The organism is Roseicyclus salinarum, from assembly GCF_029624655.1.
Lineage (GTDB): Bacteria > Pseudomonadota > Alphaproteobacteria > Rhodobacterales > Rhodobacteraceae > Roseibacterium > Roseibacterium salinarum.
Window position 1 is genome coordinate 1 of sequence record NZ_JARRSA010000030.1, and the last position, 43717, is coordinate 43717.

Annotated in this window: 40 protein-coding genes and 1 pseudogene; 18 read left to right on the plus strand and 23 right to left on the minus strand. The window is 70.4% G+C overall.

Translation table 11 applies throughout. The features are described 5' to 3' along the window. Positions 1–37 precede the first annotated feature (37 nt). Positions 38–466 carry an FKBP-type peptidyl-prolyl cis-trans isomerase gene (locus P6F26_RS16100; protein WP_278029723.1) on the minus strand — a complete coding sequence of 143 codons (429 nt, stop codon included), beginning with the start codon at positions 464–466 and terminating at the stop codon, positions 38–40. A 185-nt stretch (positions 467–651) separates the two neighbouring features. Between P6F26_RS16100 and P6F26_RS16105 the strand changes: the two genes are divergently transcribed. Genes P6F26_RS16105 through P6F26_RS16115 form a run of 3 tightly spaced genes read left to right on the plus strand, consistent with a single transcriptional unit; the run spans position 652 to position 3142 of the window. Beyond that, the gene (locus tag P6F26_RS16105) at positions 652–1341 is read left to right on the plus strand and encodes a haloacid dehalogenase type II (RefSeq protein ID WP_278029724.1); all 690 of its coding nucleotides are present in this window, start codon (positions 652–654) and stop codon (positions 1339–1341) included. Then, positions 1341–2174: an alpha/beta fold hydrolase gene (locus tag P6F26_RS16110; RefSeq protein ID WP_278029725.1), complete on the plus strand. Its 834-nt coding sequence runs from the start codon at positions 1341–1343 to the stop codon at positions 2172–2174. The genes P6F26_RS16105 and P6F26_RS16110 overlap by 1 nt, the downstream gene beginning before the upstream one ends. Continuing rightward, positions 2171–3142, plus strand: a complete 972-nt coding sequence (locus tag P6F26_RS16115) for a threonine ammonia-lyase (protein WP_278029726.1) — start codon at positions 2171–2173, stop codon at positions 3140–3142. The genes P6F26_RS16110 and P6F26_RS16115 overlap by 4 nt, the downstream gene beginning before the upstream one ends. A 6-nt stretch (positions 3143–3148) precedes the next feature. Here P6F26_RS16115 and P6F26_RS16120 read toward each other — a convergent pair whose 3' ends face one another. The 3 genes from P6F26_RS16120 to pcaD form a co-directional block, all read right to left on the minus strand. Then, positions 3149–4366 carry a TCR/Tet family MFS transporter gene (locus P6F26_RS16120; protein WP_278029727.1) on the minus strand — a complete coding sequence of 406 codons (1218 nt, stop codon included), beginning with the start codon at positions 4364–4366 and terminating at the stop codon, positions 3149–3151. Between the two features lie 67 nt (positions 4367–4433). Continuing rightward, positions 4434–5780, minus strand: coding sequence for a lyase family protein (locus P6F26_RS16125; RefSeq protein WP_278029728.1), 1347 nt, complete (start codon positions 5778–5780; stop codon positions 4434–4436). After that, positions 5777–6580: a 3-oxoadipate enol-lactonase gene (gene pcaD, locus P6F26_RS16130; RefSeq protein WP_278029729.1), complete on the minus strand. Its 804-nt coding sequence runs from the start codon at positions 6578–6580 to the stop codon at positions 5777–5779. The genes P6F26_RS16125 and pcaD overlap by 4 nt, the downstream gene beginning before the upstream one ends. A 250-nt stretch (positions 6581–6830) precedes the next feature. On the opposite strand from pcaD, the gene P6F26_RS16135 reads away from it, so the two are divergent. Both P6F26_RS16135 and P6F26_RS16140 read left to right on the plus strand, forming a co-directional pair. After that, positions 6831–7916: a Zn-dependent alcohol dehydrogenase gene (locus tag P6F26_RS16135; protein WP_278029730.1), complete on the plus strand. Its 1086-nt coding sequence runs from the start codon at positions 6831–6833 to the stop codon at positions 7914–7916. Between the two features lie 18 nt (positions 7917–7934). Beyond that, positions 7935–9155 carry a mandelate racemase/muconate lactonizing enzyme family protein gene (locus P6F26_RS16140; RefSeq protein WP_278029731.1) on the plus strand — a complete coding sequence of 407 codons (1221 nt, stop codon included), beginning with the start codon at positions 7935–7937 and terminating at the stop codon, positions 9153–9155. A 208-nt stretch (positions 9156–9363) separates the two neighbouring features. Here P6F26_RS16140 and P6F26_RS16145 read toward each other — a convergent pair whose 3' ends face one another. The 3 genes from P6F26_RS16145 to P6F26_RS16155 form a co-directional block, all read right to left on the minus strand. After that, positions 9364–10131, minus strand: coding sequence for an FCD domain-containing protein (locus tag P6F26_RS16145; protein WP_278029732.1), 768 nt, complete (start codon positions 10129–10131; stop codon positions 9364–9366). Positions 10132–10214: 83 nt separating this feature from the next. Next, positions 10215–10871 (minus strand): YiaD family glycine zipper/OmpA-like lipoprotein, encoded by a 657-nt coding sequence (locus tag P6F26_RS16150; RefSeq protein WP_278029733.1) that lies wholly within the window; start codon positions 10869–10871, stop codon positions 10215–10217. 186 nt (positions 10872–11057) lie between these two features. Continuing rightward, positions 11058–11969 carry a bifunctional helix-turn-helix domain-containing protein/methylated-DNA--[protein]-cysteine S-methyltransferase gene (locus P6F26_RS16155; RefSeq protein WP_278029734.1) on the minus strand — a complete coding sequence of 304 codons (912 nt, stop codon included), beginning with the start codon at positions 11967–11969 and terminating at the stop codon, positions 11058–11060. Positions 11970–12235: 266 nt separating this feature from the next. Here P6F26_RS16155 and nth point away from each other — a divergent pair, with 266 nt between their 5' ends. The 3 genes from nth to P6F26_RS16170 all read left to right on the plus strand — a co-directional run bounded on the left by nth (position 12236) and on the right by P6F26_RS16170 (position 14802). Continuing rightward, entirely contained in the window at positions 12236–12916 is a 681-nt protein-coding gene (nth, locus tag P6F26_RS16160; protein ID WP_278029735.1) for an endonuclease III, read from the plus strand. Then, the gene (locus tag P6F26_RS16165; protein ID WP_278029736.1) at positions 12913–13905 is read left to right on the plus strand and encodes an adenosine kinase; all 993 of its coding nucleotides are present in this window, start codon (positions 12913–12915) and stop codon (positions 13903–13905) included. The genes nth and P6F26_RS16165 overlap by 4 nt, the downstream gene beginning before the upstream one ends. Before the next feature lie 186 nt (positions 13906–14091). After that, on the plus strand, positions 14092–14802 hold the full coding sequence (locus P6F26_RS16170; protein ID WP_278029737.1) for a hypothetical protein: 711 nt from the start codon (positions 14092–14094) through the stop codon (positions 14800–14802). On the opposite strand, the gene P6F26_RS16175 is transcribed toward P6F26_RS16170, so the two are convergent. After that, positions 14795–15514 (minus strand): Crp/Fnr family transcriptional regulator, encoded by a 720-nt coding sequence (locus P6F26_RS16175; protein WP_278029738.1) that lies wholly within the window; start codon positions 15512–15514, stop codon positions 14795–14797. The genes P6F26_RS16170 and P6F26_RS16175 overlap by 8 nt on opposite strands. A gap of 131 nt (positions 15515–15645) precedes the next feature. Between P6F26_RS16175 and P6F26_RS16180 the strand changes: the two genes are divergently transcribed. Then, a complete protein-coding gene (locus P6F26_RS16180) occupies positions 15646–17904 on the plus strand; it encodes a CHASE2 domain-containing protein (RefSeq protein ID WP_278029739.1) in 2259 nt (752 codons plus the stop codon). A gap of 7 nt (positions 17905–17911) precedes the next feature. Here the strand turns inward: P6F26_RS16180 and P6F26_RS16185 are convergent, their stop codons facing one another. The 3 genes from P6F26_RS16185 to P6F26_RS16195 all read right to left on the minus strand — a co-directional run bounded on the left by P6F26_RS16185 (position 17912) and on the right by P6F26_RS16195 (position 20917). After that, positions 17912–18754 (minus strand): FecR family protein, encoded by an 843-nt coding sequence (locus P6F26_RS16185; protein WP_278029740.1) that lies wholly within the window; start codon positions 18752–18754, stop codon positions 17912–17914. Between the two features lies 1 nt (position 18755). Beyond that, positions 18756–19979, minus strand: coding sequence for a tetratricopeptide repeat protein (locus tag P6F26_RS16190; protein WP_278029741.1), 1224 nt, complete (start codon positions 19977–19979; stop codon positions 18756–18758). Positions 19980–20098: 119 nt separating this feature from the next. Continuing rightward, positions 20099–20917, minus strand: a complete 819-nt coding sequence (locus tag P6F26_RS16195; protein ID WP_278029742.1) for a sulfotransferase family protein — start codon at positions 20915–20917, stop codon at positions 20099–20101. 144 nt (positions 20918–21061) lie between these two features. On the opposite strand from P6F26_RS16195, the gene P6F26_RS16200 reads away from it, so the two are divergent. The 5 genes from P6F26_RS16200 to P6F26_RS16220 all read left to right on the plus strand — a co-directional run bounded on the left by P6F26_RS16200 (position 21062) and on the right by P6F26_RS16220 (position 26909). Next, positions 21062–22639: a DUF5928 domain-containing protein gene (locus tag P6F26_RS16200; protein WP_278029743.1), complete on the plus strand. Its 1578-nt coding sequence runs from the start codon at positions 21062–21064 to the stop codon at positions 22637–22639. A 15-nt stretch (positions 22640–22654) separates the two neighbouring features. Next, positions 22655–23038: an HIT domain-containing protein gene (locus P6F26_RS16205; protein ID WP_278029744.1), complete on the plus strand. Its 384-nt coding sequence runs from the start codon at positions 22655–22657 to the stop codon at positions 23036–23038. 178 nt (positions 23039–23216) lie between these two features. After that, positions 23217–23420: a zinc-finger domain-containing protein gene (locus P6F26_RS16210; protein ID WP_278029745.1), complete on the plus strand. Its 204-nt coding sequence runs from the start codon at positions 23217–23219 to the stop codon at positions 23418–23420. 76 nt (positions 23421–23496) lie between these two features. Next, the gene (polA, locus tag P6F26_RS16215) at positions 23497–26322 is read left to right on the plus strand and encodes a DNA polymerase I (RefSeq protein WP_278029746.1); all 2826 of its coding nucleotides are present in this window, start codon (positions 23497–23499) and stop codon (positions 26320–26322) included. Then, positions 26319–26909 (plus strand): pseudouridine synthase, encoded by a 591-nt coding sequence (locus P6F26_RS16220; protein ID WP_278029747.1) that lies wholly within the window; start codon positions 26319–26321, stop codon positions 26907–26909. Before polA ends, P6F26_RS16220 begins: the two co-directional genes overlap by 4 nt. Before the next feature lie 534 nt (positions 26910–27443). On the opposite strand, the gene P6F26_RS16225 is transcribed toward P6F26_RS16220, so the two are convergent. The 5 genes from P6F26_RS16225 to P6F26_RS16245 form a co-directional block, all read right to left on the minus strand. Further along, entirely contained in the window at positions 27444–28769 is a 1326-nt protein-coding gene (locus P6F26_RS16225) for a pyruvate dehydrogenase complex dihydrolipoamide acetyltransferase (RefSeq protein WP_278029748.1), read from the minus strand. 30 nt (positions 28770–28799) lie between these two features. Next, positions 28800–29063 carry a hypothetical protein gene (locus tag P6F26_RS16230; protein ID WP_278029749.1) on the minus strand — a complete coding sequence of 88 codons (264 nt, stop codon included), beginning with the start codon at positions 29061–29063 and terminating at the stop codon, positions 28800–28802. Positions 29064–29067: 4 nt separating this feature from the next. Beyond that, positions 29068–30459: a pyruvate dehydrogenase complex E1 component subunit beta gene (locus P6F26_RS16235; RefSeq protein ID WP_278029750.1), complete on the minus strand. Its 1392-nt coding sequence runs from the start codon at positions 30457–30459 to the stop codon at positions 29068–29070. 16 nt (positions 30460–30475) lie between these two features. Further along, positions 30476–31498, minus strand: a complete 1023-nt coding sequence (gene pdhA / locus P6F26_RS16240; RefSeq protein ID WP_278029751.1) for a pyruvate dehydrogenase (acetyl-transferring) E1 component subunit alpha — start codon at positions 31496–31498, stop codon at positions 30476–30478. 141 nt (positions 31499–31639) lie between these two features. Beyond that, positions 31640–31933 (minus strand): FtsB family cell division protein, encoded by a 294-nt coding sequence (locus tag P6F26_RS16245; RefSeq protein WP_278029752.1) that lies wholly within the window; start codon positions 31931–31933, stop codon positions 31640–31642. 132 nt (positions 31934–32065) lie between these two features. On the opposite strand from P6F26_RS16245, the gene P6F26_RS16250 reads away from it, so the two are divergent. Then, the gene (locus P6F26_RS16250) at positions 32066–33667 is read left to right on the plus strand and encodes an acyl-CoA dehydrogenase family protein (protein ID WP_278029753.1); all 1602 of its coding nucleotides are present in this window, start codon (positions 32066–32068) and stop codon (positions 33665–33667) included. Here P6F26_RS16250 and P6F26_RS16255 read toward each other — a convergent pair. The 6 genes from P6F26_RS16255 to gap (P6F26_RS16280) form a co-directional block, all read right to left on the minus strand. Beyond that, on the minus strand, positions 33660–34544 hold the full coding sequence (locus tag P6F26_RS16255) for a fructose bisphosphate aldolase (RefSeq protein WP_278029754.1): 885 nt from the start codon (positions 34542–34544) through the stop codon (positions 33660–33662). The two genes, P6F26_RS16250 and P6F26_RS16255, sit on opposite strands and share 8 nt — an antisense overlap. A gap of 222 nt (positions 34545–34766) precedes the next feature. Beyond that, complete coding sequence (locus P6F26_RS16260; RefSeq protein ID WP_278029755.1) at positions 34767–35951, minus strand: phosphoglycerate kinase; 1185 nt, start codon at positions 35949–35951, stop codon at positions 34767–34769. Positions 35952–36119: 168 nt separating this feature from the next. Beyond that, complete coding sequence (gene gap / locus P6F26_RS16265; RefSeq protein ID WP_278029756.1) at positions 36120–37124, minus strand: type I glyceraldehyde-3-phosphate dehydrogenase; 1005 nt, start codon at positions 37122–37124, stop codon at positions 36120–36122. Positions 37125–37287: 163 nt separating this feature from the next. After that, on the minus strand, positions 37288–37431 hold the full coding sequence (locus P6F26_RS16270) for a glyceraldehyde-3-phosphate dehydrogenase (protein WP_278029757.1): 144 nt from the start codon (positions 37429–37431) through the stop codon (positions 37288–37290). Positions 37432–37498: 67 nt separating this feature from the next. Continuing rightward, positions 37499–37984, minus strand: coding sequence for a cupin domain-containing protein (locus P6F26_RS16275; protein WP_278029758.1), 486 nt, complete (start codon positions 37982–37984; stop codon positions 37499–37501). 60 nt (positions 37985–38044) lie between these two features. After that, a complete protein-coding gene (gene gap, locus P6F26_RS16280) occupies positions 38045–39049 on the minus strand; it encodes a type I glyceraldehyde-3-phosphate dehydrogenase (RefSeq protein ID WP_278029759.1) in 1005 nt (334 codons plus the stop codon). A 199-nt stretch (positions 39050–39248) separates the two neighbouring features. Here gap (P6F26_RS16280) and P6F26_RS16285 point away from each other — a divergent pair, with 199 nt between their 5' ends. The 3 genes and pseudogenes from P6F26_RS16285 to P6F26_RS16295 form a co-directional block, all read left to right on the plus strand. Beyond that, entirely contained in the window at positions 39249–39641 is a 393-nt protein-coding gene (locus tag P6F26_RS16285) for a DoxX family protein (RefSeq protein WP_278029760.1), read from the plus strand. Positions 39642–39649: 8 nt separating this feature from the next. Then, positions 39650–40615, plus strand: coding sequence for a DUF808 domain-containing protein (locus tag P6F26_RS16290; RefSeq protein ID WP_278029761.1), 966 nt, complete (start codon positions 39650–39652; stop codon positions 40613–40615). A gap of 312 nt (positions 40616–40927) precedes the next feature. After that, positions 40928–41122, plus strand: a pseudogene (locus tag P6F26_RS16295) (DUF2267 domain-containing protein); the annotation flags it as partial. 179 nt (positions 41123–41301) lie between these two features. On the opposite strand, the gene tkt reads toward P6F26_RS16295, so the two are convergent. Further along, the gene (gene tkt / locus P6F26_RS16300; protein WP_278029763.1) at positions 41302–43317 is read right to left on the minus strand and encodes a transketolase; all 2016 of its coding nucleotides are present in this window, start codon (positions 43315–43317) and stop codon (positions 41302–41304) included. Positions 43318–43717 lie beyond the last annotated feature (400 nt).

Below are 43717 nucleotides of genomic sequence, written 5' to 3' on the forward strand. Positions count from 1 at the left end.
CGCGCGCCTCGCGTGCCGGCGAGGCGCGCGCCAGGCGTCATTCGACCGAGACGACCTCGACGTCGAAGATCAGGTCCTTGCCCGCAAGCGGATGGTTCGCGTCGAGCGTGACCTGCGCGTCGGTCACTTCCGTCACCGTCACCGGCAGGGCGCGGCCATCGGGCGTCTGCACCTGCAGCTGGGTGCCGAGGTCGAGCGGGATGTGATCGGGAACCGACTCGCGCGGGACTTGCTGGATCGCCTCTTCGCGGTGCGGGCCGTAGGCCTGTTCGGAGGGGATCGTGATGGTCTTCTTCTCGCCCACCGACATGCCCGAAAGCGCGCTTTCGAGGCCGGGAATGATCTCGCCCTCGCCCAGCTTGAAGGTCAGCGGGTCGCGTCCCTCGGAGCTGTCGAACGTGGTGCCGTCGGAAAGCGTTCCGGTGTAGTGAATGGACACGGTCGTGCCCGGCTGTGCCTGGGTCATCATGATACTCCGGGTTCTGTTGGGGTGGGTGAATTTCGCGGGGCCGCGCAGGGCGCGCAGGACTGCCGCATTCGATTACCCTTTCAAGACTAGGCCCTCCGTTCCCGGATTTGAACCCTTCCATTGCGAATTGTCGCCGGGGTCTGGCTGTGCGAAGCTTGGGTTTCAAGTGAGGGAGGGCGACCATGACCGGCATCGAGGCCTGCGTTTTCGACGCCTACGGCACGCTTTTCGACGTGTCGGCGGCGGCGCGGGACGTGGCCGCGCAGCCTGGCCGCGAGGCCTTCGCGGGCGTCTGGCGGCAGGTCGCGGCGGACTGGCGGCTGAAGCAGCTCCAGTATTCGTGGCTCAGGGCGGTCACGGGCGATCACTGCGATTTCTGGCAGGTCACGCAGGACGGCCTCGACTGGGCGCTGGAGCGCGCGGGCCTGCAGGACCCCGACCTGCGCGAGACGCTTCTGGGCCTCTACTGGAAGCTTGCGGCCTATCCGGAGGTGCCCGCGATGCTGGCGCGGCTGAAGGAGGCCGGGCTGTCCACCGCGATCCTGTCCAACGGCAGCCCCGACATGCTGTCGGGCGCCGTCGGCAGCGCCGGGATCGGCGCGCTTCTCGACGACGTGCTTTCCGTCGAGGCGGTCGGCGTCTTCAAGCCCGCGCGCGCCGTCTACGACCTCGTTGAGCGGCGCTTCGAGGTGATGCCGGACGCGGTCCTCTTCGTCTCGTCGAACGGCTGGGACGCGGCCTGCGCGGCGTCCTACGGGTTCCGCACGCTCTGGGTGAACCGCGCGGACGAGCCCGTCGACCGGCTGCCGGGGCGGCCGGACCACGTCGCGCCGGACCTCACCGGGGTGCCGGCCCTTCTGGGGATCGAGTGATGCACTACGCGACTGCCGGGGACGGCGTGAAGCTGGCCTACCGAGAGGCGGGGGAGGGCACGCCGCTTCTGTGCCTGCCCGGCCTGACCCGCAACATGGACGACTTCGAACCGGTGGTGGAGGCCTTCGCGGACCGCGCGCGCGTCATCCGCATGGATTTCCGCGGCCGGGGCGCGTCGGGTTCGGCCGACCCCGCGACCTACCAGGTCGGACAGGAGGCGCTCGACGTCCTCAGCCTTCTCGACCACCTCGGCATCGCGCGGGCCGCGATCCTGGGAACGTCGCGCGGCGGGCTGGTGGCGATGATGCTGGGCGTCATGGCCCCCGGCCGTCTGTCGGGCGTGATCCTGAACGACATCGGCCCCGAGATCATGCCCGAGGGCCTGTCCGCGATCATGGACTACATCGGCCACCCGCCCGCCTTCCGCAGCCATGCCGAGGCGGCGGAGGCCTTCCCCTCGCTCTATGGCGACAGCTTCGCGAATGTGCCCCCCGCGACATGGGCCGACCTTTCGCGGCGGCTCTACCGGGAGGAGGACGGGCGGCTGCATCTGCGCTACGACCCCCGCCTGCGAGAGGCCGTCGCCCCCGCCTTCGAGCCGGGCGCGGTCCAGCCCGACCTCTGGCCGCTCTTCGACGCGCTTCAGGGACTGCCCCTCGGCCTGATCCGGGGCGCGAGGTCGAACATCCTGTCGGCCGCGACCGCCGCCGAGATGCGCAGGCGGCGCCCCGACATGGCCTTCGCGGACCTGCCCGACCGGGGGCATGTGCCGTTTCTCGACGAACCTCAGGCGCGCGAGGTGATCGCCGCCGTTCTGGACAAGGTGGAATGATCGACATCTCCATGATCGAGGCCGCCGCGCTGCGCGCCAGGGGCGTCGTGCGGCGCACGCCGATGTTGTCCTCGCCGTTTCTCGACGAGATCGCGGGGCGGCAGGTGCTGGTGAAGTGCGAGGCGCTTCAGCACACCGGCAGCTTCAAGTTCCGCGGTGGCTGGTCCGCCGTCTCGGCATTGCCCGAGGATGTGCGCGCACGGGGCGTTCTGGCGTTCTCGTCGGGCAACCATGCGCAGGGGGTGGCCTTCGCCGCCCGGCTTCACGGCGTGCCCGCGACGATCATCATGCCCGCCGACGCGCCGCGCCTGAAGATCGCGAACACCCGCGCCTTCGGGGCGGAGGTCGTGCTCTACGACCGCGCGGGCGGCGAGGACCGCAACGAGATCGGCGCGCGCCTGCGCGACGAGCGGGGCCTGACGCTGATCAAGCCCTTCGACGATCCGCAGGTGATCGCGGGGCAGGGGACCTGCGGCCTCGAGATCGCGGAACAGGCGGCCGAGGCCGGGATCGATGCGGCGACGGTGCTCGTGTGCTGCGGCGGCGGGGGCCTGACCTCGGGCATCGCGCTTGCGCTCGAGGCGCGGGCGCCCGCGCTGCGGGTCCGCCCGGTGGAGCCCCAGGGGTTCGACGACACCGCGCGCTCGCTGGCCGCGGGCGAAATCCTGCGCAACCACGGCCCCGAGGCGGGGTTCTGCGACGCGATCCTGACGCCCGCGCCCGGCACGATCACCTTTCCCGTCATGCAGCGGCTCTGCGGCCCCGGCCTTGTCGTGACCGAGCCCGAGACGCGCGAGGCGATGCGCCTCGCCTTCGAGCGGCTCAAGGTCGTGGCCGAGCCGGGCGGCGCGGTGGCGCTGGCCGCGGCCCTCTTCCACGAGCGTGACCTGCCCGAGGGGCCGGTCATCGCCACGATCTCCGGCGGGAACGTGGACCGCACCGTCTTCGCCGAGGTTCTCGGGGGCTAGCCCGCCTCACGCTGCCGGCATGGGTCGCGCCCCGCGCCGGTTGGCGGCGGCGAAGACGAAGAGGGCAGTGGCCATGAGGCAGGCGGACACGAGGAACGGCGCGCCCGGCAGCCAGACGGGCCCGCCCTCGCGGGTGGCCCAGAAGAAGGCCTGCGTCATCACGAGGGGCGACAGGATCATCGACAGCGCCGAGATCGAGGACAGGACGCCCTGCAACTCGCCCTGCTGGTCGGGCCCAGCCGCGCGCGACATCACGCCCTGCATCGCCGGCGCGACGATCGCGCCCACCGCCGAGATCGGGATCATCACCCAGATCATCCAGCCCTCCGAGATCAGTCCGTAGATCACGAGGCAGACCGTGTTCAGGATCAGCCCCCAGAAGACCGCGCGCACCTCGCCGAGCGCGGGCAGGACGGCGCGGATCAGGCCGCCCTGCACGACCGCCATCGCCACTCCGTATGCGGCCAGCGACGTGCCGACGAGGCGCGCGTCCCAGCCGAAGGCCGCCTGCGTCCAGTAGGCCCATATCGCGGGGTAGACGAAGTTCGAGATCTGGTAGGCGAGCATCACCAGCAGCAGCGTGCGTACGCCAGGAAGCCTGCCGATCTGCATCATTCCGCCCGCCGGGTTCGCGCGGCGCCAGTCGAAGGCCCGCCGCCGCGCCGCCGGTAGGGATTCGGGCAGGACGAACCAGCCGAACGCGAAGTTGCACCCGGCGAGGATCGCCGCCGCCACGAAGGGCGCGCGCGGGTCGAGCCCTCCCAGAAGCCCGCCAAGGAGCGGCCCGAGGATGAAGCCCATCCCGAAACCCGCCGAGATCAGCCCGAAGTTCTGCGCGCGGCGTCCCGGCTCGGTGACGTCCGCCATGAAGGCGAGCGCGGTGGCGTGGGTGGCCGCGGCCATCCCCGCCACCACGCGCCCCGCCAGCAGAAGCCAGATGGAGCCCGCCAGCGACATCACGACGTAGTCCGCCGCCATCACCGCCATCGACAGCAGAAGGACCGGCCTCCGCCCGAAGCGGTCGGACAGCGAGCCGATGGTGGGGGCGAAGCCGAACTGCATCACCGCGTAGGCGGCCGAAAGGATACCGCCCCAGAGGGCCGCGTCGGCGATGGTGACGCCGCGCACCTCGGCGATCAGGTCGGGCATGACCGGCAGGATCAGCCCGATGCCCATCGCGTCGAGCGTGACCGTGATCATGATGAAGACGACGGGAAGGCGCATGAAGCCCCGTGATATGTCCAGCAGGTGTCAATCTAGATTGACACCGCCGGATTGACAATCTCGGAATTCAGTCCCGTGCGACGGCCGAGGCGCGCGTCCGCGCCGCCGCGGCGAAGGCCAGTGCCTCGGCCGGTGCGGTGCCGAGCGAGGCGGGCGGCGACAGGTCGGGCAGGCGGGCGTCGGGACGGGCGCGGGCGACGAGGTCCGGCAGTGCGGCGCCCGTCTCGCGCGCCTCGAGCGCCAGCGACTTCACCAGCGCCTGCGCCTCGGGGCGCTTCATTACGGAGGCGAGCGCGAAGGACAGCGCCTCGGCATGGACGAGGCCGAGGGGGTCCGCCGCGCGGGCCTCCATCGCGTCGGTCCGCACCTCGAGGCCCGCGGCGAGATCGCCGAGGATGGCGACCGCGCGCGCCGCCGCCGCGACGAGCGGGGGCAGGGCCAGCCATTCGGCGAACCATGCCGCACCGTCGCGCGCCTCGGCATGGACGGCCGCGCCCTGCAGGACCGAGGCTTGCGCGGGCGCGAAGCGGGCCAGCGCGACCATGACCGCGGGCGCGACCGGGTTCCGCTTCTGCGGCATGGTCGAGGACGCGCCCGCCCCCGGCAACGCGATCTCGGCGATTTCCGAGCGCGCGAGAAGGGTCATGTCGCCGCCGGCCTTGCCGCAGGCGGAAGCGAGGTCCGCGAGCCAGCCCCCGATCTCTCCGATCCGGTCGCGGCTGGCGTGCCAGCTGCCGCCCGGATCGCCAAGCCCGAGGTCCGCGGCCAGCGCCGCGCGGAGCGCCGCCGGATCCGGGCCCAGCATCGACGCGGTTCCCGCCGCGCCCGACAGGGATACGCACAGGCAGCGCGGGCGCATCTCCTCCAGCCTGTCCAGCATCCGCAGAAGCGGCGCGCCCCAGCTTGCGGCCAGCGCCCCGAAGCTGGAAGGAGTGGCGAGCTGCCCGTAGGTGCGCGCGGCCTGCGGCGTCGTGGCGTGGGCTTCGGCACGATCGGCGAGCGCCGCGAGCGCCGCGGCCATCCGCGCCTCGATCAGGGCCAGCGCCCGCGACAGGCGCAGCATCAGCGCGCTGTCCTGAATGTCCTGGCTGGTCGCGCCCCAATGCAGGTAGTGCGCGTGCTCGGGCGCATCGAGCGTCTTGCGAAGCGCCGCCACGAGGCCCGGCACCGTGACCCCGTTGCCCCCGGTGGCCTGCGCGAGGCCTGCGGGATCGACCTGCGCCTCCATCATGGCGCGGTGCAGGAAGCGCCCGCTCGTCTCGGGGATCGCGCCTTGCGCGCCCTGCGCCTTCGCGAGCGCGCCGAGGACCAGCATCATCGCGCGTACCTCGGCCCCGTCCGAGAACAGCCGCGCGATCCCCGCGTCCCCGAAGAGGTCGCGGTAGAGCGCGCTGTCGAAGGGCGAGACGCTCACGCCACGTCCTCGGGAAGATGGCCGATGTCGCGCAGGAAGCGCATCAGGATCACGGCGAAGTCGTCGGGCTTCTCGACGCAGGGCAGGTGGCCCGCGCCCCGGATCAGGTCGTAGCGCGCGCCGGGGATCAGCTCGGCCAGTTCCTTGACCAGATCGGGCGGGGTGGAGCCGTCGGCGTCGCCCGCGATGACCTGCGCGGGCAGGCGCAGCGCGGCGGTCGTGGTGTAGAAATCCGTGCCACTGATGGCATGGGAACAGCCTGCGTAGCCCGCAGCCGGCGTCGTCTCGACCATGCGCCGCCACGGGCTGACGGCGGGACTTTCGCGGAAGGCGCGGGTGAACCAGCGTTCCATGATCGCGTCCGACATCGTTTCGAGACCGCCGCCCGCGACCTGCGCGATCCGCTCCTCCCACAGGGCGCGGGTGCCGATCTTGGGGGCGGTGTTCGACAGGACGACGGCCCGCACGAGGTCGAGCCGCTTGGCCGCGAGCCCCTGCGCGATCATGCCGCCGATCGACAGGCCGACGAAGACGACGTCCCTCAGCTCCAGCGCCTCGATCAGCCGCTCGGCGTCGTGGATCAGCTTGCCCATCGCGTAGGGCGCGGGCGGGCAGGTGGTGAGGCCGTGGCCCCGCGTGTCGTAGCGCACGACGTGCAGCCCCTCGGGCAGCCGCGCCACCACGTCGTCCCAAAGCCGCAGGTCCGTGCCGAGCGAGTTCGAGAAGACAACGGGCGGGCCGCCCGGCGTCCCGTCCTGCCTCACGTGCAACGTCACGTCGTCAAGCTCGATGCATTCCATGGTCGTCCTCCTCGTGGCATCCGGAGTTGTGGGTCAGAACGCGGCGTCCTGCAACCGTATCGCCCCGTGGTGTCCCCCGCATCGCCCTGCGTGCAGCACCCCGTGCCGCCCCCCGCATCGTCCCCGGTATCGTCCCCCGTAGCGTCTCCTGTGCCGCACCCGGCCCGCCGCGCGGCGAAAACCTGCTTGCGGGCCGGCCGCACGGGCCGCAGGGTGGCGGCAGTCGAGCGCGGAACGGGGGGAACGTCAGGTGCCAAGCGAGATCCGGGCAGCGGTCTGCCACGAATTCGACTCCCCCCTCAGGATCGAGACGGTCCGCCTGCGCGATCCCGGTCCGGGCGAGGTGGAGGTCACGCTCGAAGCCGTCGCGATCTGCCATTCCGACATCTCCTACATCGAGGGCGGCTGGGGCGGACCGCTTCCGTCCGTCTACGGCCACGAGGCGGCGGGACGGGTGACGGTGCTGGGTCCGGGCGTGGCCGGGGTCGCGGCGGGCGACCGGGTGATCGCGACGCTGATCCGCTCCTGCGGCAGCTGCCCGTCCTGCGCTTCGGCCAAGCCGGTCTTCTGTTCCGGCAACGCGCCGCTGCCGCCCGAGCTGACGTTCCCCGACGGCCGGGCCCTCAACAAGGGCCTGAAATGCGGCGCCTTCGCCGAGAAGGTCGTGGTCCACGCAAGCCAGATCGCCCGCGTCGGCGACGCCATCCCTGCGACCAGCGCCTGCCTTTTGGCCTGCGGCGTGCCCACCGGCCTCGGCGCTGTGGTCAACACCGCCCGCGTCCGCCCCGGTGAAAGCGTCGTGGTGATCGGCTGCGGCGGCGTCGGCCTGAACGCGGTGCAGGGCGCGCGCCTGTCGGGCGCCGCGCGGATCATCGCGATGGATCTCGAGCCCTCCAAGCTCGAGGACGCGCGCGCCTTCGGGGCGACGCACGGGGTGCCTGCCACCGAGGAGAAGCCCTGGCAGGCGGTCCGGGCGCTGACCGGCGGGCGCGGCGCGGACCACGTCTTCGTTTCGGTCGGCGCGATCCCCGCCTACGACATGGCGCCCCGGCTGCTCGCGCCGGGGGGCACGGTCTACGCCGTGGGGATGCCGCACACGGGCGCGATGTCGAGCTACGAGCCCGTGATCATCGCCGCCACCGGACAGGGGATGCGCGGCAGCCTGATGGGCGAGATCGTGCTGTCGCGCGACGTGCCGTGGATGGTCGACCTCTATGAACAGGGGCGGCTCGAGCTGGACGCGCTGGTGTCGCGGACATGGCCGCTCGACCGCATCAACGAGGCCATCGCGGACACGCGGGCGGCGAAGGCGCGGCGCAACGTCATCGTCTTCTGACAGAGGGGAGGGGCGGGAATGCGCCTGAAGGATCTCGAGATCTTCGCCGTCGCGCCGCCGCCGCCCGGCTGGGGCGGGCGGCACTGGCAGATCGTGCGGGTGACGACACAGGACGGGATCACCGGCCTCGGCGAGGTCTATGCCAGCGCGCTCGGCGTGACGGCGATGCGCGCGGCGATCGAGGACGTCTTCGCGCGCCACATGGAAGGCGAAAGCGCCGAGAACGTGGAGCTGATGTTCCGCCGCGCCTATTCGTCGGGCTTCACGCAGCGGCCCGATCCCACGGTCATGGGTGCCTTCTCGGGCCTCGAGATGGCGTGCTGGGACATCATGGGCAAGGCGCGGGGGCGGCCGGTCTGGGCGCTTCTGGGCGGGCGCATGAACGAGCGGGTGCGCGCCTACACCTACCTCTACCCCGAGCCGCAGCACGACCCCGACCGTTTCTGGGTGGACGCCGACATGGCCGGCGAGGCCGCCGCGGCGCGCGTGGCCGAGGGCTGGACGGCGGTGAAGTTCGACCCCGCCGGCCCCTACACGATCCGCGGCGGCCACATGCCCGCGCGCTCCGACATCGCGCTTTCGGCGGCATTCTGCGCGGCGATCCGGGGCGCGGTGGGGAACCGTGCGGATCTTCTGTTCGGCACGCACGGCCAGTTCGTCCCCGGCGGGGCAATCAGGCTGGCCAAGGCGATCGAGCCGCACGATCCGCTGTGGTTCGAGGAGCCGGTCCCGCCCGACGATCTTCCCGCGCTCGCCGCAGTCGCGCGGGCCACGTCGATCCCGGTGGCGACGGGCGAGCGGCTGACCACGAAGGCCGAGTTCGCCGCCGCGCTCGCCCATGGCGCGCGGATCGTGCAGCCCGCGCTCGGCCGCGCGGGCGGGCTGTGGGAGGGCAGGAAGATCGCAGTCCTCGCCGAGGCGGCAGGCGCGCAGATCGCGCCGCATCTCTATGCGGGGCCGGTGGAATGGGCGGCGAACGTCCATCTCGCCGTGAGCTGTCCAAACCTCCTGATGGTCGAGGCGATCGAGTCGCGCTTTCACGACGCGCTGGTGCGCGGTCGGCCCCGCGTCGAGAACGGCTTCGTCGAGGCGCCGACCGCGCCAGGCCTCGGGATCGAGCTGGACGAGGCTGTGGCGGCGGCGCATCCGGTGACGCGCGACCGGCTGCACCTGGAGATGCAGGAGGCGCCCTGCGACTGGCAGAACGGCAACGCCTTCGCCGGCGGCTCGGCGGACTGAGCGGGGGATCGAACGGGTCGGCGCCCGAGGGGCAGCATTCGGTTTGCCCTCAGCGCGCTCCGCCCGCGGCTTTTCGCGATATGGGGGCTCCGCCTGCGGCCTTTCGCGATATGGGGGCTCCGCCCGCGGTTTTTCGCGATATGGGGGCTCCGCCCCCCGGCCTTGCGGCCGTCCCCCGGCGTATTTCGCGGAAAGATGAAGCCCAGGCTCAGCGGTCCTGTTCGTGCTCGTACCGCAGCCGGGCCACGGCCTCGTTGGCTTCGGCTTTCTTCTGGTCCTCGAGCGCGCCCTCGATGAAGCTGAGATGCTCCACCACGGCGGCGCGGGCGGCGTCGGCGTCGCGGGCCTGAAGCGCGTCGTTGATCGCGCGGTGATGTTCGAGCAGGAGATCGCGCGTCGTGCGGTTCTTGAACATGATCTGACGGTTGAAGAAGACCCCCTCGCGCAGGAGGTCGAACATCGAACGCATCATGTGCAGGAGGATGACGTTGTGGCTGGCCTCGATGATGGCGAGGTGGAACTCGGCGTCGAGTTCGGCCTCGTCCGAGGGGTTCCGCTTGGAATGGGCCGCTTCCATCTTGGCGAAGACGGTGTCGATGACCTTGAGGTCGGTATCCGAACCGAGCGTTGCGGCGCGGGCGGCGGCGATGCTCTCGAGGTCGCGGCGGAAGGCGATATAGTCGAAGACAGCTTCCTCGTGGGCGGCGAAGAGGCGGATGAGGGCGGGCGAGAAGGCCGAGCCGAGGACGTCGGCCACGTAGATGCCGGCGCCCGCACGCGCGGCGAGGAGGCCGCGGGACTGCAGTTCGGAGACCGCCTCGCGCAGGGAGGGGCGCGACACGCCGAGCCGTTCGCTGAGTTCGCGCTCGGAGGGAAGGCGTTCGCCCGGGCGCAGGATGCCGCGAAGGATCAGTTGCTCGACCTGCCTGACGACCGAGTGCGACAGCTTCTCGGCTTCGATGCGCTGGAACGGCATCGCCCTCTCCCTCCCCTGAATTGGTAAGGGAGTATGACCACTCGGGCGCGCAAGTCCAGTGGTCCCGGCGCGCCCGGCCCGGTTCAGCTCATCGGGCGGATGACGACCTCGACGCGGCGGTTCTGGGCGCGGCCCTCGGGGGTGAGGTTGGTGGCGACCGGCTGGCTTTCGCCGCGGCCGAAGCTGCGGACCCGGAACGGCGCCACGCCTTCCTCGAGCAGGACCCCCGCGACCGCCGAGGCGCGGCGGGCGGAGAGGTCCATGTTGTATTCGGCCGAGCCTTCGCTGTCGGTGTGGCCGATGACGTCGACGGTGGTCTCGGGGTACTGCCGCAGGTTGCGGGCGAGCGCGCGCAGGTCGGACTGCAGGCTGGCGCGGATGGCGGCGCTGTCGAAGTCGAAGAGAATGCCCTCGGGCATCGTCACGATCAGCTCTTCGCCGGTGTTCTGGATCACGATCCGATCGTTGGAGAGGTTGGCGCGCAGGTCCTGCGCCTGCCGGTCGAGCGCGGCCCCGATGGCGCCGCCCGCGATCGCGCCCGCGGCCGCGCCGAAGACGGCGTTGCGGCCGCGGTTGTCGTCGTCGGAGGCCGCGCCGAGGAAGGCGCCGAGCATTCCGCCGACGATCGCGCCGTCGCGGGTGCGGTTGGCGTTTGGATCGGCGGCGGTGGTCTGCACGCATCCGGTCAGCGCGAGCGCGCCTGCGGCGGCGATCATGGTGAACTTGGCGGAAATGGTCATGGCTAAGGCCCTCTTGTTTCTTCGTCGCGGGCCTCCCGCCCGCGTCGGAGGCAGGGCGGGGCGCGCGCATCGAGTGGTCTATAGCACCCCGCCGGACGGGACGCAGGCGGAAATCGCGCTCGGGCGGAAACCCGCGCATGGTCTCGCGCAGACGTGATGGCGGGACCGGGCAAGGTTTCCGGCCGGTCAGGCGGTCTGGCTGGCCTCGGCCTCGGCCCAGTCCCCGGCCCAGTCCACGGCCGTGTCCCCGGCCGCGTCGCGCCGCGCCGCCTCGCGCGCGAGGAGCGCACGCTTGATTGGAAGGCCCCAATGGTAGCCGCCAAGCGCGCCCGACTTGCGCAAGGCGCGGTGGCAGGGGATCAGGCAGGAGACGGGATTGCGTCCCACGGCCGTGCCCACGGCGCGCACGGCGGCGGGCCGGCCGATGGCGCGCGCGATCTCCGAATAGGTCGTGACCTCGCCCGAGGGGATCGCCAGGAGCGCCTCCCAGACCTTGATCTGGAACGGGGCCCCGATAAGGGCGAGCGGCACGGGCCCATCGGGGCGCCTGCCCGAGGCCAGGCCGAAGGCGGCCTCCGCCATCGGGCGCAGGGCCGCCGCGTCCTCGACGAAGGCGGCGTTGGGCCAGCGTCCGGCGAGATCGGCCATGGTCGCCGCCTCGCCCAGCTCCTCGGAGAAGCCTAGCCCGCAGATGCCCCGGCCGGTGCCCATTACGAGGGCCCGGCCGAAGGGGCTGTCGAACCAGCCCCACCGGATCTCGAGGCCCGCGCCGCCAGAGGCGTAGGTGCCGGGGCTCATCGCCTCCCAGGTCAGGAACAGGTCGTGCAGGCGTCCGCCCCCCGACAGGCCCACCGCGCCGGCGGTGGCGAGCGTCGTGAATCGCTCGCGCAGGAGCGTGCGGGCGTGGTCGAGCGCGAGATACTGCTGGTAGCGCTTGGGGCTGACGCCGACCCAGGCGGTGAAGACGCGCTGGAAATGGGCCGGGCTCATGTTCATGCGGGCGGCGAGCGCCTCGAGCGTCGGCGGGGCCTCGGCGCGGTCGATCTCGTCGATGGCGCGGCGGATGACGTGGTAATGGTATGTCTGGTCTTCGGTCATGGGGGCAGTCTACGCTCCGAAGCGGCCGGACGGCGACCCGGAACTTGCGCAAGCGCGCATCGGCCCGCGTCGAGGGGGCGCTGCCCCCGCCGGCTTGCGCCGGCTCCCCCGGAGTTTTTCGCAAGGATGAAGACGACGTCCCGCGTCCCCTCTTCATCCTTGCATGAAAACTCCCGCCGGAGGCACGAGCCGCGGTGAGGGGCCTTCAGGTCCCGAGCTGCGGCTGCCCCTTGCCGCCCCGCGGCCGACGGGCCAAAAGGGAGCCCATGGCCAGACAACTTCCATACGCCACCATGCTCGAGGTCTTCCGACGCTTCAGGGATGCGGAACCCGAGCCGCGGGGCGAGCTCGAGCATGTGAACGCCTACACGCTGCTCGTCGCGGTGGCGCTGTCCGCCCAGGCGACGGACGTGGGCGTCAACAGGGCGACGCGCGCTCTCTTCGAGGTGGCGGACACTCCGCAGGGCATGCTCGATCTCGGCGAGGAGCGGCTGGTCGAGCATATCAGGACCATCGGGCTCTTCCGCAACAAGGCGCGCAATGTCATGAAGCTGTCGCGCATCCTCGTGGAGGACTACGACGGCGAGGTGCCCTCGTCGCGCGCGGCGCTGCAATCCCTGCCGGGGGTCGGGCGCAAGACGGCGAACGTGGTCCTGAACATGTGGTGGGGTTATCCCGCGCAGGCCGTCGACACGCACATCTTCCGTCTCGGCAATCGTTCCGGCATCGCGCCCGGACGCGACGTGGAGGCGGTGGAACGCGCCATCGAGGACAACGTGCCCGTGGAATTCCAGCGCCACGCCCATCACTGGCTGATCCTGCATGGCCGCTACATCTGCGTCGCCCGCAAGCCCAAGTGCCCCGCCTGCCCGATCCGCGATCTCTGCGCCTACGAGGACAAGACCATGGAAGCCGAGGCCGGACCCAGAAGAAGGACCACAGCATGAGCCACCGCTACGACGTCGTCGGCATCGGCAACGCCATCGTCGACGTGATCTCCCATGGTGACGACAGTTTCCTGGAGAACATGGGCATCACCAAGGGCATCATGCAGCTGGTCGAGCGCGAGCGCGCCGAACTGCTCTACGCCGCGATGACCGACCGGGTGCAGGCCGCGGGCGGATCGGTCGCGAACACCATCGCGGGCGTGGGTTCGCTCGGGTTGTCGACGGCGTTTCTCGGCAAGGTGAAGGACGACGCGCTCGGCCGCTTCTATGCGGACGGCATGGCCGAGCAGGGCACGGATTTCCCGAACCCGCCGGTCGCGGGCGCACTGCCGCCCACCTCGCGCTCGATGATCTTCGTGTCGCCCGACGGCGAGCGGTCGATGAACACCTATCTCGGCGCGGGCGCGGATTTCGACGAGGATGACGTCGATGCCTCCGTCGCCTCGGGCGCGGCATGGCTGTTCCTCGAGGGCTACCTCTACGACAAGCCCGAGGGCAAGGCCGCCTTCGCCGCCGCCGCGCGGCATTGCCGCGAGGGGGGCGGCAGGGTCGGCATCACGCTCAGCGATCCGTTCTGCGTCGACCGCCACCGCGGCGACTTCAGGCGGCTGATCGAGGCCGAGATGGACTACACGATCGGCAACCACGAGGAATGGCTCGCGCTCTACGAGACCGACGACCTCGATGAAGCGCTGAGCCGGGCGGCCGCCGTCTGCGAGGTCGTGGTCTGCACCCATTCGGGCGATCCGGTCAGGCTGATCCGGGGGGGCGAGCGCGCGGAGGTCGCGGTGGAGCGGATCACGCCGGTGGACGCGACGGGCGCGGGCGACCAGTTCGCGGCGGGGTTCCTTTATGGCATGGCGACCGGGCGCAGCCTCGAGATGGCCGGGCGCATGGGCGTCGCCGCCGCCTCGGAGGTCATCCGCCATGTCGGGCCGCGCCCGAAGCGGCCCCTGACCGAAGTCTTCAGGGAGCAGGGCCTGCTTTAGGCAGCAGCCCCGGCGGGGTGGGGGGCGGCTCCGCATCGCGGCCCGGATCCCGGATTGTCATGAAACCTTCACACAAGGCCCCGCGAGAATCGCGATAAGGACCCGTCCGTGCTTCGGGCACGACACGCAGACCCTGCGGGACGTCGCGCCGGCGGCCCGGCCGCCGCCTCGAGGACCACAGCCTTCATGGACGACCCCGTATCGATCACCGCGCTCCTGGTCCTCGGGCTGGGGTTCAAGATGATCGGCTTCGCGGTGCGGGACGAGTTGTTGCTGCGCATCCTCGTGATGACGGGCCTTGCCTGCGATGCGCTGTTCTACGGCCTGCGGGCCGATCCGGTCATCCCCTCCGTCCTGACCAACACGCTTCTGATCTGCGTGAATACCGCGCTCGTGCTTCTGATCGCGACGGAGCGCACGACGTGGCGGATGTCGAGGGACGACCGCGCGCTCTATGCGCATTTCCCGACGCTGACGCCGGGCCAGTTCCGCCGTCTCCGCCCGCTCATGCGCCACGAGACGGCGGCCGCGGGCGCGGCCCTCGCGCTCGAGGGTGAACCGGTGGCGGACCTGATGCTCGTGTTCTCGGACCGGATCGAGATCACCAAGCAGGACGAGACCTTCCCGATCGCGGGGCCGACCTTCGTGGGCGAGGTCGCGCTTCTGACGGGCAATCCCTCGAGCGCGGGCGTGGTGCTGCCCGCGGGCGGAGCCGTCGTCCGTCTTCCGATCGCCGCGCTCCGGGCACGGATGGCGCGCGCGCCGGCGCTGTCGAACGCGATGGTGGCGCTGTTCGGGCAGGAACTGGCGCGCAAGGTCGCCGACAGCGTGCCGATGGGCCGCGCCGCCCTGCCGCGGGGGGCGGCCGGGGCGCGTCTTCCGGCCAGCGTCAGATGACGCGCTCGACCGGGCGGGTCGCCGCGGCGGGCGCATCGGCGCCGGCGTTCATGGCCTGAAGCTTGCGACGGATCTCGGCCTGCAGGGCGTTGCCCACGGCAAGCATGATGTCGGGCGTGTCGTTCATCCGTTTCAGAAGCTGGCCGCGCGGCAGATGCAGCACGCGCGCTGCCTCGGTCACGGTCACGTCGGCCGTCGCGGCGCCGCCATGGATCAGCGTCATCTCCCCGACCAGCGCGCCGGGCGCGAGCGTGGCGACCTCGCGCCCGTCCGCCCTGACGCTCGCCGCGCCCGCCGCGAGATAGAGCAGTCCGCCGACCTCCTCCCCTTGGCTGGCCAACGCCTCTCCGGGGGCGTGGTCGCGCCAGCTGCCCCGGCGCAGGACGGCGTGGGCCTCTACCAGCGGCAGCGCCGGCATGTGCCGGGCGAGGAATTCGCGGTCCTCCTCGCTGAAGCTTATCGCCGAGCGTTGCCAGATGCGCCGGCCGATCCCGATGACGGAGATCACGATCCACGAGCTCTGGATCAGCGCCGAGGACAGGTTCCACGTCTCCAGAAGGCTGAGCAGCACGAGGCTCGCGGCCGTCAGGTTCAGCAGCGTGTAGCTCAGCGAGGCGCCGCGGAGCAGGCCGAATTGCAGCGCGGCGTAGGCTCCGAGATACAGCAAGACGCCGATCAGGCCGAACAGGCCCGTCAAGGATATGGCGGTCATCGCGTTCTCCCGTGCCGGTCCCGTGGCGGCCCTCCACGCCTAACCCGGCCGCAGGCCTCGGGTCAATTCCCCGGCATTTGCCAAATCTCCGGAATTCGCCCATGGTCTCGAAGGGTTGGCAAGACGGAGGCATGTGTGCCCAGACGGTCGAACGACAGGGTCCGGCGCGCGCGGACCGCGGGGCCGCGCGCCTGATGCGCCGCCTGATCCTTGCCCTCGGGCTCGCCGTCACCGTCGTCATGCTCGCGCTGACCGTCCTTGCGCCGCCGATCCTGCAGCAGGCGCGCGACGCGGTCTTCGACGCCTACCAGCGCGCCAGCCCGCGCGACTACGACCCGCAGGCGCCGGTGCACCTGATCGACATCGACGAGGCGGCGCTGGATGCCTACGGGCAATGGCCCTGGCCGCGCAGCTACCTCGCGACGCTGACCGACAGGCTGTTCGCGCATGGCGCGGCGGCGGTGGGGTTCGACATCCTCTTCCCCGAGCCCGACCGCACATCGCCCGAGCGCATCACCGAAAGCTGGACGCGCTTTCGTCCGGGCATCCCGCCGGTTCTGCCCGACCTCGGACTGCCGCCGCACGACCAGCTTTTCGCCCGCGCCATCGAGGGGCGGCCCGTCGTCCTGTCGGTGGCGGGCGCGCAGGAGGGCGAGGTCCCCGTGCCGCGCGCGGGGGTCGCGGTCACGGGCGCGGTGCCGACGTCGCTGGTGCGCTACCCCGCGGCGATCGTGAACCTGCCCGAACTGACGGCGCAGGCGGCGGGCATCGGGATGATCAGCCTCGGGCGGACCGCCGACGGCGTGACGCGCAGCGTGCCGATGGTCACGGGGGTGGAGGAGACGCTGGTGCCCTCGCTCGCGGCCGAGTTGCTGCGCGTGGCGCAGGGGGCGGGCGGGCACATCCTGCGGACCTCGGAGGCTTCGGGCGAGGTGTCGGGCGGGACCGCCTCGGCGGTGGCCATGCGGACCGGCGCGCTGAGCTATCCGGTCGAGGCGGACGGTCGCTTCCGCGTGCATTTCTCAGGGTTCCACCCCGAGCGCATCACGCCTGCGGGCCGCCTTCTCGAGGCCGAGGGCGTCGATCCGGACCTGCAGGCGCGCCTTGCCGGGCGGATCATCCTCGTGGGGTCCTCGGCGCAGGGGCTGTTCGACATCCGCACGACGCCGCTCGACGCCGGGATCGCGGGCGTCACGCTCCATGCCGAGATCATCGAGCAGATCGTGTCGGGCGAGTTCCTGAACCGGCCCGACTGGATGCCGGGGCTCGAAATGCTGCTGGTCGCCGTCGCGGGCCTGTCCATCACCGCCCTCCTCTTGCGCGAGCGGCCGCTTCTGGGGCTGGTCGCGGGTCTTGTCGTGGGGCTGGGGCCGATCGCCGGGGGCATCCTCGCCTTCGATCTGGCGGGGCTTCTGTTCGATCCGGTGATGCCGGTCCTGACCGCGCTGGCCGTGTTCGTTCCCGGCACGACGCTAGGCTTCCTCGCGAAGGAGCGCGCGCGGCGCGCGATCCGCTCGCGCTTCGCCTATTTCCTGCCGCCCGAACTGATCGGCAGGATCGAGGCGAATCCCGACGCCGCGCTGACGCCCGAGGGCGCGGAGCGCGAGTTGACGGTGATGTTCGTGGACATGCGCGGCTTCTCGACCGTGACCGAGGCGATGCCGCCCGACAGGGTCGTCTCGCTGGTGAACACCTATCTCTCGGCGGTGGCCGAAGCGCTCGTGGACGGGGGCGCGACCATCGACAAGTTCATCGGCGACGCCGTCATGGCGTTCTGGAACGCGCCGATCTCGCGCGGGGACCATACCGAGGCGGGGCTCTGGGCGATCGATGCGGTGGAGCGCGCGGCCGCGCGCGCCTCGGCCGACCTGGTCGCCGAGGGCCTGCCGCCGATCCGGGTGGCGATCGGGCTGAACGCGGGCCCGGCCTATGTGGGCCTGATGGGTTCGCGGGACCGGCTGAGCTATACCTGCGTGGGCGACACCGTGACGCTCGCCGCCCGGCTCGAGGGGCTGACGCGGCAATACGGCGTGTCGAACTGCGTCGGGCCGGACGCGGCGGCGGCCTGTCCCGACGGCTTGCGCGCCGTGCCGCTCGACCTCGTGGCGGCCAAGGGCTTCGCGCGGGCGGTCGAGGTCTCGACCGTGGTGCCGGAGGGGGCGGTGGGCCTCGACGCCTTCGCGGGGACGCTCGGCGCGGCGCGTGCGGCCTATCTGGCGATGGACTGGGACGGCGCGGAGGCGGGCTTCACCGACCTCGCGAGGCTCGAGGTCGGGTTCTGCGAGACGGTGCGGCTGGCCGAGCTTTATCTCGGCCGGATCGCTGCCATGCGCAAGGAGCCGCCCGCGCCCGGATGGGACGGCTCCGCGATCGCCACGTCCAAGCGCTAGCGCCCTGTCAGCGCAGCGGCGGCAGCTCTGGCTCCGGCTCCGGCGGGGCGGGGGGTGGCGCCGCCTCGGGCGGGGTGAGCGTGTCGATCAGCCCCAGAAGCGTGTCGCTGTCGAAGCCGTTGTCGAAGACCTGCGTGTCGTAGCTTTCCCCGTCGGGCGAAGTCGGCGCGCTGCCCGGAGGGGCCGCGTCGCCGATGCCGGTGCCGCCCCCGGTGCCGCCGCCGCCCGACGTCACCACGACCGGGCCGCCGTCGACCTCGTTCAGGACCGCCGCCAGGAACTCGTTCGAGACGCGGCCCTGGTAGCCGTCTTCGTTGATCATGCCGCCGGGACGGCTGGTGCAGTTGCGCCCCGAGCCCGCAGAGAAGCAAAGGCGGTCGCCGGCGAGAAAGATCGCCGTGGTGCGGCCGTTGGAATGCAGGATCAGCGTCGAGGAGCCGCGGATGCCGATGGTGGAGGTGGGCGTGGTGATCACGGCCTCCTGGTTGCGCGCGAGCGACCCGCCGATGAAGCGCAGCGCGCCCTCGGTCAGCTGCACGCCCAGCTCGCCCGAGCCCTGGTCGGGATCGAACACGAAGCGGTCGAGGACGATCGTCGTGTTCGGCGCGATCGAGAGGGTTGTCTGGTCGAGGAACATCAGCTGCGCGCGCCCGGTGGCCGAGCTTTGCACGGTTTCGTCCTGCACCAGCGCCGAGCCGAGTGCGAGGTCGCGCGTGGCGCCGCCGGGCGGCGTGCCGCGCAGCGTCGGCTGACTGGAGGCCACGGTGGCGACCTGTTGCGCGGCGGCGGGCAGGGCGCAGGCGACCGCCAGAAGGCCTGCGGCGAGATACTTGCGACGAAATGGTACCATGTCAGAACTCCCAGCCAAGCTGCATCGACACGAGGGTCTCCTCGGTGCCGGTGCCGCCGTCGCGCCGCAGGTGGCTTGCGCGGGTCTCGATGAAAAGGTCGCGGCCCAGGTAGGACCTCAGGAACAGTCCGGCGGATCGCACGGTCTCATCCCGCTGCGTCGCGGCCTCGGTGATGTCGAACCAGTCGATGCCCGCAAAGGCGCCCGCCAGCCAGTTCCTGGCGTCGAGTGCGGCGGGCGCGGCGAAGGCGCGGACGTAATCGGCGCGCAGGCCGTGTCCGTCCTCCTCGCGGTCCTGCTCTTCCTCGCGGGAATAGGAGGCGGCCATGCGGAACTGCGCCTCGCGCGAGGGGCGGTAGGTCAGGCCGCCAACGGCATAGAGGAAATCCATCGTGTCGCCCGACGCGCGGCGCTCGCCCCGCCCGATCGAGGCGTCCGCGAAGCTGCTCCACTCGGCGCTGTAGGTGTTCTGGTAGGCGAGCCCGAGATAGACGGCGTCGAAATCCGATGCGGAAGCGTCAGGATAGCGCACGGCCTCGAGCTCGACATAGGGCTGAAGCCTCGGGCCGAAGGCCTCGCCGGCCAGCTTCAGCTCGGGGCCGGTGCGCAGCAGGATGCGCTGGCTGTCGTTGGTGTCGGCGCCCGCGCCCGCGCCGAGAACGAAGCTCGAGATGCCGATCTCCGTCACCCAGTCGGTTGCGTTCGCGTCGCCGAGGTCGATGCGCCAGTCGAGCTGCGCGGTCCCCAGGAATCCGGTCTCGCCCTCCGACGTGACCGCGCCCGCGGCAATGACGCCGCTCAGGCGGCTGGGGCGGTCCTGCTGCGCGGCGGCGGCGCGGTAGGCGTCGACCGCGCCCGCCTGCGCCGGCGTCAGCGCGCCCGACGCGGAGGCGATGTCGAAGTGGTAATTCGCGAGGGGGTAGTTGCCGAGGGCGTAATACGCCGTCGCAAGCTCGAGGCGCGCGCCGGCATTCTCGGGCTCGAGGTCGATCAGGCGCTCCAGGGTGGCGGCGGCCGCCTCGTAGTCGCGCATCTCGACAGAGAGGCGGGCGTATTCCTGCATCAGGGCCCGGTCGGACGGCGCATCGATCAGGGAGGCGAAGACGGCCGCGCGCCGTTCCGGCACCGAGCCTGCGTCCTGCGCCGAGGCCGTGGAGGCCGAGACGGCGAGGGCACCCGCGACGCCAAGCGCGCACAGCGCCTTCAAACCAGAACCAGCCTTCATTCAAGCCCCCGGATATCCGTGAATTTCCCCTAGGGAAACGTAGCTGCCGGACCCTTGCAAAGCAACAATGTTGACGCGTGAATCAATAGCGGCCCCGAAGTGCGGCACGGGTGACACGCTCAATCCCCGAGCTTCGCGTGCACCTCGTCGAGGTCGATCTCGCCCAGCGGCATCCTGTTTCCCGGACGCTCGAAATCGTAGCGGAAGAGATCGAAGTCGCTTTTGTATATCTCGTAGACGAGGTGCATCGACAGGTCGTCGAAGTAATCCTCCACGGGGTGTGCCCGTTTCGGGCCGTGGAGCGCGCTTTCGTTGAAGCGGGGGACCTGGGCAAGCGTCACGGGGTGGGGCAGCGCCACCGCGTCCAGCACCGACTGCATCCCCTCCTCGAAGCGCTCGGCCCAGAAGATCCTGTCGTAACGGCCCCCATTCGTCACGAAGGTCGAGACATGACCCGAGACGGACGACCAGTGGATGTCGGGGTCCATCGGCTTGCGCCACCGGATCGTGTCGCGTGCGAACAGCAGGAAGCGCCGGAAGCTCGCGATCTGGTCGAACTCCGCGCTTCCGTCCTCGCCGCCCACGTCGATCCCGTATTTCTGCACCAGCATGGGCACGAGGTTGCCGCGGTAGCGCCGCCCGTTGCGCTGGATGCCGCAGATCTTGTCGAAGAAGCTCGAGAGGATGCGGCTGTAGGGGTTGCGCACGCAGGTGAAGGCATAGGCGTCGCGCGCGCGCGCGCGCGCCTCGATGCGCGGCTGGCTGTGCTCGAAGGCCCATTTGTGGAGGCCCGTCTCGGCGTCGTGGATGTCTCCGTCGTAGAACGCGCCGTTGTCGCCGTAATGCATGATCTGGCCGATGGTCGAGCAGGCGCATTTGGGCACGACGCGGTAGATCATGGTTTCGCTCGTCGTCATCCAGGTTCCGGGAAACCCCATCGCGCCGCCTCGTGCCTCGTTGCATGCCCGCGCAGGATGCGGGGCCGCCGCGGCGGAGGGAAGCAAAGAAGTGATGTTTCTTCAATCGCGCTGCGCTATGGCTTGGGCTGCAAGGAAGCGGGCAGCGGCGCGAACCGATCGAGCATGGCAAAGATCGCCTTCATCCTCCTGTGCCACAAGGAGCCCGAGACCGTCGTGCGGCAGGCCGAGAGGCTGACGGCGAGCGGGGACGGCGTGGCGATCCACTACGACGCCCGCGCGCCCGCTGAAGATTTCGCGCGCCTCCGCGCGGCCCTCGGCGGCAACGCCCGTGTCGCCTTCGCCGCGCGCCGGGTGAAATGCGGCTGGGGCGAGTGGAGCCTCGTGCGCGCCACTCTGAACACGCTCGAGGCCGCCGCCGCGGCCTTTCCCGACGCCACGCATTTCTGCATGATCTCGGGCGATTGCGCGCCGGTGAAGTCGGCCGCCCACGCCCACGCCGTGCTGGACGCCGCCGACCGTGACCACATCGAAAGCTTCGATTTCTTCGCCTCGGACTGGATCCGCACGGGGCTGCGGCGCGAGCGGCTGGTCTATCGCCATGTCTTCAACGAACGCACGCACAAACGCCTGTTCCACGCCTCGATGGACCTCCAGCGCCGCCTCCGGCTGGAGCGGCGCATCCCTGCCGACCTTCAGGTGATGATCGGCAGCCAGTGGTGGTGCCTGCGCCGGGCCACCGTCGAGGCGATCATGACCTTCATCGCCGCGCGCCCCGACGTGGTGCGCTTCTTCCGCACGACGTGGATCCCCGACGAGACTTTCTTCCAGACGCTGGTGCGCCACCTCGTGCCCGACGCCGAGATCGAGAACCGCTCGCCGACCTTCAAGCTGTTCAGCGACTACGGGATGCCCGTGACGTTCCACAACGACCAGTACGACTTTCTCCTCGCGCAGGACCACCTGTTCGCACGAAAGATCAGCCCCGGCGCCACGGTGCTGCGGGAGCGGCTGGGCGCGTTGTGGACATCGGGACGCATGGATGTCGCGGCGGGCACGGAAGGGGCGCAGCTCTACCGCTACCTGACCGGGCGGGGGCGGGGCGGCCGGCGCTTCGGCGCGCGCTTCTGGGAGCGGGAGGGCACGCTGGGGGCCGAGCGCGAGCTGGTCATGATCGTCTGCAAGAAATGGCAGGTGGGCAAGCGCCTGATGCACGCGGTCGAGGACACCCTGGGCATCCCGGGCGCGGAATACGTCTTCGACGACGCGACATGCCCGCTGCCGGACCTTGGCGGGACCGAGCGGACGCTGGAGAAGCGCAACCGCCACCGCCGCGCGTTCCTGCGGCTTCTCTACGACCGTCACGGCACCGACCGGATGGTGATCTGCCTCGATCCCGAGAATGTCGGACTGATCGCCGACTTCATGTCCGACAGGGCGAGGACGCGCCTTCTGGAGGTGCACTGCGCCCATGACGACCGCTATCTCGTCGGCCACGCGCGGCGCGCGGGCCTCGTCACCTCGGCCACGCCGCAGGAGGTGATCGCCCGGATGCTGCCCACGCTCCGCCAGGAGTTCGAGGACCACGCGACCCGCATCCGCGAGGCGGGCTTCCCCAACCACTGGCGCCTGCGCGAGCAGGCCTCGGCGGCCGAGAACGCGGCCGTCCTGTCGGAGGTCTTCGACATCGGCGCCGAGACCGGCCATACCCTCGCCGAGACACCGCACCTGTTCGCAGACTGAAGGAGCCGAGCGACCATGCCCTATCACTACGACGACCAGAACATCTTCGCGAAGATCCTGCGCGGCGAGATCCCGAACTCGACCGTCATCGAAACCGAGCACACGCTCGCCTTCAACGACATCCGCCCGCAGGCGCCGGTCCACGTGCTGGTGATCCCGAAGGGCGCCTACGTCACCTTCGACCATTTCGCCGCCGAGGCGAGCGAGGCGGAGATCGTCGATTTCCACCGCGTGGCGGCGCGTATCGTGGCCGAGGCGGGCATCGGGCCGGGCGCGGGCGGGGCGGGCTACCGGACCCTGTCGAACGCGGGCGAGGACGCGGTGCAGGAGGTGCCGCACTACCATCTCCACATCCTTGCAGGGCGGCCCCTTGGCCGGATGCTGCAGCCCGCGCGCTGAACCGGCGGGCGTCCGCGCGGGGACGCAGCCCGTGTCATTTGCGTATTTGGGGAAAGATGAAGGGAGGAGGGCGCGCGAGGCCCGAGGGCGTGGCGCGGATTGCGTGGCGCCCGCCCTTGCCCGGTGCGCGCCAACCTGCCATATCGGCGGACGAGCACCGACCGAGGACGAGCGCAAGATGCCGATAGACCCGCCCGAAACCGAGATCGTGACACAGTGGCGCGTCGCCTGCGACGGCGGCGAGGGCGCGCTGGGCCATCCGCGCGTCTGGCTGTCGATCGACCGCGACCTGGGCTACGTGGAATGCGGCTATTGCGACAAGAAGTTCGTCCATGCCGACTTCGCCGGAACAGCAGCCGGAAAGGACGCCGGGCGCGCCTGAGGGCGCCGGGTAAAAGGCCTGTCGCTCCCGCGCCGCCGGCGCGCCGGAGGCGGGTCGGGAAATCGCGGAGGGGCACATGACCGGCGAGACGGCGGCATTCGGCAAGGGGCATCACCTGCACCTCGTGGACGGGTCCGCGTTCATCTTCCGCGCCTACCACGCCCTGCCGCCGCTGACGCGCAAGTCCGACGGGTTGCCGATCGGGGCCGTGGCGGGCTTCTGCAACATGATCCACCGGATGATCGAGGCCAATACCGGCCCCGACGCGCCGACGCACGCCGCCGTCGTCTTCGACAAGGGCAGCCATACGTTCCGCAACGACCTTTACGATCTCTACAAGGCCAACCGCGACGCGATGCCCGAGGACCTGCGCCCTCAGATCCCGCTGACGCGCGAGGCGACGCGGGCGTTCAACCTCGCGTGCCTCGAACTGGAGAACTACGAGGCCGACGACATCATCGCCACGCTCGCGCGGCAGGCGCGCGAGGCGGGCGGGCGCGTGACGATCATCTCGTCGGACAAGGATCTGATGCAGCTGGTGGGCGGCGGCGTCGAGATGTACGACGCGATGAAGAACCTGCGCATCGACGCCGAGGGCGTGGAGGCCAAGTTCGGCGTCGGGCCGGACCGGGTGGTGGACGTGCAGGCGCTGGCCGGCGACAGCGTCGACAACATCCCCGGAGCGCCCGGGATCGGGGTGAAGACCGCGGCGCTGCTGATCAACGAGTTCGGCGACCTCGAGACGTTGCTGGAGCGCGCAGGCGAGATCAGGCAGCCCAAGCGCCGGCAGACGCTGATCGATAATGCCGAGCAGATCCGCATGTCCAAGCGCCTCGTGACGCTGGACGACCGGGTGCCGATGACGGAGACGCTCGAGGACCTGGAGGTGCGCGCGCCGGACCCCGAGACGCTGCTGGCGTTCCTGTCGGAGATGGAGTTCCGCACGCTCAGCCGCCGGATCGCGGGCGAACTGGGCGTCGAGGCGCCGGCGATCCCCGAGGCCGCGCCCGAGACGGCCCCCGATGGCGGGGGCGTCGAGGCTGCGCCCGAGTTTCCGCCGATCGACACGGAGAGCTACGAGATCGTCCGCGACATCGAGGCGCTGCGTCCCTGGCTCGACGCGGCGCGGGCGCGGGGCGTGGTGGCCTTCGACACCGAGACGACCTCGCTTGACGAGATGACCTGCGAGCTCGTGGGCGTGTCGCTGGCGATCGAGCCCGGGCGCGCCTGCTACATCCCGCTGGGGCACAAGGGCGAGGGCGGAGACGGCCTTTTCGCCGACAACGCGCTGGCCGAGGGGCAGATGCCGATGGCCGACTGTCTCGCCGCGCTGAAGCCGGTGCTGGAGGACGACGCGATCCTGAAGATCGCGCAGAACGCGAAATACGACGTGAAGGTCCTGTCGCGCCACGGCATCGACGTGACGCCCGTGGACGACACGATGCTGATGTCCTACGCGATGAACGCGGGGCTCCACGGGCATGGCATGGACACGCTGGCCGAGCGCTACCTGTCCCATTCCTGCATCCCGATCAAGGAGCTGATCGGCTCGGGCAAGGCGCAGGTCAGCTTCGACCGCGTCGAGATCGCGCGCGCCGGACCCTACGCCGCCGAGGATGCCGACGTCACCCTGCGCCTGTGGCACCTCTTCAAGCCGCAGCTGCACCGCGCGCACGTCACCACCGTCTACGAGACGCTGGAGCGGCCGATGGTGCCGGTGCTCGCGCGGATGGAGCGGGCGGGGGTCAAGGTCGACCGCGACACGCTTTCGCGCATGTCCAACGCCTTCGCGCAGAAGATGGCGGCGCTGGAGGCCGAGATCCACGAGCTTGCCGGGGAAAGCTTCAACGTGGGCTCGCCCGCGCAGCTGGGCGAGATCCTGTTCGAGAAGATGGGCCTGGACGGCGGCAAGAAGGGCAAGACCGGCAAGTATTCCACGCCCGCCGACGTGCTCGAAGACCTCGCCACCGTCCATGATCTGCCCGCGCGCGTCCTCGACTGGCGGCAGCTGTCCAAGCTGAAGTCGACCTATACCGACGCGCTGCAGGACCATATCGACCCCGACACGGGCCGCGTGCACACGTCCTATTCCATCGCGGGGGCCAATACCGGGCGGCTCGCCTCGACCGATCCGAACCTGCAGAACATCCCCGTGCGCAGCGAGGAGGGGCGGCGCATCCGCGAGGCCTTCGTGGCCGGCAAGGGCCGCGTTCTGGTATCGCTCGACTACAGCCAGATCGAACTGCGCATCCTGGCCCACATTGCCGGGATCGAGGCGCTGAAACAGGCCTTCCGCGAGGGGCAGGACATCCACGCCGCGACCGCCTCGGAGATGTTCGGCGTGCCGCTCGACCAGATGACGCCCGACGTGCGGCGGCAGGCCAAGGCGATCAACTTCGGGGTCATCTACGGGATCTCGGGGTTCGGGCTCGCGCGGAACCTGCGCATTCCCAGGGCCGAGGCGCAGGGCTTCATCGACCGCTATTTCGAACGCTTCCCCGGCATCCGCGACTACATGGACGAGACCAAGGCCTTCGCGAAGGAGCACGGCCACGTCAGGACGCTGTTCGGGCGCAAGATCCACACGCCCGAGATCAACGCCAAGGGGCCGACCGCGGGGTTCGCGCAGCGCGCGGCGATCAACGCGCCGATACAAGGCACCGCCGCAGACGTGATCCGCCGCGCGATGATCCGCATGGAGGCCGCGATCGAGGGGCTGCCCGCGACCATGCTTCTGCAGGTGCATGACGAGCTTCTGTTCGAGGTGGACGAGGGCGCGGCCGGCGACCTGATCGCGCGGGCGCGCGACGTCATGGAGGGCGCGGCGCATCCGGCGGTCCACCTCTCGGTGCCGCTCGTGGTCGATGCGGGGCAGGGGGCGAACTGGGCGGAGGCGCATTGAGCCGGCCCCGCCCCCGCGCCCGCCGCCCGCAGCAGGCCACGCGCCTCGTCGCGTTCAACAAGCCCATGAACGTTCTCAGCCAGTTCACCGACGACGGGACGTGGCCCGGTCTGGGACGCTTCCTCGACATGCCCGGGATGTATCCGGCCGGGCGGCTCGACCGCGACAGCGAGGGGCTCTTGCTGCTGACGAACGATGGCGGGCTTCAGGCACGGATCACCTCGCCCAGGGCGCAGACGCCCAAGACATACTTCGCCCTCGTGGAGGGTGTGCCGACGGCCGAGGCGCTTGGCGCCCTGCGCGCGGGCGTGACGTTGAACGACGGGCCGACGCGGCCCGCCGAGGTCGAGGCGGTGCCCGAGCCGGGCTGGCTCTGGCCGCGCGACCCGCCGGTGCGGTTCCGCAAGTCCGTGCCCGAGGCATGGCTGCGCCTCACCATCACCGAGGGGCGCAACCGGCAGGTGCGGCGCATGTGCGCCCATGTCGGCCTGCCGGTCCTGCGCCTGATCCGCTGGTCGGTGGGGGCGCATGACGTGGGCGGCCTCGCCCCCGGCGCGTGGCGGGACGTAACCGTCGGAGGCCCGTGACGAAACCTTGCAGGCCGGTCCGGCACCCCACCCCCGCGCGACAGGCACGTTGAGGATCCATGTCCACGTTTCTTCAAGGATGGGCCGAGGCTGGCGCATGCCGCCATGCATCGCGGCGGTCTTCCTTCCCGGGCTGATCGCCGCCGCGCTCGTGCCGCACTGCGGCTTCGACCGGCCAGGCATCGCGCCCGAACCGCCGCAGAAGGGGCTGCCCGCGCCCGAGGGCCGTCTTGCCCCCGAAGACACGTTCTGGCTCAACGCGGGCTTCCCGGCGCTGACGGCGGCGTTCGCCTGGATGGCGCGGCCGTCCCGCTGGACACGACCGGGGCACGACCGCGGCAAGGGCGGGGCGCGCTTGCCCGCGTGCCGACGTGGCTGGCGCTGGCCTCGTATGCGTGGCTCGGCGCGGGGCTGGTCCTGTGGGGTGCGGGGGCCACGGGCCGAGGCTCGGCCCGAAACGGAGAACGGGGCCGCAGCTTTCGCGCGGCCCCGCAGGTGCGCGCCGCCCATCCTCCCGGGCGGCGCTGTCGGGCTTCAGGCGAGCATGACCATCGGGTTCTCGAGATTGTCCGCGATCGCCTTGAGCAGTTCCGCCCCGAGCGCGCCGTCGATGACCCGGTGATCGACGCTCAGCGTGACCGACATCACCGTCGCCACGGTCAGTTCGCCGTCCTCGCCCACCACGGGCTTCTTCACGCCCGCGCCGACGGCGAGGATCGCGCCGTGGGGCGGGTTGATGACGGCGTCGAAGTTGTCGATGCCATACATCCCGAGGTTCGAGATCGCGAAGGAGCCGCCGACGTATTCATGCGGCGCGAGCTTGCGGTCGCGGGCGCGGGTGGCGAGGTCCTTCATCTCGGCCGACAGCGCCGAAAGGGATTTCTGGTGCGCGTCCTTCAGAACGGGCGTGAAGAGCCCGCCGTCGACGGCCACGGCGACCGCCACGTCCGAGGGCTTCAGCCGCAGCATCCGGTCGCCCGCCCAGACGGCGTTGGCGTCCGGGACGGCCTGAAGGGCGTTCGCGCAGGCCTTGATGATGAAGTCGTTGACCGAAAGCTTCACGCCGCGGCCCTCGAGTTGCCTGTTGAGCTGCGAGCGGAACTTCAAAAGCGCGTCGAGGCGGATGTCGCGGCGCAGGTAGAAGTGCGGGATGGTCTGCTTGGCCTCGGTGAGACGCGCGGCCACGGTGCGGCGCATCCCGTCGAGCTTGACCTCCTCGTAGTCGCGGCCCTCGTACATCTTCGTGACCTGCTCCGCGCCCATGCCCGCGGGCATCGCGGGCTTGGCGCCGGCCGTCGCGGCGGCGGGCGCGTCGGCGGCCTCGGGGGCCTTCGCGGCGGCGGGCCGGGCCTCGGCCGTCTCGACATCCGCCTTCACGATGCGGCCATGCGGCCCCGAGCCCTTGATCGCCGAAAGGTCGATGCCCTTGTCCTTGGCGATGCGGCGGGCGAGCGGCGAGGCGAAGATGCGGCCACCGTCCTGCGAGACCGGCGCGGCCGGAGTGGGCGTGGCCGCCGTCGCGGCGGCGGCGGGCGTCGGCGCGGGGGCCGGGGCCTCGGCCGGTTTCGGCGCGTCCTCGGCCTTCGCCGCCGGGGCGTCGATGTCCTCCGCGCTTTCGCCTTCCTCCAGCAGGATCGCGATCGGCGCGTTGACCTTCACGCCCTCGCTTCCCTCCGGCACGAGGATCTTGCCGATGGTGCCTTCGTCCACGGCCTCGAATTCCATCGTGGCCTTGTCGGTCTCGATCTCGGCGAGGATGTCGCCTGCCGAGACGGTGTCGCCTTCCTTCACCAGCCACTTGGCCAGCGTTCCATCCTCCATCGTGGGGCTCAGCGCGGGCATCAGGATCTCGGTGGGCATCGTCGGGGCTCTCCCTTGTCTCTCGCCGCGTCAGTCGCGCGCGGGCTCGAGCGTGATCTGGTCGAAGGGCGCCCGCGGACGGGCGCCGGAATGAAGCGTGCGGACTGCATGGACGAGCGCGTTGGCGCGCGTCTCGATCCAGTCGTAGGCGGCCTGGTGCGGAACCCTCCGCTCCGTCCCGTGCTCGGCCGACAGAAGCGCCTCGGTCACCAGTGCCACGACCTCGGATCCCTCGATCCGAAGGCCGACGCGGTAGGCGTCCGAAGCGGTCGTCTTGCCGAGCACGCGCATCATGGGCTCAACCCTTGTAGGTCACGGCCTTGACCGCCTCGATCACCTCGGCGGTCGAGGTCAGCGCAAGCTTCTCGAGGTTGGCCGCGTAGGGCATCGGCACGTCCTTGCCGGTGCAGTTCAGCACGGGCGCGTCGAGGTAATCGAAGGCGTGCGTCATGATGTAGGCCGACAGGTGGTTGCCGATCGAGCAGACCGGGAAGCCTTCCTCGACGGTCACGCAGCGGTTGGTCTTCTGCACGCTTGCAATCACCGTGTCGTAGTCGAGCGGGCGCAACGTGCGCAGGTCGATCACCTCGGCGTCGATGCCGTCCTCGGCCAGCTTCTCGGCGGCTTCGAGGGCGTAGGTCATGCCGATGCCGAAGCTCACGATGGTCACGTCCGTGCCTTCGCGCCAGATCCGCGCCTTGCCGAAGGGGATCGTCAGGTCGTCGACCTGCGGCACGTCGAACGAGCGGCCATAGAGGATCTCGTTCTCGAGGAAGATCACAGGGTTCGGATCGCGGATCGCCGTCTTCAGAAGGCCCTTGGCGTCGGCGGCCGAGTAGGGCTGCACGACCTTGAGGCCGGGCACCGACGAGAACCATGCGGCGTAGTCCTGGCTGTGCTGCGCGCCCACGCGGGCGGCCGCGCCGTTGGGGCCGCGGAAGACCATCGGCGCGCCCATCTGGCCGCCCGACATATAGAGCGTCTTGGCGGCCGAGTTGACGATGTGGTCCATCGCCTGCATCGCGAAGTTGAAGGTCATGAACTCGACGATGGGGCGCAGCCCGCCGAAAGCCGCGCCGACGCCGAGGCCCGCGAAGCCGTGCTCGGTGATCGGCGTGTCGATCACGCGACGCGCGCCGAACTCGTCGAGCAGCCCCTGCGTGACCTTGTAGGCGCCCTGGTATTCGGCGACCTCCTCGCCCATGACGAAGACGCTGTCGTCGCGGCGCATCTCTTCGGCCATGGCGTCGCGAAGCGCCTCGCGGACGGTCATCTTCTTCATCTCGGCGTCCGCCGGCCAGTCGGGCGATGCGTTCGACGTCACCGGCTGCGGGGCAGGGGCCGCGGTGGCGGGCGCGGGGTTCGCGCGGCCCTCCGACGTCTCGAGCGCCACGGGCGCGGGGGCCGCAGCGCCCGCGCTGTCGCCGGCGTCCTCGGGCACGTCCTCGCCTTCCTCCACCAGCACGGCGATGGGGCTGTTGACCTTCACGCCCTCGGTCCCTTCGGCCACGAGGATCTTGCCGATCACGCCTTCATCGACCGCTTCGAATTCCATCGTGGCCTTGTCGGTCTCGATCTCGGCGAGGATGTCGCCAGCCGATACGGTATCGCCCTCCTTGACCAGCCACTTGGACAGCGTGCCGTCCTCCATGGTCGGGGAAAGTGCGGGCATCAGGATTTCGGTTGCCATCTGTCGTCGTCCCCCTTCAGGCGTCCTGCGGCGCCACGTCGGCGTAGATGTCTGTCCAGAGCTCCTCGAGCGCGGGCTCGGGGCTTTCCTTGGCGAAGTCGGCGGAGGCGTTCACCACGTCCTTGATCTCCTTGTCGATCTTCTTGAGATCGTCCTCGGTGGCGTGCTTGCCGGTCAGCAGAAGCTGGCGCACGTTCTCGATCGCGTCGCGCTTCTCGCGCATCTCCTGCACTTCCTCGCGGGTGCGGTATTTCGCGGGGTCGGACATGGAGTGGCCGCGGTAGCGGTATGTCATGACCTCGAGGATGTAGGGGCCCTTGCCCGCGCGGCAGTGCGCGACGGCCTTCTCGCCCGCTTCCTTGACGGCCAGCACGTCCATGCCGTCCACGGCCTCGCCCGCGATGCCGTAGGCCGCGCCGCGTTCCCAGAAGTCCGGCGATTTCGTCGCGCGCTTCACGCTCGTGCCCATCGCGTACTGGTTGTTCTCGATGACGAAGATGCAGGGCAGATCCCAGAGCTGCGCCATGTTGTAGGTCTCGGCGACCTGGCCCTGGTTGGCCGCGCCGTCGCCGAAATAGGTGAAGGTCACGCGGTCGTTGCCGAGATACTTGTCCGCGAAGGCGAGGCCCGCGCCGATCGGCACCTGCGCCGCGACGATGCCGTGCCCGCCGTAGAAGTCCTTCTCCTTCGAGAACATGTGCATCGAGCCGCCCTTGCCCTTGGAATAGCCGCCCTCGCGGCCCGTGAGCTCGGCCATGACGCCGTTGGGGTCCATGCCGCAGGCCAGCATGTGGCCGTGGTCGCGGTAGGAGGTGACGCGCTTGTCGCCCTCTTCGGCGGCGGCCTCGAGGCCAACCACGACGGCCTCCTGCCCGATGTACAGGTGGCAGAAGCCCCCGATCAGGCCCATACCGTAAAGCTGGCCCGCCTTTTCCTCGAATCGGCGGATCAGAAGCATGTCGCGGTAGTAGGCTTTCAGCTCGTCAGCCGAGACGTTCGGCTTGTCTGCTGATTTCGAAGCGGTTTTCCGGGTCGCCATCTGGGTAAGGTCCTCCCCGCCAGAGCAGATAGTTTAACGTTGAACTATCATTACCAAAGGCGAAGCGTCATGACACCCCCAGAATGAACGGATAAGGTGACGCAGGGGAAAAGGCGCCGATGACGGCGTGTCCAGAGCCTGTCAGGGAAGGACGATCTCGTCGGGCCGGACGTATCCCAGGACGTCGCGCGCGCGCTCGTCCAGGAGGTCTAGGTCGAGGAAATCGTCCGACAGCCGCCGCGTCAGGATCTCCATCCGGGCGGCCTGTGTCTCCAGGCGCGCAAGCTCCAGCGTCAGCCGCTCGGCCTCGGCTTCGATCTGGATGCGGCGGAACAGGCCGTAATTTCCCTGCACGGCGGTGAAGGTGAAATACGCGCCGACGAGCACGAGGACGACGGTGATGCCCAGCCCGGTGAAGGAGATGTTGCGAAACATTGCCGCTGCCTCATGTGCCGGACGCCTCTGACGGGCGTCTCGCGGCCGAGATTCGCACAGTGCGGCGCAAATGGGAATCCCCCGTGACGCATCGATTCGCGATCCGTATCCTGAGATGCGGGAGGTGTTGCAATGAAGCCCGAAAGCGACCTCGGCAGCCACGAGGTGACGAACCAGCCGCCGCCCAGGGGCGACCGCGACCTGTGGCAGGAGGATCCGGTCCTGCGGACCCATGCCGCCGGCGCGGATGTCGGTGGCCTCGCCCGCAAGCTCGGTTCGCTCGAGGCGGCCGGGTGGGGACGGGAGGCCAATCGCCGCCTGCCGGAGCTTCGCCTTTTCGACGCGGGCGGGCGCAGGCTCGACGAGGTCGTCTTTTCGGACGCCTATCACCGCCTCATGACGCTGGGCCTCGAGGCGGGATACGCTTCGGGTCCGTGGACCGGCGGCAGCCACCTGACGCACGCCGCGACCGTCTACCTGATGAGCCAGGTGGAACCCGGCTCCTGCTGCCCGATGACGATGACCTACGCCGCCGTGCCCGCGCTGCAGGCCGCGGCGCCCAGCCTTGCGGAGGTGTGGGTTCCGAAGCTGACGGCGGCCGCATACGATCCCGCGGTGGCGCCCCTGTCGGCGAAGCGCGCCGCGACCCTCGGCATGGCGATGACCGAGAAGCAGGGCGGCTCGGACGTGCGCTCGAACGCGACGCGGGCCGAGCGGGAGGGCGAGGCGTGGCGCCTCATGGGCCACAAATGGTTCTGTTCCGCGCCGATGTCGGACGGGTTCCTGACGCTGGCGAGGACGGAGGCGGGCGTGAGCTGCTTTCTCGTTCCGCGCTGGCTCGAGGACGGGACGCGCAACGCCGTCCGCCTGCAGCGGCTTAAGGACAAGCTCGGCAATCGCGCCAACGCCTCGGCGGAGATCGAGTATCACGGCGCGCGCGCGCATCTCGTGGGCGAGGAGGGGCGCGGCATTCCCGCGATCATGGCCATGGTCCACCACACGCGGCTCGACACCGGCCTCGCGCCCGCGGGCCTGATGCGCGCCGCGCTCGACCACCTGTCGCACTGGGTGCTGCACCGCACGGCCTTCCAGCGCCGCCTCGCCGACCAGCCCCTAATGCGCGCGCTCCTCGCCGATCTCGTCCTCGATTGGGAGGGCGCGACCGCGCTCGGCTTCCACGTCGCGCGCGCCTTCGACGATCCGGCCCGCGCGCCCTTCGCCCGGATCGCCGTCGCGCTGGCGAAATACGTCAACAACAAGCTCGCGCCGCGCGTCGTCGTGGAGGCGATGGAGGGCCTCGGCGGCATGGGTTACGTCGAGGACACGCCCCTGCCGATGCTCTACCGCGAGGCGCCGCTGAACGGCATCTGGGAGGGGTCGGGCAACGTCATCTGCCTCGACATCCTGCGCACGCTGGCGCGCGAGCCCGAGGCGGGCGGCCAGCTGGCGGCCGAACTCGATGCCGCGATCGGCGCGGACCGGCGCTACGACGCGGCGCTCGAGGCGCATCGCGCCCGCTGGCCCAGAGCGCCCCGCGAGGCCGAGGCGCGCTGGTTCGCCGAGCGCCTCGCGCTTCTTCTGGCGGCCTCGGTCCTGCTCCGCCACGCGCCCGCCGCCGTGGCCGAGGCATTCGTGGCCACGCGCCTCGCGGGCGATCGCGGCCAGGTCGCGGGCAGCATCGCCCCCGCCGACGCGGCCCCGATCCTCGCGCGCCTCGGCCCCGGCTTCAGGTGATCGAGGCCTCGTAGATGGACTCGATCGCGTCGGCGATGACCGCGTTGAAGTCCTCGTCGGATTGCTGCGCGGTCAGGCCCTCGGTCAGGGCGCGGCTGAAGCTTGCGATCATGCCGTGGTTTTCGGCCAGCTTCGCGTTCGCCTCGGCGCGCGAATACCCGCCCGACAGCGCCACGACCCGCAGGACCATGGGGTGCTCGATCAGCGGCCGGTAGAAGTCGGCCTTCGTGGGCAGCGTCACCTTCAGCATCACCGGCGTGTCCAGTCCGTCGAGATGCCGCAGGATCGACGCCAGCAGCATGTCCTCGGCCGCCGCCTTGTCGGCGATGCTGATCGTGACCTCGGGCTCGAGGATCGGCACGAGACCCTTGGCCAGCACCTGCCGCCCCAGATCGAACTGCTGCGCCACGATGGCCTCGATGCCGGCCGCGTTCGCCGCCGAGATGACCGAGCGTTCCTTGGTGCCGAAGACGCCGTGCGCGACCGCCCGGTCGAGCAGGTCGTCGAGGCCGGGGATGGGCTTCATCAGCTGGACGCCGTCGGCCTCGGCCTCAAGCCCCTTGTCGATCTTCAGGAACGGCACGACGCCGCGTTCTTCCCAGAGGAACTTCGCCGAAGGAATGCCCGCGATGTCGCGGTCCATGGTGTTCTCGAACAGGATCGCGCCGATCACCCGGTCGCCGGTGAAGGCGGGCGCGGTGGCGATGCGGGTGCGCATCTCGTGGATCAGGCCGAACATCTCCTCGTCGGTGGCGTAGGCGTCTTCGCCGATCCCGTAGAGTTTCAGCGCCTTGGGCGTGGAGCCGCCCGACTGGTCCAGCGCGGCGATGAAGCCCTTTCCGGTCCTCATCTGGTCCCGCATCGCGTCCTGCGTCATGAAAAATCCCCTGTGTTTGCCCGAATGCGCTTCGGCGCGAAGGAATAGGGGCAGGTCCCGGCGCTGTCCATCATGGTGGCGCAAACATCGGCCGGGGAACGTCCAGGTGCGCGCGGGTGGTGTGTCGCGGCGCGTCGTGTCGCCCCGTGTCGCCCCGTGTCGCCCCGTGTCGTGTCGTGTCGCGCCGCTCGGGGCCGGCAGGCGCGCGCCCGCCGCCACCGCCTAGGCCGATTGTTCCAGCGCGGCGACCCCCGGAAGTGTCTTGCCCTCCATCCATTCCAGGAAGGCGCCGCCCGCGGTCGAGACGTAGCTGAACCGCCCGGCCGCGCCCGCCCGGTTGAGCGCCGCGACCGTGTCGCCCCCGCCCGCGACCGACACCAGTTCGCCCGCCGCGCTGCGCGTCGCGGCATGTTCCGCCGCGGCGTTGGTGGCCGCGTCGAAGGGCGGGATCTCGAAGGCGCCGAGGGGGCCGTTCCAGATCAGCGTGCGCGCCCGGTCGATCGCCTCGCGGATGCGCGCGACGCTCTCGGGCCCGGCATCGAGGATCATGGTCCCCGCCGGCACCGCCGTCGCCGCGACCGTTGTGTTGGGCGCATGGGCCGCGAAATCCTCGGCCACGACGACATCGGTGGGCAGGATGATCTCGCAGCCCGCCGTCTCTGCCCGCGCCAGGATCTCGCGCGCGGTCTCGCCGAGGTCGTGCTCGCACAGCGACCTGCCCACGTCGACGCCCTGCGCGGCGAGAAACGTGTTGGCCATACCGCCACCGATGACCAGCATGTCGACCTTGCCCGTCAGGTTCGCCAGAAGCTCCAGCTTGGTCGAGACCTTCGCGCCCCCCACGACCGCGAGGACGGGGCGTTCGGGATTGCTCAGCGCGGCCTCCAGCGCCTTCAGCTCGGCCTCCATCAGACGCCCGGCGCAGGCCGGCAGGACATGCGCGAGGCCCTCGGTGGTGGCATGGGCCCGGTGTGCCGCCGAGAAGGCGTCGTTGCAGTAGATATCGCCAAGCGCGGCATAGCTCCGCGCCAGTTCGGGGTCGTTCTTCTCCTCGCCTGGATCGAACCGCGTGTTCTCCAGAAGCGCGACGCTCCCCGCGGGCAGGTCCTCGAGCGTCTTGCGTCCGGGCGCCTCTAGGAACGCCACGTTCCGCCCGAGCGCGGCCTCCAGCGCGGGCACGACCTGCCGCAGCGACATCGAGGGGTCGGCCTTGCCCTTGGGTCGCCCGAAATGCGCCAGCAGGACCGGCGTGCCGCCCGCGGCGAGAATGTCGTTCACGGTGGGCACGATGCGCTCGATCCGCGTCGCGTCCGTCACCCGCCCGTCCTCGACCGGCACGTTGATGTCCACGCGCGTCAGCACGATCTTCCCGGCCAGGTCCATCTGGTCCAGCGTCTTCCAGCTCATAGCGGCCTCCAAGGCTTGCCCGCCGCGGCGGGATGGCGGCGCACCCGCCGCCGGCAAAGGGGTCTCATGCCTCCGCAGTGCGTATTTTCGGAAAGATGAAGACGGGGGACGGCCCCCCTGCCTGCGCCTTCATCTTCTTCAAATACGCACGTCCCGGCCCGACGCCCGTTACAGGTACTTGCCCATTTCGACGGCGGTGTCGGCCATCCGGTTGGAGAAGCCCCATTCGTTGTCGTACCACGTCAGGATGCGGCACATGTTGCCGTCCATGACCTTGGTCTGGTCGGTGTGGAAGATCGACGAGTGGGGGTCGTGGTTGAAGTCCATCGAGACGAGATGCTCGTCGGTAAAGCCGAGGATGCCCTTCAGCGGGCCCGATCCGGCCGCCGCGCGGATCGCGGCGTTGATCTCGTCGACGGAGGTGTCGCGCGCGGCCTCGAAGGTCAGGTCGACGACCGAGACGTTGGGCGTGGGCACGCGGATCGCGACGCCGTCGAGCTTGCCGTTCAGCTCCGGCAGCACGAGGCCCACGGCGCGCGCGGCGCCCGTGGAGGTCGGGATCATCGACATCGCGGCGGCGCGCGCGCGGTAAAGGTCCTTGTGCATCGTGTCGAGCGTCGGCTGGTCGCCGGTGTAGGAGTGGATCGTCGTCATGAAGCCGCGGTTGATGCCGATGGCCCCGTTCAGCACATGCGCCACCGGCGCGAGGCAGTTGGTCGTGCACGAGGCGTTCGAGACGACGAGATCCTCGGCGGTGAGCGTGCCGTGGTTCACGCCGTAGACGATGGTCTTGTCGGCGCCCTTGGAGGGCGCTGACACCAGCACGCGGCTCGCGCCGTTCTCGAGGTGGACCTTCGCCTTCTCCTTGTCGGTGAAGATGCCGGTGCATTCCAGCACGATGTCGACGTCTGCCCAGGGAAGCTCCTTGGGATCGCGCATCGCCGTGACCTCGATCGGGCCGCGGCCCACGTCGATGCCGGTGTTCGTGACCTTCACCTCGGCGGGAAATCGGCCGTGGACGCTGTCGTAGCGCAGGAGGTGCGCGTTGGTCTCCACGGGGCCGAGATCGTTGATCGCCACCACCTCTATGTCGGTGCGCCCCGACTCGATGATGGCGCGCAGGACGTTGCGCCCGATGCGTCCGAATCCGTTGATCGCAACCTTGACAGCCATGTTTCCTCCGATCCTCGACGGGCCCGTGCCCGCCAATGTTACCGCTAACGCGGCTTGCTTCGCGCGGTTTAGCGCCGCGCCTGCGCTTGTGCAAACGACAATGGGATGACGCCGTCGCGGACACAACCCCGCAGGCCGGGCCCCGGGTCCCGCCGCCGCGGTCTCAGCGCCAGAAGGCCATCCATTCGATCACCCGCGCGAGCCTGAGGGCGAGGAAGAACAGGACCTGCCCGTCGTTCAGCGCCAGGTCCGCGAGCGCGCCCGCCAGAAGGATCGCGGCCAGCCAGGCCGCCACCGTGTTGGTCATGTCGCGCCGCCGCTCTCTTCCGCCCGCCTCGCGTCAGCGTGGCACGGCGCGCCGCTGCCTGCCATGGCTATTTCTTCTGTCCCAGGACCGGATGGGCGATGTCGGCGTGGTCCACGAGGTCGGGCGCGAGGCCCGCCTGCCGATAGATCCGCTTGCCGAGCCGCGCATAGTCCGCCACGTCGTGGTCGAGGCGCTGACCCGCCACGATCAGGCGCAGGGTATCCGCGCCGGTGTTCACGATCGTGTGCGCGTGTCCGCCCTTGCGGTAGCCGATGAAGTCGCCCGGTCCGATCGCGTGTTCCTCGTCGCCGATCAGGGCGGTGGCGCGCCCCGCCAGCACGAAGACGCATTCGTCCTCGTGATGGTGGACGTGATACTCGGTCGTCTCTGCGCCGGGCTCGACCTCGATGATGTGGAAGCCGAGGCCGGTCAGCCCGGTGGCATCGCCCAGCGACTTGTTGATCCGCCGCGCGTGGGGATTCAGGAAGTGCGTCTTTGCGAGCCCCGGCATCGCCGCGATCTCGTCCGCGCGGATCAGGTAGGTGTCGGTCATGGGGGAGCCTCCGGGCGGTTGCGGCCCGAGGTTCCCCCATCGGCGCGCGGGGCGCAAGGCTCAGTGCAGGAGGCGGCCCATCGCGGCCGAGACGTCAGCCATCCGCGCCGAGAACCCCCACTCGTTGTCGTACCATGCAAGCACGCGCACGGTGCGCCCGCCCACGACCTTGGTCTGGTCGGGCGCGAAGATCGAGGAATGGGTCGTGTGGTTGAAGTCGATCGAGACCTTGGGCGCTGGATCGTAGGCCAGCACCGAGCCCATGTGGCCCGAGGCCGCCTCGCGCACGATCTCGTTCACGTCCTCGACCGTCACGTCGCGGCCCGCCTCGAAGGTCAGGTCCACCGCCGAGACGTTGGGCGTCGGCACCCGCAGCGCGGTGCCGTCGAGCCTGCCCTCCAGTTCGGGCAGGACGTCCTTCAGCGCCTTCGCGGCGCCCGTAGAGGTCGGGATCATGGCCATGGCGGCGGCGCGGGCGCGGTAGAGGTCGTCGTGGCGGCGGTCGAGCGTGGGCTGGTCGCCGGTATAGCTGTGGATCGTCGTCATGATGCCGCGCTCGATGCCGATGGCGTCGTTCAGCACCTTGGCGAGCGGCGCGAGGCAGTTCGTGGTGCAAGATCCGTTCGAGACGACGTGGTGCGTCTCCAGAAGCTCGCGGTGGTTCACGCCGTAGACGACCGTCTTGTCGGCGTTCCTCGCCGGCGCCGAGACCAGCACGCGCCGCGCGCCGCGTGTGAGGTGCACGGCGGCGGCCTCGCGGGAGTTGAACTTGCCGGTGCATTCGAGGACCACGTCGCAGCCCTCCCAGTCGAGCTCGGCGGGATCGTAGGTCGAGAACACCTTCATCGGGCCGCGGCCGAGGTCCATCGTGTCGCCCGAGACGCGCACCTCCGAGCCGAAGCGGCCATGGACGCTGTCGTAGCGCAGGAGATGGGCATTGGTCTCGATCGGGCCGGTGGCGTTGACTTTCACGACCTGCACGTCGTTGCGCGCAGCCTCGGTGATGTGCGCAAGCGTGCAGCGGCCAATGCGTCCGAAACCGTTGATGCCCAGTGTGATCGTCATGAAACCCTGCCTTTCCGGAACTCCCGCGCGTCGCGGCTCTGTGCCATCGGCATACGTGCGCATACCGGCGGGGCCAAGGCGAAAGGCGGGCAATTTCCGTATGTTAGCGTAACCGGTAGCGGAAACACGCGAAGTTTGCGCTAACGGCGGGAGGGCACTGGGGGCTTGCCGGGCCGCGTCGCGGGCTAGGTCTGGCGGCATGGCACGGACATTCGACGACATCGCCGTTCTCGTGGGGCGCATCCTGATCGCCGCGCTTTTCCTGGGCGGGGCGGTGCAGAAGGCGGCCGATCCGGCACCGGTCATGGGCCTCCTTGCAAGGGTCGGCCTGCCGGGCGTACTGGTCTGGCCCGCGATGGTCTTCGGCGCGGTCCTCGGCGTGGCGCTCGTGGCGGGCGTGGCCGTGCGCGCGGCCGCGCTTGCCCTCGCTGCCTATTGCGCGGTCACGAGCGCCTTCCACTTCATCCCCGAGGACGCGTGGCAGATGACGATCTTCGTCAAGAACTGGGCGATCGCGGGCGGCTGCCTCGTGCTGGCCGCGCACGGGCCGGGACGCTATTCTGTCGGGACGGTGCGGGCGGACAGGGAGTGAGCACGGCGATGAGCGGACTTCTGGCGCTTCTGGACGACGTGGCGGCCATCGCGAAGGTGGCGGCCGCCTCGGTCGATGACGTGATCGGGCAGGCCTCCAAAGCGGGGGCCAAGGCCGCGGGCGCGGTGATCGACGACGCGGCGGTGACGCCGAAGTATGTCCACGGCTTCACGGCCGAGCGCGAATTGCCCATCGTCTGGAAGATCGCGCGCGGGTCGGTCTTCAACAAGCTCGTGATCCTGCTGCCTGCCGCGCTGCTGCTGTCGGCCTTCGCGCCGTGGGCGATCGCGCCGCTTCTGATGCTGGGAGGCGCCTACCTTTGCTTCGAGGGGGCGGAGAAGGTCGCGCACTGGATTTCGCCCGCCACCCATGACGTGGAGGAGGCGACGAAAAAGAAGATGTCGGCCGAGGACAGCGCGCACCTGGAGGAGCAGAAGGTCAGGGGCGCGATCAAGACCGACTTCATCCTGTCGGCCGAGATCATGACCATCGCGCTGGCGCAGATGGATCCGGGCTCGATCCTGTTCACGGCGGCGGCGCTCGCGGTGGTGGGCGTGGGGATCACGGTGGTCGTCTACGGATCGGTCGCCGTCATCGTGAAGGCCGACGACGTGGGCCTGCACCTCGCCGCCGAAGGGCGCACCGCGGCGGGCCGGGCCATCGGGCGCGGCATCGTCCGGGGGATGCCGGGCTTCATGCGCGCGCTCACCTTCGTGGGCACGCTCGCCATGCTTTGGGTCGGCGGGTCGATCATCGTCCATTCGCTGGCCGAGACCGGCTGGCACTGGCCCGAGGACGCCATCGACGCGGCCGCCCACCTCGCCGTGGGGGCGGGCGGCTTCGCGGTCTGGCTGGCGAAGGCGGTCATCGACGGCATCCTCGGCCTTGCGATCGGCACGGCCCTGATCCCGGTGGCGGCCCGCGTCATCGCGCCGGTCCTGCGCGCGGCGGGCCTCGGCGGCACGCTGCACTGAGCGCGGGGCCCGGGCGAGATCCGGGGGAAGGGGATGGCGCGGGACGCGGCGCCGGCAAGAAGGGACGCCGCGCGCCGTCACGGGAGGCCCGATCATGCGCGCGCTTGGCCCGAGGATCATCGACGAAAGCGTGCAGACGCCAGGATCTGGAACCACGAGCTGGCCGAGCGCACCGGCTGGGACGACAAGCGCCGCGCCGACCGGCTGCTGCGCGCGTGCCGCACGATTGGCACGACCACCTGCGCCCGGACGAGGCGGCGCAGCTGCCGCGTCTGATCCGCGGCACCTCCCGTCCACGATCCGTCGAAGGCGCACATGGTCGAACGCAGCCGCGAAGGCTTCGTCGAGATCGTCCAGCGGGCATTCCGCACCGACCCGACGGGTGACGCGGAGGAGACCATCGGCGCGGTCTTCGCCATGCTCGACACCAATGTCTCGGAGGGTGAGATGACGCAGCTGCGCGAGACGTTCAACACGACCGTCCGGGCGCTTTTCGCGAGGGCCTGAGGGGCCCCGCCATCCATCGCCGCCCGTCGGCGGCCGCCGGTGGAGGCGCGGCCTCGGGCCCCCGTTCCGGGAGCCGCTCGGCCGCGCCTCGCGCGTGGCGCGCGCCTTTTCTTTTGCGCTCCGCGCGGGAGTTTATTGCAAGGATGAAGGAGGGGGGCTCGGGCGCCCCCGTCCATGCCTCAGAGAACCGATTTCGCCTTCTCGGCCACCGCCTCGGCGGTGATGCCGAAGTGCGCGTAGAGCTCGTCCTCGGGCGCCGACGCGCCGAAGCCGTGCATCCCCACGAAGCCGCCCTTCTCGCGCCGACCGCGCTCGCCGTAGAGCCAGCGGTCCCAGCCGAAGCGGATCGCGGCCTCGACCGCCACGCGCACCGGACCGGCGGGCAGGACGCGCTTGCGGTAGGCCTCGTCCTGATCCTCGAAAAGCTCCCAGCAGGGCATGGAGACGACGCGCGTGCCGATGCCCTCGGCCTGCAGCAGGTCGCGCGCGGCCATCGCGATCGCGACCTCCGAGCCCGTGGCCATCAGGATCGCCTGGCGCTTGCCGTCGGCATCCGCGAGGATATAGCCGCCCTGCGCGGTGAGGTTGCGCGTCTTGTGCTCGGTGCGCACGGTCGGCAGGTTCTGCCGGCTGAGCGCGAGGACCGAGGGTGTGGCGGATTGCGACAGCGCTATTTCCCAGGCCTCGGCGGTCTCGACCGCGTCGGCGGGACGGAAGACCAGCATGTTGGGCGTCGCGCGCAGCATCGCGAGATGCTCCACCGGCTGGTGCGTCGGGCCGTCCTCGCCGAGGCCGATGGAGTCGTGCGTCATGACATACTGCACCGGCACGCCCATCAGCGCCGAAAGACGCATCGCGGGGCGGGCGTAGTCGGCGAAGCACATGAAGGTGCCGCCGTAGGGCCTGACGCCGCCATGCAGCGCGAGGCCGTTCATCGCCGCCGCCATGCCGTGCTCGCGGATGCCGTAGTAGACGTAGCGCCCCTTGCGGTTGCCGGGCTCGAAGACGCCGAGGTCGGCGGTCTTGGTGTTGTTCGATCCCGTCAGGTCGGCCGAGCCGCCCATCGTCTCGGGCAGGACAGGGTTGATCACCTCGAGCGCCATCTCCGAGGCCTTGCGGGTCGCGACCTTGGGTTGCGCTTCGGACAGCTGCTTCTTCAGCGCGCGCACGGTCGAGGCGAGCTTCCTGGGCACCTCGCCCGCGAAGGCGCGGGTGAACTCGGCCTGCTTGCCGTCCGACAGGAGGGCGAAGCGCGTCTCCCATTCCTCGCGCGCCGCGCGGCCGCGGGCGCCGATGGCCTCCCACTCGGCCTTGATGTCGGCGGGGATCTCGAAGGGCCCGTGCGTCCAGCCGTAGGCGGCCTTGGTGTCTGAGATGAGCGTCGGGTCGGTCAGCGCGCCGTGCCCCTTGGAGGTGTCCTGAGCGCTGCTGCCGAGGGCGATGTGCGTGCGGCAGGCGATCATGGCGGGGCGGGGGCTCGCCTTGGCCGCGGAGAGCGCGCGGTCGATATCCTCGGGATCGTGGCCGTCGCAGTCGAAGACGTCCCAGCCCGACGCGGCGAAGCGCGCCATCTGGTCGGTGCGGTCGGACAGCGCCACCTTGCCGTCGATGGTGATGCCGTTGTTGTCCCACATCACGACGAGGCGCGACAGTTCCTGCCGTCCGGCCAGCGCGATCGCCTCCTGGCTCACGCCTTCCATCAGGCAGCCGTCGCCGGCGATGACGAAGGTGTGGTGGTCGATGACCTTCGGCCCCCACTTGGCGCGCAGGAATTCCTCGGCCATGGCGAAGCCGACGGCGTTGGCGAGGCCCTGGCCCAGGGGCCCCGTCGTCGTCTCGATCCCCTTGGCGTGGCCGTATTCCGGGTGCCCGGCGGTGATCGAGCCCAGCTGCCGGAACGCCTTGATCTGCTCCAGCGTCATGTCGGGCGAGCCGGTGAGATAGAGCAGCGCGTAGAGCAGCATGGACCCGTGGCCCGCCGAAAGGATGAAGCGGTCGCGGTTCGGCCAGTCGGGCGCCGAGGCGTCGAAGGTCATGTGCCTGTCGAACAGGACGGTGGCGACATCGGCCATCCCCATCGGCATCCCCGAATGGCCGGAATTGGCCGCGGCCACGGCGTCGAGGGTCAGCGCGCGGATCGGCGTGGCGCGGCGCCAATGGTCGGGGTGGGTCTTGGCGAGGGCGGCGATGTCCATCGAGTGCGGTCCTTCGACTGGCTTGGCGGAGTGCGGTGCCCTCGGTCCGGTCGCATCCGCGCGGCGGGGCAGGTTCGCGCGTGATAGCAGGTGGCGGGCGGAGTGCAAGCGCCGCGCACCCCGCTCCGGATGCGCGATGTTCGGCCGCCGGGGGCGGAAAAACTTGCAAATCCTGCCCAATTGCGATTCCGTGGCGGCGGGCGGCGCGCTGCGTTCGCCCCGTTCGGGGCCTTCGTCCAAGACCGCAAAGGCGGGACGGGCTCCGGGGCGCGCGGGAGGACATCCGCGCGTCACATCTGAGCAGGACCGGGACGACACAGGACCATGGGCGACAGCGCTGAATTCGAGAAACTGAGTGCGCTCGAGACGAGGCTCGCCGCCGCGCTCGACCGTATCGCGA

What these genes read in the sequence shown, in the direction of transcription:
- P6F26_RS16270 (WP_278029757.1), bottom strand. Translation starts at nt 37,431, where the DNA reads ATGACCAACACGGTGGCGGCCTGGCTGGCCGCGATCCTTCTGGCGGGC.
- nth (WP_278029735.1), top strand. Translation starts at nt 12,236, where the DNA reads ATGGCCAGACAACTTCCATACGCCACCATGCTCGAGGTCTTCCGACGC.
- P6F26_RS16250 (WP_278029753.1), top strand. Translation starts at nt 32,066, where the DNA reads ATGAAGCCCGAAAGCGACCTCGGCAGCCACGAGGTGACGAACCAGCCG.
- P6F26_RS16225 (WP_278029748.1), bottom strand. Translation starts at nt 28,769, where the DNA reads ATGCCCACCGAGATCCTGATGCCCGCGCTGAGCCCCACGATGGAGGAT.
- gap (WP_278029756.1), bottom strand. Translation starts at nt 37,124, where the DNA reads ATGGCTGTCAAGGTTGCGATCAACGGATTCGGACGCATCGGGCGCAAC.
- P6F26_RS16205 (WP_278029744.1), top strand. Translation starts at nt 22,655, where the DNA reads ATGCCCTATCACTACGACGACCAGAACATCTTCGCGAAGATCCTGCGC.
- P6F26_RS16185 (WP_278029740.1), bottom strand. Translation starts at nt 18,754, where the DNA reads ATGGTACCATTTCGTCGCAAGTATCTCGCCGCAGGCCTTCTGGCGGTC.
- P6F26_RS16180 (WP_278029739.1), top strand. Translation starts at nt 15,646, where the DNA reads ATGTGTGCCCAGACGGTCGAACGACAGGGTCCGGCGCGCGCGGACCGC.
- pdhA (WP_278029751.1), bottom strand. Translation starts at nt 31,498, where the DNA reads ATGGCGACCCGGAAAACCGCTTCGAAATCAGCAGACAAGCCGAACGTC.
- P6F26_RS16145 (WP_278029732.1), bottom strand. Translation starts at nt 10,131, where the DNA reads ATGCCGTTCCAGCGCATCGAAGCCGAGAAGCTGTCGCACTCGGTCGTC.
- P6F26_RS16105 (WP_278029724.1), top strand. Translation starts at nt 652, where the DNA reads ATGACCGGCATCGAGGCCTGCGTTTTCGACGCCTACGGCACGCTTTTC.
- tkt (WP_278029763.1), bottom strand. Translation starts at nt 43,317, where the DNA reads ATGGACATCGCCGCCCTCGCCAAGACCCACCCCGACCATTGGCGCCGC.
- P6F26_RS16115 (WP_278029726.1), top strand. Translation starts at nt 2,171, where the DNA reads ATGATCGACATCTCCATGATCGAGGCCGCCGCGCTGCGCGCCAGGGGC.
- P6F26_RS16200 (WP_278029743.1), top strand. Translation starts at nt 21,062, where the DNA reads ATGGCAAAGATCGCCTTCATCCTCCTGTGCCACAAGGAGCCCGAGACC.
- P6F26_RS16235 (WP_278029750.1), bottom strand. Translation starts at nt 30,459, where the DNA reads ATGGCAACCGAAATCCTGATGCCCGCACTTTCCCCGACCATGGAGGAC.
- pcaD (WP_278029729.1), bottom strand. Translation starts at nt 6,580, where the DNA reads ATGGAATGCATCGAGCTTGACGACGTGACGTTGCACGTGAGGCAGGAC.
- P6F26_RS16165 (WP_278029736.1), top strand. Translation starts at nt 12,913, where the DNA reads ATGAGCCACCGCTACGACGTCGTCGGCATCGGCAACGCCATCGTCGAC.
- P6F26_RS16140 (WP_278029731.1), top strand. Translation starts at nt 7,935, where the DNA reads ATGCGCCTGAAGGATCTCGAGATCTTCGCCGTCGCGCCGCCGCCGCCC.
- P6F26_RS16255 (WP_278029754.1), bottom strand. Translation starts at nt 34,544, where the DNA reads ATGACGCAGGACGCGATGCGGGACCAGATGAGGACCGGAAAGGGCTTC.
- P6F26_RS16230 (WP_278029749.1), bottom strand. Translation starts at nt 29,063, where the DNA reads ATGATGCGCGTGCTCGGCAAGACGACCGCTTCGGACGCCTACCGCGTC.
- P6F26_RS16190 (WP_278029741.1), bottom strand. Translation starts at nt 19,979, where the DNA reads ATGAAGGCTGGTTCTGGTTTGAAGGCGCTGTGCGCGCTTGGCGTCGCG.
- P6F26_RS16120 (WP_278029727.1), bottom strand. Translation starts at nt 4,366, where the DNA reads ATGCGCCTTCCCGTCGTCTTCATCATGATCACGGTCACGCTCGACGCG.
- polA (WP_278029746.1), top strand. Translation starts at nt 23,497, where the DNA reads ATGACCGGCGAGACGGCGGCATTCGGCAAGGGGCATCACCTGCACCTC.
- P6F26_RS16285 (WP_278029760.1), top strand. Translation starts at nt 39,249, where the DNA reads ATGGCACGGACATTCGACGACATCGCCGTTCTCGTGGGGCGCATCCTG.
- P6F26_RS16290 (WP_278029761.1), top strand. Translation starts at nt 39,650, where the DNA reads ATGAGCGGACTTCTGGCGCTTCTGGACGACGTGGCGGCCATCGCGAAG.
- P6F26_RS16260 (WP_278029755.1), bottom strand. Translation starts at nt 35,951, where the DNA reads ATGAGCTGGAAGACGCTGGACCAGATGGACCTGGCCGGGAAGATCGTG.
- P6F26_RS16110 (WP_278029725.1), top strand. Translation starts at nt 1,341, where the DNA reads ATGCACTACGCGACTGCCGGGGACGGCGTGAAGCTGGCCTACCGAGAG.
- P6F26_RS16275 (WP_278029758.1), bottom strand. Translation starts at nt 37,984, where the DNA reads ATGACCGACACCTACCTGATCCGCGCGGACGAGATCGCGGCGATGCCG.
- P6F26_RS16245 (WP_278029752.1), bottom strand. Translation starts at nt 31,933, where the DNA reads ATGTTTCGCAACATCTCCTTCACCGGGCTGGGCATCACCGTCGTCCTC.
- P6F26_RS16170 (WP_278029737.1), top strand. Translation starts at nt 14,092, where the DNA reads ATGGACGACCCCGTATCGATCACCGCGCTCCTGGTCCTCGGGCTGGGG.
- P6F26_RS16175 (WP_278029738.1), bottom strand. Translation starts at nt 15,514, where the DNA reads ATGACCGCCATATCCTTGACGGGCCTGTTCGGCCTGATCGGCGTCTTG.
- P6F26_RS16195 (WP_278029742.1), bottom strand. Translation starts at nt 20,917, where the DNA reads ATGGGGTTTCCCGGAACCTGGATGACGACGAGCGAAACCATGATCTAC.
- P6F26_RS16150 (WP_278029733.1), bottom strand. Translation starts at nt 10,871, where the DNA reads ATGACCATTTCCGCCAAGTTCACCATGATCGCCGCCGCAGGCGCGCTC.
- P6F26_RS16210 (WP_278029745.1), top strand. Translation starts at nt 23,217, where the DNA reads ATGCCGATAGACCCGCCCGAAACCGAGATCGTGACACAGTGGCGCGTC.
- P6F26_RS16100 (WP_278029723.1), bottom strand. Translation starts at nt 466, where the DNA reads ATGACCCAGGCACAGCCGGGCACGACCGTGTCCATTCACTACACCGGA.
- gap (WP_278029759.1), bottom strand. Translation starts at nt 39,049, where the DNA reads ATGACGATCACACTGGGCATCAACGGTTTCGGACGCATTGGCCGCTGC.
- P6F26_RS16155 (WP_278029734.1), bottom strand. Translation starts at nt 11,969, where the DNA reads ATGACCGAAGACCAGACATACCATTACCACGTCATCCGCCGCGCCATC.